The following is a 56,896-nucleotide window of genomic DNA, read 5'->3' on the forward strand; positions in this document are numbered from 1 at the left end:
TGGGTCTGGGGCTACTCCCTCACGCGCGAGCGGCCGGTGCTGGTCCCCGAGAGCCTGGCGTACTACCGCCTCGGCCGGCACCGGCCGCCCTCCGTCCGCCCGTTCGTCTCGGAGATCTCCAACGGTTGCGCGCTCGGTGGCTGCATCGAGGAGGCCGCGCTGTACGGCCTGTTGGAGCTGGCCGAGCGTGACGCGTTCCTGCTGACCTGGTACGCCCGGCTGCCGGCGCCCGCGCTCGACCTGCGCACCGCGCGCGACCGGCGCATCGGCCTGCTCGCGGACCGGATCAAGGAGCGCACCGGCTACCGCGTCGAGGTCTTCGACGTGACCGGCGCCGAAGGCATTCCCTGCTTCTGGGCCGCCGCCATCGACGAACAGCCGCGTGTCGGCGCGGGCGCCGGGCCCGCCGCGCCGCGCCCCGCCGTGCTGTGCGCCGGCGGCTCGGGGCTCGATCCCGAACGCGGTGTCTTCGGCGCGCTGCACGAACTGGTCACCGCCGTCGAGGCATACGGACTCATCTACCCGCAGCGCGTCGAGGACGCCGCCCGCATGCGCGAGGACCCCGAACAGGTCCGCCTGATGGACGACCACGCGCTGCTCTACTGCGACCCGGTCGCCGCCCGGCGTCTGGACTTCCTGCTGGCACCCGGAGGACGGGCGCCGCGGGAGCGCCGCGATCTGCGTGAGCTCGCCGACCGTCACCCCTGGCCGCACCACACCGACCTGCGGTCGGATCTCGACGAGTTGGTGGGCCGCTTCCGCGCGAGCGGCCTCGAAGCGATCGTCGTCGACCAGACCACCCCGGTCCACGCCGCTTCGGCGCTTTCCTGCGTCAAGGCCGTCGTACCCGGCCTGCTGCCCATGACCTTCGGGCACCACCTGCGTCGCATCACCGGGCTCGACCGGGTGCTGACCGCCTCCCACCGCCTGGGCCACTCCCCTCGGCCGCTCCAGCCCGAAGAGGTCAACCCGCATCCCCACCCCTTTCCCTGACCGCCACGGCACGACACACCCGAACGGCGGCAGGGGGCGCTCACCCGTCGAACGCCGGGTGGATGCCTGGAATCGCCCAGCATGATTAACCCGCACGTCCCGCCAGCCCTCGAATGTAGTGTGACCAACTCGCGCGTTACCCTTCGCGGGCGCTTGTGTCGGGTGCCGCCACGGGGCGTCGCGCGGGGGCAGCCAGGGAGGGGGCGCATGGTGAACAACAAGGACGCGTTGCGGCAGTTGCTGCAGTGGAAGCGCGGGCAGATCGACCCGTCGGAACTCGGCATACCCAAGCGCACGGGGCGGGGCCGCCGTTCCCAGGGGCTCTCGCAGGCACAGGTCGCGCAAGCCCTCTTCGTGACGGAACGCACGTACGGCCACTTGGAGCGGGGCGACATGCCCGCGCCCAGCCAGGAGTTCCTCGACTCCGTGTCCAAGGTGCTGCGCCTGGAGGAAAGCGAGCGGACCGCGCTCTACATCTACGCGCTCGGGTACGAGCCGCCCACACCCCTGGACCCCACATCGGGGATGAGCGTCGCGCCCGCCTGGCAGCAGGCCGTCAACCGGGTGACGGGGCAACCCTGTTACATCAACGATGTGGCGTGGAACATCCTTGCCTGCAATCAGGACTTCGTCTCGATCTTCCCGCAGGTGGAGGGCCAGGCCCCGCGCCTGCCCGAACAGAACCTGATCCGTTGGATGCTGCTGCGTGAGGACGCGCGCGAACACCATCTGCTCGACTGGGAGAGGCAGTGGGCCGGTCCTGTGGCGTCACAGCTGCGGGCCGCGGTGGCCACACACCCCAAGAACAAGGACCTCAAGCAGCTCCACGAGGAGGTCTGTGACGATCTCGTGGCGGGGCCGATCTACCGCAGCCCCCATCTCACCTACCGCCATCCCGACGGCGACACCCGCGGCATGCGTCATCCCGGTTTCCCGGGACCGCACAGCGAGGCTTCCCCACGGGACAGGTGCTGCGAGCGGCACGCTCCCTCTCAGCGGGGCACGGTCACCATGTGCGCGGCCCAGCCGTGCCTGAGCCCTGGCGCCCGGTTCTTCTTCCTGGTGTTCCAGCCCACGCCCTGAGCTGATGCGCTGCCGCCGAAGGCACGGATCCGTCGCTGAAGTTCTGTCCCTGTCACAGGAGTTGTGGCTCTGTGTCCATGACATACCAGGGGCGCGCTTGCCACTATGGCGTCATGGACACGATGCGGGAGACCGGGCCCCGGCTGCTGATCACCACCACCGGGGACCTCGACGCGCTGCGTTCGCTCGGCGACTGGCTGCGCCACGAGGACGAGTTGCGCGGCCATTTACGTCTGGACCGGGCGTCCCGGGCGGCGCCGGGCGAGATGGGCGGCGTGCTCGATGTGCTCAGCATCGCCCTGGGCTCCGGCGGGGCGGGCGCGGTGCTCGCCCGTTCGCTCACCACCTGGCTCACCCACCGCCACGCCGATGTGAAGGTCACCGTCACCGCGCCCGACGGCCGCAGTGTCGAGGTCGAGGCGCACCTGCTCCACGACGACGTACCGGGGTTGATCCGCGAGATCGGGCGGCTGGCCGAAGACCCCGGGCAGCAGGGGTGAGCCGGTTTCCCGATCCGGCCCGGTCGCGCGCCGTCCTGATCGGTGTCGGCCACTTCCCCGATGCGCCCCGGCTGGCGGACCTCCCCGCCGTACAGGAGAACGTGGCCGGTCTGTGGCGGCGGCTCACCGACGGTGCCACGGGCGTACTGGACGCGGAGCACTGCGAGGTGGCGGACCCGGCCGGCTCCACCGCCGATCTCGGACGCGCCATCGGCCGGGCCGCCGAGGAAGCGACGGACCTGCTGCTCATCTACTACGCCGGGCACGGCCTGGTCGACGACCGGGGGCGCCTCTACCTGGCGACGAGCGCGACGCGGTCGCAGGCACCGAAGTACAGCGCCCTGAGCGTCGACCTGCTGCGCGAGGACCTCGGCGGCAGCGGCGCGGCCGCCCGCGTCCTGATCCTGGACTGCTGCTTCTCGGGGCGGGCCGTCGAAGTCATGACGGGCGAGGACGGCCTGGTCGACGGCCAGCTCTCCATCGCGGGCACGTACATACTGACATCCACCACCGCCAACGCCCCCTCGTACGCACTCGCCGGAGAGCGGTACACCGCGTTCACCGGGGCGTTGCTCACGGCCCTCGACAGCCCGCGTCCGCTCTCCCTCGACGAGATCTACCGCGGCATCGCCGCGGACCTGCATTCCCGCGGGCTGCCCCGGCCGATGCAGCGGGCCACCGACACCGCCGCCGATCTCGCGCTCGCGCGCGGCCCGGCCGAGCCCGACGGCCCCCGAGCCGTGCCGGTGAACGAGATCCGGTTCCACCGCGGCCCCGCCGCGACGAGGAAGCAGATGACGGGGGGCCTGGGAAAGATGCTGGGGACCATGGCGCTTTTCACGGCCGGCCTCGCGGTCCTTTGCGCCGTCCTCAACCACGATCCCGGCTGGCTGCTGGCGATGCCGGTGTGGTTCGGGGCCATTTCGGTTCTCATCGCGCTGATCACCGCTGTGACCCTGTTCTCGACACCGCGCGAGGCCGAGCTGATCATCGACCGCTCGGGTACCACGGTGCGGATCCGCAAGAAGGGGGAGATCACCTACTCCTCGCTGATTCCCTGGCGGGACATCTCCCACGTGGGCGTCGGTTCGGTCAACCCGCGGGCCAGGCAGGTGTACGCGGGCAACCATTTGCTGGTGGTCCGGTTGCGGCCGGGAGTCCCCTACCGCGAGACCAAGGGCATGCTCTTCCCCGACCAGTTGCACGGGCTCGGCTACCGCGTCGTCGCGACGGTGGGATCGTTCAGCGCCGACAGCGCGCAGATCCTCGCGGCGCTCGATCGGTTCGCGGGCGACCGGGTGCTGCACACGGAACAGGAATTCCTGGCTCGCGATCCCCGCATCACACCGTCCATGTTCTGACGTGCCCGGTATCCGCTCTCCGGTACGCGTGCGCCACAGCCCCCCTCCCGGGTCGCGGGCATCCAGCGCGGACAGGCCTGGCGGTACGCCGTTCGGGAGAGGCGTGCCAGGATCTGTACCGGACAGTAGCTTCACACGTGCGACGAGAGGGAGCGGTCGGTATGGGGCGGGTTTTCACAGTGAGCAGCAGCATGGTCGTCGGCGTGCCGCCCGAGGTGGCGTACCGGGCTGTGAGCCGCCCGTCCGACATGGGGCGGTGGAGCCCGGAGAACCTCGGAACGACGGGCGCGGCCGGAGAGGACTCCGCCGAAGTCGGTACGTCGTTCGTCGGGCGCAACAAGCGGGGCCTGTTCCGCTGGGTGACCAAGTGCACGGTCACCGCGGCCGACCCGGGCAGCCGTTTCGCGTTCCGTGTCCACGCCATCGGGATCGGCCGCCCTCGCCTGCGTGGTCCGATCGCCACCTGGGAGTACCGCTTCGAACCGGTCGAGGGCGGCACACGGGTCACGGAGACGTGGACCGACGACCGGAAAGCGTGGCCCGACGTCGTGGCCGGCGTCTTCGACCGCATCGCCACCTCGGGCAGCACGTTCGCCGACTTCCAGTCGCGCAACATCGGCACGACGCTGCGGAATCTCAAGCGGGAGCTGGAGAGCGGCACGGGCTGAGGCCCCTCGTGCCGCAGCCCGCGGCCCGCTCCCCGGCCGGCGAAAGGGGAGCGGGAGAACGCGGTAGATCGCGGGAGGCCGCTGCCGAAAACTCCGCTCGTGTACGGCAATCCGACGACGCTCCGGCTCCGAATCACCCTCATGACCATGAACCGCCGGGAGGATCAGCGGGTGAAAGAAACCGTGCACATCAGCGGAGCACGCCAGGCCGGCCCCGACCTGCCCGAGCTCCTGGCCAGGACCGCGCGTGGTGACGAGCAGGCGTTCTCGTCGGTGTACGACGCGGTCATCGGCCCCGTCTTCGGCCTCGTGCGCAGCGTGCTGCGTGATCCGGCCCAGTCGGAGGAAGTGGCGCAGGAGGTACTCGTCGACCTGTGGCGCACGGCCGCCCGGTACGAGCCCGAGCGCGGCGGCGTCATGAACTGGGTCCTGACCCTCGCACACCGGCGGGCCGTGGACCGGGTCCGCTCGGCCCAGGCCGCGGCCGAGCGGGAGAACAAGGCGGCACTGCTCGCCAGGACGCCCGCCTTCGACGAGGTGAGCGACGAAGTGGAGACCCGGCTGGAGCGGGAGTCGGTGCGCCGCTGTCTGCGCGCTCTGACGGAGTTGCAGCGCGAGTCGGTCGCGCTTGCCTACTACCGGGGGCTGACCTATCGAGAGGTCAGCGAGCTGCTGTCCGTGCCGCTCGGCACCATCAAGACCCGCTTGCGCGACGGACTCATCCGGCTGCGCGACTGCCTGGGGGTGACCGCGTGACCGGAGCCGACCTGCACACACTGACCGGCGCATACGCCCTGCACGCACTCCTCGACGACGAACGCACGGACTTCGAACGCCACCTCGCCCAATGCGAGCCCTGCACCCAGGAAGTCCGCGAACTCGCCGCCACCGCAGGCCGTCTCGGCCTGGCCATGACCACCACACCTCCCCCGACGCTGAAAGCAGACGTCCTGCGCAGGATCAGCACCGTACGCCAGGACCCGCCCCGCACCACACCCCTGGCCCCCCACGTGACGCGGACCGGCCGCACGCGCACCCTGACACGCCTCGCACTCGCCGCCTGCCTCGCCGCCGCCGTCGCACTCGGCGGCACCGCCGCCTGGCAGCACCAGCGGGCCGACACCGCACGCGACCAGGCAAAGTCCGCCCAAAAACAGTACCGGCAACTGGCCGACGTCCTGACGGCCCCCGACGCCAAAGCGACCAGCGGACCAGTCACAGGCGGCGCCAACGCCACCCTCGTCATCGCCCGCAGCCGCGACCAAGCCGTCTTCCTCGCCTCCGGCCTCACACGACCCCCCGCAGGAAAGGTCTACCAACTCTGGTTCAACGACGCCGGCACCATGCGACCCGCCGGACTCATGAACCCCACCCAAACCACCGAAGCAGTCCTGCTCACCGGCCCCGTCGACCAAGCCACCGGCATGGGCATCACCCTCGAACCCACAGGCGGCTCCCCACACCCCACCACCACACCCCTGGCCGTCATGGCCTTCCCCCAGGCGTGAGCCCGTCCGCCCATGGGCGCCATGGGCGGACTCCACATTCCCGGTACCCGGTAGTGGTCCAGCGGCCCGCCGGGCAACGGTTCCGGCGGGCCCGCGCCGAACCCGGGTCAGGGGAACGGGGGCGCCAGTACGGCCGTGGGGTCGTAGCGGTGTTGCAGCGCCCGGAGTCGGGACAGGTTGCCGCCGTGGGCCGCGCGTGTCTCGGTCCCGGTCTCGGGGAGGCCCGGTCGCAGTTCGACGTTGTAGAACCCGATGGTGTGCGTGGCCAATGCCTGCAGGGTGTCGCGGGCCCACGTTCTGCAGGCCTCACCGGCGGCGGGCTCCTGCCACACCGCGTTGAGCGGAATGCTCCATTGGGCGTCTCTGCCCCAGAACGCGGTGGCGGTGTCGTCGATGTCGGCCAGTGCGCCGCCCGTGTGCTGGAAGTCGATGCGGCATGCGCGCGTGGGCGCGATGCGGATCCGTTCCGCGAGGGATGCGGCGATCTCGGCGTCGAGCGTGGCACCGGTGAAGGCCGCCTTGCCGAAGAAGGAACCGCGCGGACCGTCACCCGGGCCGGGCAGTCGGACCGGTTCGGGCTCGGCGCCGCCGGCTCCGGGGATGGCGAATTCCGGCAGTCCTGCCGGAGTGCGGACGGTCGTCTGCGAGCGGTAGAGCGGCGACGCGCTCCCGTCGAAGACGGCGGAGGTCGCCGACGCGGCCCGCGCGAGGGCCTCGTCCCTCGGGCTCGCGCACACGGTGTGGACGAACAGGACCGGTTCGTCCGGTGAGAGCGGGGTGTGACCGAGGACCGCGCTCATGGTGGTGTCTCTCGGCAGCTCGGGAGCGACCCGGAAGTAGGTGGCGAGCGCGTCCAGGCCCACCACTGCCCGGTGGACCCGGACCGGGCCGGCCTCGTGGGTCCGCAACACCGCCGACGTGACCACCCCGACGGTGGGCGCGCACCCTCGGACCGCCCACCACAGGTCGGCTTCCTCGCCCGAGCTGCGCTCCGAGAGGTGGACGACGTCGCCGGACGGGAGCACGACCTCGACCCCGACGAGATGATCGAGGGTGAGCCCCAGGGACCTCGTCAGATGGCCGATGCCCCCTCGGGTGGCCATCCCCAGCCCGGCGTGCCCCACGACGCCGACCGGCACCGTTCGGCCGGCCGGGGCGAGGACCCCGAGCATGGTGGCCATGGTCGCCCCACCTTCGACGATCACCCGTCGTCCGTCCGTACGGGCATGGTGCAAGTACGCCGAGAGGTCCAGCATGACGGCCCCGTCGGCGACGCAGTTCGAACTCAGGCCCCCGCCCCGCACCGTCACCCGGGTCGCCGTCGCCGTCGCCTCTCTCATCACGGTCGCCACGTCGTCGGCGGTGCGGGGCGCCACGACGCACACAGGTCGTCGAAGGGCGGCCTCCGGAAAGAAGACCCTCGCCAGAGCGTGCTCGTACCCCGCGCTTCCAGGTACGTACACCAGCGGTCCGAGCGCAGACCGCAACGGTCCGACGATGTCCGCCGACGGGCGGGCCAGGGGTGCGGAAGGGGCTGCGGGGGAAGTGTCGTTGCTGGGCACGGAGGCTCCGATTCCCGGTGATGACGAGGGTTTCGGGCGAGGGCCTTCGGTTGTCCCGGCTGGATGAAGAGACGAATTGCGCGGCACACTAGAGGAGTTGAGGGCAGCACACAAGACACCGCGGCCCGGCGGCCGCCCCGGAATTCCTCGCCCGCCGCCCGCAACGCCGGCCGACCGGAGCACCCAGCCCCACGCCCCGCGTCCGCCCTTGGGGACCAACGAGCCAGCCAGTATCGGTGAGACCGACCATGGTCGCGCCACCGTGATCCAGCAGCACAAGCGATCCACCATGACGGGCGCCCGCCGAACTGCCAGTCGTGCACCTCACTGTCGGCGTACCGGTCCGGGGTCAGGGTGGCTCGTGCCGTGTCCGGGTCCGGCACTTGGACCAGCGCTGCGGTGCCCAGCCAGGTGGCGCCGTGGTCGGACAGCAACGGTCCATAGGCGATCAGCTGGTTCCGGTCGGGCGGCACCGTGAGGGCGGCGGGTCATCCGGGTCGGCCCGCTGCTCGCAACGGGCATCCGGTGCCGACGCGCGCGGTAAGTTCGGCGCGCAGGGTGGCGAGTTCGGCCATGCGTGCGTCGACGAGCTGGATCTTTTCCTCGAACAGCGCGGACAGTGCTTCCGCGACGTCCGGCGCCCCACGCAGGTCCTCGCCGGTCCGTGCGATCTCCGCCAGAGAGAATCCGAGTGTCTGTGCGGTGCGGACATAGTGCAGCCAGGCCACTGCCTCGGGTGGGAAGTCACGGTATCCGTTGTGCAGGCGCCGACCTGCGATGAGGCCGACCTTCTCGTAGAACCTGATCGTGTCCCTGGTCATCCCCGTCTGCGCGGACAGCTCTCCGATGCGCATAACCCAACGCCCCCCTTAGGACAATGAACTTGACCTTGGACCGTACTCCACTGTTTAGCGTGAGGCGTCGCTGACACCAGACCAGCTGGAGCCTCCTCATGATCCGTCCCTCTGTCCCCTCATGTCCCGCCCATCTTCGTGTCGTACGCGCGAGCGCCTGGTACGACCTCGCGGTCACCGCGGGGTTCGTGACACCGTGGACGTACGCGCTGGTGCACGACGCGCTGTCCTCATTGGCCGATACACTCGGGTGGGGCGTCCTGCCCGCACTCGATCCGTGGCAGACCCTGTACGCGAATCTGATGGGTTCGGTCGTGGTCGTCTGGGCGGCCCTGCGCATCGTCCGACCGCTGCCGGTGCACGGACTGTTCGACGGCATCGCGCGCATCCTGTTCTCAGCGTGGATGGCGTACGCACTGGCCCACGGTGCCTCGCGGATACTGTGGCCGTTCTTCACCGTCGAGGTCGCGTGGGGCATTGTCCAGCTTGTGCCCTGGCGGCGGAACCGGCACAGCAACGCCGGCTTTGAGCACCAGACCGGCCAACCGGAACGCTCAGCGGCCAACTGAGGCGCTCAGTTGCACCGGCCCGGCGTTCCTGCTCCCGCGTCGCGTGTTCAGAAGTCCAGGTCGAGCTGGTCGATGCCGCCGAGCTCGACGTCCGACAGTCTCAACGCGCGCGCTTCGAACGGGCGTTGGGCGCAGGCCGGGAAAGGTGCGCGGTGTCATGCCGAGCCGGAGCGAGAGTCCGGCCCCGGACGCCGCCGGACGCCGCTGCCTTCATGCGCCGGCAGTGTTGACCTTCACCCTGGGGGAGCCCGCAGCATCGGACGGGCCGGGCGACGTACCCGGCAACGAGGAGGTACGCGCATGGGTTTGCTGACCATCGGCACGTTCGCGAGGGCGTCCCGGCTGTCTCCGAAGGCGCTGCGCCTGTACGACGAGCTCGGTCTGCTGACTCCCGCTCGCGTCGACCCGGTGACCGGCTATCGCCTCTACGCGCCCGAGCAACTGGGCCAGGCCCGACTCGTCGCCTGGCTCCGCCGGCTGGGGATGCCGCTCGCCCGGATCCAGCACGTCTGCACCCTGGACGCGGCTCGCGCGGCCGAAGAGGTCCGCGCGTTCTGGGCCCGGGTCGAAGCCGATACCGCCGCGCGGCGGGACCTGGCCGTCTTCCTCGTGGACCACCTCTCCCGGAAGGACCCCGACATGGCTCCCGACGCCCTGCCCTTGGCCATCCGTTACGCCGCCCTCTCCGACACCGGCCGCCGCCGCGCGGCCAATCAGGACACCGCCTACGCGGGATCACACCTGCTCGCCGTCGCCGACGGCTTCGGCGATCGGGGAGCCCTGGCCGGCGCCGCGGCCATCGACGCGCTCAAGCACCTGCAGACCGACGGCATCGCGGCCGGCAGCCTCCTCGATGTCCTCGACCGTGCGATCGAGGAGGCCAGGCAGGCGGTGAACGGCGTCTCGGGTGCCGGTTCTTCATCCGACGAGGCCGGGACCACGCTGACCGCGATGCTCTGGACCGGCTCACAGCTGGCGCTCGTGCACATCGGCGACTCCCGCGCATACCTGCTGCGTGACGGAGAGCTGTTCCTGATCACGCACGACCACACCCTCGTGCAGGCGATGGTCGACGAAGGACGTCTGCGTCCGGAGGAAGCAGCCTCGCACCCTCAGCGGTCCCTGCTGCTCCGCGCTCTCGGCCACGGCTCCGACGACACCGCGGACATGCGCCTGCACGACGCTCACCAGGGCGACCGTTACCTGCTCTGCTCCGACGGCCTGTCGGCCGTCGTGCCGGACGACGAGATCCGCCGGGTGATCTCCGGCATCGGTACCCCCGAGCACGCGGTCCGCGAGCTCGTCGCCCTCGCCAATGGGTCCGGCGGGCCCGACAACATCAGCTGCGTGGTCGCCGATGTCGTCGTCACGAGGTCCCAGGTCGCGGAGACCCAGGAGGTACACGAGGTCGCGGAGGCACAGGACGTCGCGGAGGCGCAAGAGGTCGCGGAGGCGCAGGAGTTGACGGTGGCCCAACAGGGCGGCCGACGCTAGCCGTTGAGCGTGGACATGAGCGCGGGGGCGTAACGCTCGCCCGCGGCGATACGCCGCGGCGCACCGGCCTCGATGGCCGCCAGGTCCTCGGCGGTGACCGTGATGTCCGTGGCCGCAACCTTCTCCTCAAGGTAGCGGCGGCGCTTCGTGCCCGGGATCGGCACGGCTCCCTGGCGCATGACCCACGCGAGGGCGGGATGGGACGCGGTGACTCCCTTCGCCGCCGCAAGCCGGCCGACCTCGCGGACGGCCTCGCGGACGACGTCGCGGCTGCGCTCGAAATTACGGCCCGGGAAGGAGCGGGGTCGGTGCGGCGGAAGTCGTCTTCGGTGAAGCCCTCGGGGCTGGTGATCCCGCCCGAAAGGAATCCGGGCCCAGCGGGGAGTAAGCGACCAGGCTGATAGCCCAGGTCGGCCGGCGTGTCGGCGACACCGTCGCTCTCGACGCCCCGCTCGACCAGCGAGTACCCCGCCTGTACGGCCGACACGGGGTGGACCGCGTGCGCGCGGCGGATGGTGGCGGGCGCCGCCTCGCTCACCCCGATGGCTCCCGCCTTGCCCTGCGCGACCAGCTCACCCATGGCGCCCACCGTCTCCTCGACGGGCACCTGCGGGTCGACGCGGTGCAGGTAGCGGTGCAGGTAGTAGAGGTCGACGTGGTCCGTGCGCAGGTGCCGCAGGGAACGCTCCAAGGAATTGGCGGATGTATTCCGGCCGGCCGTTGTGGCCGCGCGGCTCGCCGTCGTCGGTGATCTCGACGCCGGTCTTGGTGACGAGGACCCGCCGACCTACGCGGGCGTCTTGTTCGATTCGACGCCGGATGACGACGCCCCGGCCCACCAGGCAGAGGCCGAGGGCCGAGGGCCGCAAGCCGAGGGCCGAAGGACGCGTCGAGTACGTCTGCGGTAGCAGTCGCCGGGTGCGACCGCGCGACCGCTCCGGCGACGGCCTCCCGTCCCCGCTTCTCCCCGCTCACTGACGTCGGCGAAGATGGGGCCTGCCCCATTGGCCGCCCGAGCAGAGGAGTGCTTGCGCAGATGCCCGCTTCCGGTTCCCCGTCCGGTTCCAAACCTCCGACGATCGCCGATGTGGCGCGCGTCGCGGGGGTGTCGCGCACGACCGTCTCGCACGCGCTCAACGGCCTGGGCAAGGTCGATCCCCGGACCCGGGAGCGGATCAAGCAGGTCGCCCTGGACCTCGGGTACCGGCCCAACTTGCGGGCGCAGCGGCTGCGTACGGGCCAGGCGAAGGCCATCGCACTGGTGTCGTCCATGCCGTTCGCGGTGGCCGGCGGACCGTCGCGGCTCGGGTTCTACATGGAAGTGGCCGCTGCCGCCGCCGAGAGCGCGCTCGTCCATGACTACGCGCTGGTGCTCGTGCCGCCCGTGCAGTCCGAGTCCGCGCTCTACTCCCTCGACATCGACGGGGCCATCGTGGTCGAGCCCGACATCGATGACGCCGCGGTCACACAACTGCGCGGGCGGGGGCTGCCGTACGTCGCGCTCGGCCGGCCCGTAGCGGCGGACGACCGTGCGCCGTACGTGGATCTGTGGGGGGAGGAGGTGGTGACCGTGCTCCTGACGCATCTGCGGGAGCAGGGGGCCAGGCACCCGGCCCTCGTCGTGGGTTCGGGCTCGCGGCATTCGTCGGTCGACGCCCGGTCCGCGTACGAGCGCATCGCCGCCGAGCACCAGTGGACTCCCCTCGTCGAGGCATGGCCCGAGACGGGCGGCGAGGAGGAGGCGTACGAGCGCTGCACGGCACTGCTCGCCGCACATCCCGAGATCGACGCGGTCTGTGCTCTGGTGGACGCGTTCGCGGTCGGGGCGGTTCGTGCCATCCGGGACAGCGGGCGCTCCATCCCGGACGACGTCATGGTCGCCACCCGCTACGACGGATTGCGTGCCCGTACCTGCCAACCACCCCTCACCGCGGTCGACCTGCATCTGGAGCGGGCGGCGTCCGACGCGGTGGAATTGCTGCTCGCGGGGTTGCGCGGCGCCGCGGCCGCACCCGCTCCGGCCGCGGCGCCCGCGCCCACCCTGGTCGCGCGTGCTTCCTCGCTCAGGCCCCGGCGATGAGGACGGTGCCGGAGACCAGCGCGAAGACGAGCACGAACAGGCGCATCCTGCGGGCGTCGATCCGCTGATGGACCACCCGGCTGAGCCAGGCGCCCACGGCGATCGCCGGGAGCAGCGCGGCCGCCCAGCCCAGATCGGCGACGCGTCCCTCCCCGGTGGCGAACAGCAGCGCCAGTGACGCCACTTCACCCACCAGGAAGCAGGCGGCGACGGTCGAGCGGAGCTCGGCGGGGGGCCGGTGCTGATAGACGAGCGCGAGCGGGGGCCCGCCGACGCCGGTGGCCGTCTCCGTGAGACCGGTCACCAGGCCCGCGCCGACATACGCGACGCGGCCCGGCGCGAAGGCGGGTGTGGCCAGGCTGACGAGCGCCGCGAGGACGGTGGCGCCGCCGACGAACAACCCGACGCTGTGGTCCGGAATGAGCCACAGCAGCGCGAGCCCGCCCGGTGTCGCGGCCAGCCGGGCCGCGGCGATCCAACGGGCCCCCCGCAGGTCGAGCGAGCCGCGTTCGCGCCAGGCGACGTACAGGTTGAGCGGGATCATCGACGCGAGGACGAAGACGGGCAGGAGTGACGGATCGACGATCCCGGCCACCGGGGCGACCACCAGCGCGAAGCCCAGCCCGCTGCCGCCCTGGACGAACGCGGCGATCCCCACGGTGACGGCGAGGATCACCAAGGTCTGAGTGGTCACTGTGCTGTGCTCCGGTTCCGTGCTGCGGGATGGTTCTGTGCTGCGGGATGGTCCTGTGTGGGTGCGGCCTGTGGGGTTGCCGCCTGTGGGGTTGCCGCCTGTGGCGTCGTGTTTCGTGCAGTGGTCGTGGTCTGTGGTGTCGCGCCCCATGGGGCCGCGTCCGCGCCCCGTGGCGTCGCACCCCGTGTGGTCGCGCTCCGGGCGGCCGTGGCGGTGGGGTGGGCGCGGGTGATGGGTGCCCGCGCCACCGCTGTCCTGGCCAGGGCCGCTGCGCGGCGGACGAGCGCGGGGCCGTCCCAGTCGGTGGGCTGCCCGTGCCACATTCGTAGCCGGCCGGCCACGAAAACCGCGCTGATCTGGTCGCGGTTGCCGCGGCGTACCAGCTCCCAGGGCAGGTCCCAGGACAGCGCGAGTTCGGGGGTGGAGACGTCCACCAGAAGGAAGTCCGCCGCCGTCCCGACGGCGATGGTGCCCGTGCTGCCGCCCAGGCCGACCGCGTCCGCTCCCCCGGCAGTGGCATGCTCCAGCCAGGTCCAGCCCGCCCCGCAGGACGAGTCGCCCGTGGTCAGTCCGTAGGCCAGGCGTTGGGCGAACTCCGCGGCCTCGGCGAGCCGGAAGCCGTCGCCCCGGGTGCCGTCCGTGCCGATGCCGAAGCGGACGCCGCGCTCGGCCAGCGTGGTCGCGGGGGCGACGGCGTTGCCCTTCCAGGCGCTCGCGACGGGGTTGTAGCTGATGGCGGTTCCCGTGTCGGCGAGGAGCGACACCTCCCGAGGCGCGAGCAGGGTCGTGTGGGCGGCCAACAGGTGGGGGCCGAGCGCGCCGACGCTGTCGAGGTGTTCGAGGGGCCGAAGGCCGTGCCGCAGCAAGGAGCGCTCGATTGCCGCGAGGTGTTCGTTGACATGCATCTGCACCACGGCTCTGGCCTCGGTCGCGAGGCGTCCCGTCGCGTGCAGGGTGGCGTTGGTGGCGGCCTCGGGGATGGAGATCGCGAGGGAGGGGTGGATGAGCGGGTCGTCGGTGTACGCGGCGAGATGCTTCTCGGCGCGCTCAAGGACCACGGCGGAGTCCTGGTCCTCTCCGGCGTCGTCGCAGATCAGGCCGAGGACGCAGCGGATCCCCGCGTCCCGTGCGGCGCAGGCGACGACGTCGGTGTCCACGTCGGCGCGCGTCCCGGCGTCGGTGACCGTGGTGAAGCCGCCGCGCAGCGACTCCAGCGCGGCGAGCTTCGCCGCGACATAGGCCGATTCCTCGTCCAGTGCGCCTTCGAGGGGCACCCACACCCGGCGGAATATCTCCGACGGTTCACCGAAGGCGAGGGCCGCGCCGAAACTCTGGGTGAGATGGTGATGGCTGTCGACGAAGCCCGGCATGAGCAGATGGCCCGGCAGCCGCAGAGCCTGGAGATGCGGGTAGGCGCGCTCCACTTCCTCGGTCGGCCCCACCGCCTCGAACGAGCCCGCGCCGACGACCACCGCGTACAGCTCCATGACTCCTTCCGGCAGCAGGACGGCGTCGGGAATGAGGAGCAGGGGGCCGCGCGCGCGCAGCCGGTCCTGGATGTGCTGGTTCATCGGGTGCCTTCGGTGCGCAGTTCGGAGCGTACGGAGAACCGGGCGGCGATGGCCGGACCGGCGTGGTGGAACAGGACGTTGAGGACGGCGGCGACGAACGCGCCGACCGCGACGCCGCTTTCGAGGAGGATGCGGACGGTCGAGGGGAACCCCTGGTAGACGTCGGGGACGAGGATGGGCAGCAGGCCGAGGGCGAGGGCGACGGCGCAGATGAAGGTGTTGGTGTGCCGGTCGAGGTCGCAACGGGCGAGCATCTGCACGCCGAGTACGGTGATCACCGCGAAGACGACCATGGCGGTGCCGCCGACGACCGGGGCGGGCACGACGCTGATGGCGCGGGTCACGGGTGCGAGGAAGCCGATGGCGATGAGTACGATCCCGGCGGCAGCCGTGACGTACCGGCTGCGGACGCCGGTGACGCGGACGATCCCGATGTTCTCCCCGCTCGTCACCATCAGCGGCATCCCGAACAGGCCGCCGAGCGCCGAGACGAGCGCGTCACCGCGGATCGTCCTGGGCACCGCCACGCGCTGATCGATCTCCTTGCCCACCGCCTCCGCGTTGATGACGGTCTGACCGGTCGCCTCCGCCATGGACGCCAGGCTGTAGAGCATCAGGGGCAGGGCGGCCAGCACGTCGAACCTGGGCGACCCGAACGGCATGAGCCGCGGCATGTCCACCCAGCCGCCCTGCGTGAGATGGCCGAGGCTCACGTCGCCGAGGAACAGCGCGAGCACGGTGCCGGCGACGAGGCCGAGCATGACGGAGAGTTGGCGCAGTACGCCGCGGAAGAGGAGATGGCTCACGACCGTGAACCCGATGGTCGCCATGGCGAGTCCGATGTGGCCCGGGTCGGCGAATCCGTGCTCGCCGGGGCGCCCCGTGACCAGGACCGCCCCGACCTTCACCAGATTGACGCCGACGATCACGATCATCGTGCCGATGACCAGGGGCGGGAAGTACTTCAACAGCCGGGCGAAGAGCGGCAGTACCGCGAAGGTGAAGAGGGCGGTGAGCATGACCGCGCCCGCCGCGACGCGCAGCCCGTGCTCGTCGGCGATGGCCAGGAAAAGGATCAGCGGCGCGCCGCCCGGCAGCATGACGAACGGCAGCCGGGGCCCGAACTTCCACAGGCCCAGCGACTGGATCAGCGATCCGACGCCGGACAGGACGAAGGCGGCGGAGAGCAGGTCGACGGTCAGCCCCGCGTTCAGGCGCAGGGTGGCGCTCATCAGGAAGATGGCGGAGATGGGAGTGGCCGCCATGACCAGCACGTGTTGCAGCCCGAAGAGCAGGATCCGACCCAACGGGCGGGACTCGTCGACGGGGTGGGGGGACTCGGCGCCGACGCCGGGAACGGGCGCGGCGGACGGATGGGCCGAGTCTCCGACTGATTCGGGGGTGGCGGACAAATGAGCTGCGTCTCTGACTGGTTCGGGGGCGGCGGACGGGGAGCGGCGGGGACGTGACACGTGCGAGCTCCGTTCGGTTCGCGAGCGCGGAATTCAGCCGTGGACCGGCCCGGACGGGAGCCACACACGATCGGCCAAATCGATTTGGCCGCCAGTATGGAGAGGCCGGAGAAGCGGCGTCAAGAGTGAGGGCGTGGCGAAGTGGAGCGCGCACTTCCATGCCGTGTCGCACGGGCGCGGGGTTCAGCCACGGGCCGGGGCGGACTCAGGGCCGGTGCGGGCAGGGCGCTGCCGATGACGTCGTCGCCCATCACCAGGTCGAAGACCTCGATCGCCTCGTCGGCGGCGCCCTGCGGCATCACCGAGGCGAACGCGACCGGGGGCCAGGCCCCGGTTGCCACCGAGGTCGGCGACCGCCCTGGGCGCGGGCGGCCTTCCCGCAGCGGATCAGCGCCTGGAGGCGCCGGGGGGATCGAGGACAGGTCCCAGCCGCTGCCGCCCAGGGCGTTCAGCGACTCATCCCGCTCCACGCCCTTGGCCACCCTGCCCTCCGAGATGTCCGGCGGGAGCGGCGCATCCGGTCCATCTCCGATATCCGCTTCCTGGCGGGTACGACGACCAGCTGCTGAAGCTGCGCGGCCCGCTCGGGCATGGGCGCGCGGCCGCGAGGGTCGCCCACAGCGCTTCTCCGCCCGCTGGTACATCCAGCGAGTTGTTCTGCGGCGTCGTCCACGACGGCGGCGGAGACGTCCTCGGGGTTGTCGCAGAACCAGCAGATCACCGAGTACCGGCGACAACCCCACGACGACCCCGTCCGCCGCGGGGCGAGCAGGTAACGCGGGGCCACGAACGCCGCGATGAGGACATCGCCCGGCTCTCCCCGCTCAAGCACCGATACCCGAACCTGCTGGCACCACCCGTTCGCGTGATGTTCGCCGAATCGGCCGCTGTCAAGCCAGGCATACGACGCCGCATGCTTGAAGATCAACTTCTCGATGACATGGCGCGAGAAGGCGGGCCCCCTTTCCGATGACTTCATTCGCGGCGCAGGACTGTACGGTGCTGGCCGGACGAGCCGGCGACCCTTGCCTGGCCCCGGCGCTGCTGGAGGACATGTTCCGGCTGCGCTACGAGATCTTTCACCGGCGGCTGGGGTGGGCCGTTGACGTCAGCAACGGACGTGAACGCGACGAGTTCGACGACCTCGACCCCGCCTACGCCATCGCGGTCCATCGCCCCAGCAACGCCGTGGTGGGCTGCGTACGCCTGCTGCCCACCGCAGGCCCGAACATGCTCAGCGACGTGCCGGCCTTCCAACCGGCCCTGCGGGGCCGGCCCGCGCCGCGCTCACCGCACGTCTGGGAAGCCAGCAGGTTCGCCATCGACCCCCGAGTTCGCCACGGACCAGCAGGCACGCCGAGGCCCCACCTCAACCCCCGAGGATTCCAGGCCGTTCCCCGGGCGCTGCTGGCCGCTGTCGGCGACTACGCGGCAGATCGCGGGGTCGACGAGCTCGTCGGACTCTCCGGAGTCACCGTCGAAGCCATGTTCCACGCCAGCGGCATCCCGACCACCCGCATCGGCGACCCGCCCTGCCGCATCGGCTCCGTGCTCTGCACGGCCTACAGCTTCGCCGTCGCCGACCTTGTCGCACTGGCGAACCGGGTTCCGCACACGGCCACATCGGCCGAAAGCATCGTGACTGACGTTCTCGCAGAGGCCCCCTCATAGTGTTCCCACCTCGGCGGAGCCTTCGTACGGCGCCACCGCGATCGCCGTCGGCCGTTTCCGCTCGCTGACGGTCAAGGACGGCGCAGTCCACACCTGGGGGGAGAGCCGCGACGGGCTGCCCGATGTCCCGGCCGGCCTCGGCGCCGGGGCCACCGCGACCGCTGCCGGCCCCTCGACGGCACCGCAGCGGTCCCGGCCCAGCGCAAAGGCCGCCACGAGTACGCCGACCGCTTCGCCCGCTCGGGGCCGACCTCTGACATCACACGCTGTCAAAACCTGTGACGGCCACGCCGGTTCTCTGGTCCGTTCCTACCGGACCCCCGGCCCTTACCGTCCGGCTCCCGGACCCCCGCCGCGCCCGGAGCGGGACGATGACGACGACATCAGGCGATGCCGCCTTCCAGATACAGGGACCATGCCAGGAGGGCGACGCCGGCCGTCGACAGCAGGGTGCGCCAGACGTTGGCGCGGACCCAGGGGCCCTCGAAGGCGCGTCGTACCGAGGCCGGGTCGCCGAGGGTGGCGGCGGGGCCGGCGTGCTCCAGGCATTGTTCAGGGGGATGTTCACTTTGGCGGTGACGGCCATCGAAGCACCGCAGCAGACCAGGGCCGCGATGAGCGCCGGCAGGACGTCGCGCCCGGTGGACGGCACGTGCAGGAGCAGGGCCAGGGCGGTGAAGACGAAGGCGCCGAGGTAGCCGAGCAGGAACCACCCGTTGAGGATGGCCGTATTGACCCGTTGCATGACCTCGACGGCCGTACGGTCGCCGACCAGCCTGAGGCCCGGCATCACGGCGACGGAGAAACCGTAGAACAAGCCGCTGACCAGGCCCATCGTGACCGTGGCCGCCACCAGCGAGACCCAGCGCGCGGTTTCCATCGTGCCCCCTACTTGTGCGTCCTCACCGACCCCGGGCCGTCGCACCGGGACGGGAGTCGAGGGCGGAGGACGGGAGCGGCGGACGGGTCATGGAATCGTCAAGTCACGGCGATCATACGGATGCAGAGGGCCCCGGGGGGCCCATTTCGCACGGGGGCAAGCCACTGTGCGCCACCGAGCCGGGCCCCCACTGCCCTGCACTACCGCACTGCCCTGTACTGCTCTGCGCACGCGGCATACGGGCATACGGGAAGGCCCGGATCCTTAAGGAACCGGGCCTTCCCGTTTCTGCCGTCTACGCAGTAGCGGGGACAGGATTTGAACCTGCGACCTCTGGGTTATGAGCCCAGCGAGCTACCGAGCTGCTCCACCCCGCGTCGGTAAACACCACCGTACGCCATCTCCAGGGGCACCGTTGACCAACAGCTTCCGGGCGCCCCCGGGGCGCGGCCTTCATAAAGGCTCATCCACCACTGCCTCAACCGCCGCCGCCTCCACGCGCAACGCCTCAAGCGCTCGACGTCTCAAGCGCGCTCGACGCGCAACCGCTCACTCACCCACTCACTCACCCACTCACTCACCCACTCGCCCACTCACCGCCTCGCTCAACCGGCGCGGCGCGTGCCCCGGCGCGTCAGGTGTCCGCTCATCGCGGCGGCGGAGTCCAGAACGCCATGGATGTAACGGCTCCGGGTGGAAGCGCCGCGCATCTGACTCCGCGAGGCCAGGAGAGCCACGGCTCCCGCCACCGCCGGCCCCTTCCACACCGCGACCGCGATCGCGTCACGGTTTTCCAGGGGCGACGGGCCGACCGCGAAGCCGTCCTCGCGGATGCGGCCCAGTGCACCGCCGACGCGGGGGCCCTCGCCGAGCGCGGCCAGAATCGCCAGCCCGCAGGCATCGGCTTCCAGGGGCGCACGCCACAGCTGCTGAACCGACTCCCTTGACGCGGCGAGCAGTTCACCACTGTGGGAACCCAGAACGCGCTCCGCGCAGATCCGTACAGGAGGTCCCACCAGAAGCGGAACGTAGATCATGGCGATCTGGCCGGTACGCGCCTGGAGGGCGACCAGCTCGGCCCGGATGGCGGGCGAGGTGTGTCCCACGGGGGGCGGAGACGCAGGCGCGGTCCGGGGGGCGGCCGGCGCGAACTCGCGTCCCTCGGTGAGGGCGTAGCGCCCTCTGCTCCCCCGCGACTCGACCTCGCCCGCTTCCATCAGAGCTCTTAAGTACCGGTGCGTGGTGGCGCGGGGAAGCCCGGCGCGGGTGGCGATGTCGGCCAACGGGTGCGAGCCCGGTCCCAGGACACGCACCGCCCTGAGTACGGCGATCGTGCGGGCGACGGCACTGCCGTTCCCCTCCGGTGGCGACATGACAGCAGCAGAATGCGACAACGCGAACTCCCCCTCGTGGTTGAGGCCCTTCGCGACTCCCACATCGCGGCCGGGCCCAGAGCGATTCTGCTGAACGGAGCCCGGCCCCTGCCAGGCCCACCATTTTCCGGTAGGTGAACTTCAGGAACGACACGTTCCTGTAATTCGAATCCCCTCCTCCACTCCCCGCCGGAAAGCGGGCAACAGCCGGGGCAGGCCGGGCCGGAGTCGACTCCAGACATCACAGGACTTCACAGACTTCGAGGGCCCTTTCGTGCTCGCGAGCACCCGTCAGTAGCGGTTCAACACAGTGTGAGTAGCGCAACCCAGGGCTCTCACCAGGCAATTCACCGCTCATTGACAGCAAGGATGAGGTGCAGCAGTATCGCTTGTGCACTCTGACCGGCCGCAGGCCGAGCGCCGCACGACGCTGCTCGCCACCGCGGCCGGGCAGCGACACAGGGGGTGGGTTGACGGTGAACAACAAGGAGGCTCTGCAGCAGTTGCTGCGCTCGAAGAGAGCCCAGGGGGATCCCACGGAACTCGGCCTGCGCCGCCTGACCGGGCGTGGCCGGCGCTCGGCCGGCCTCTCCCAGGCCCAGATGGGTCAGGCGCTCTACGTCTCGGAGCGCACGTACGCTCTGCTGGAACGCGGTGAGATGTCGGCTCCCTCGGCGGAGTTCCTCGACCACGTGGCGCAGGTCCTGCGGATGGAAGAGCGCGAACGGGCCGCCCTGTACGTGTACGCCCTGGGATACGAACCTCCCCACCCGCTGGACCCCGACGCCGGCACCCATGTGCTGCCGGCCTGGCAGAAGGCAGTCCAGCAGGTCACCGCGCCCAGTTACGTCGTCGATGTGGCCTGGAACATCCTGGCCTGCAACGACGCGTTCATCCGCATGTTCCCTCAAGTGCCGGGCACCGAGCCGCGGTTGCCGGATCAGAACACCATGCGATGGCTGCTCCTGCACGAGGACGCGCGCGAACACCACCTGGTCGACTGGGAGAAGAGCTGGGCCGGTCCCGTGGCGGCCCAGCTGCGCACCGCGGTCGCCTCGCACCCCAACAACCAGGGGCTCCAACGTCTTGACGAAGAGGTCAACGACGACCCGGTGGCCGGCCCCGTCTACCGCCAGCACATCGCCCACGTCCACCCCGACGGCGACGTACGCCGCATGCGCGACGCGGGGACACCGCCGGCGCCCGGCTCGCCGGGAGACCGGTGCTGCCCGCGCCACGCACCCTCCCAATTGGGAACGGTCACGATGTGCGCGGCGGGCCCCTTCGCCTCACCCGGCACCCGCTTCTTCATCCTCGTCTTCGAGCCCACGCGGTGAACTCGCCCGCGTCAAAGCCCTGTTGTGCCAGACCGCCACCGTCCTTGCCGCTGCGGCCATCGGCCGAGCTAGATTACGTAACCATGACCTCCACAGCGCGACTCATTCCCATAGCCCCCGGAGTGCACGTCTGGGCCCCCGACGGGGCGGACCGCTGGGGCCTTGCCAACTGCGGGCTCATCGCCTCCGGCGGCGAGGCCGCCCTGCTGGACACCCCGTACGCCCTGGACCTGACCGACACCTTCCTCGCGGCGGCGCGCGCAGCGGCCCCGGACGCACACATCGGCACGGTGTTCACCACCCACGGCAACGGCGACCACAGCTGGGGCAATCAGCGGGTCACCGGCGCACGGATCATCTCCACCCGTCGCACCCTCGAGCACCAATGCCTCGAACCGACGCCGGAGCAACTCCGCGCCCTCATCGAGGAGACCGACCCCGATCAGCCCCTGGGCTGGTACTTCCGCCGCCACTTCGGGTCGTTCGACTTCAGCGGCATCACCGTCACACCACCCACCGACACCTTCGAGGGGCGGCTCGACGTACGCGTCGGCGACATCCTCGTCGAGCTGCACCAGACGGGGCCGGCCCACACCGTCGGTGACCTGATCGCCCACCTTCCCGAGCAACGCGTGGTCTTCACCGGCGACATCGTCTTCGCGGGCGATCACCCGTGCCACTGGGCGGGCCCCCTCGCCAACGTCATCACCGCATGCGAGGAGATCCTGGCGCACAACCCCGACCACATCGTTCCCGGCCACGGTCCTCTCCTCGACCAGGACGGCCTGCGGACGCACATCCAGTACCTCACCGACCTCGCCGAGCAGGCCCGGGAGCTCCACGCACGCGGCTGCACGCCCACCACTGCGGCCCAACACCTCATCCGCGAGAAGCGCTACCCGGGACTCGGACTCGAAGAGCGCCTCGCCATCACGCTCGGATCGGAATTCCGTCACCTCAACAACGATCCGGCGGATCCCGAGATCCTCTCGCTGGCCATCGAGGCCGCCACCATCGCCTGGCACAACAACACAGCCCGCCGGCCCGCCACTTCACCCAGCTGACCCTCCCCCGCGACCTCCCGGCCGTCCCAGCCGGCGGAACACCGACCCGCCACGGTCCCGGCCAGTGGAACGCCACCGGCCCGCAGCGGCCATCGTCTTGCCTCGCCCGGCCCGCGGGGCTCAAATAGCCACATGGTGCTCATCCGAACTCCAGCGGGGGGAGAGCACCAGCACACCGAACAGGTCTCCCACGACACACGTTCGGTGCACGATCGGGTTCAGCGCGACAGGGGACATGTCTGCACCCGATCAAGGATGCCGCCGTCGGCCCCCTGGCGGCGGCATCCTCCATTCCCCCTCTCCTTCCTCCCCCTCCCCCTCTGCGCTGGTGCGCTCTGCTCTCTGCTCCCTGCTCTCTGCGCTGTGCTCGCTCCGCAGGGAGTCATGCCGCCACCTTCCCACCGCCTTGCGCGGCGCCCTGCTCGTCCCGCACCGAACGCGGCTCCGCGAGACTCCGGCCGCGCGTGCTTTCCATCCCGCGCCATTGCGGACGCAGCCCAGCCAGGTTCGTGGTGAGGAAGTACGTGGCACCGCAGACGAACAGCACCGGAACCAGTCCGACCGCGGTCACCGCCGCCCCGCCGATCAGTCCGCCGAGCGGGATGCCGGCCCAGGCCAGCGAGTCGCCGAGGGCGTTGACCCGGCCCAGCATCCGGCGCGGCACGCGCTCGACGAGAACGGCACCCAGCACCGGATTGACGAAGCCGCCGCCGAAGCCGCCGACCGCGAAGACGACCAGCACCACACCCAGCGGGGCATGGAAGGCAAGGATCAGGAACCTCGGCGCCCCGGCCAGCAGGAATCCGGCGAGGACCACCATCCGTCGTGGCAGCCGGTGCGCGGCCACCGCGGCGATCAGGCTTCCACCGACGGCCGCGGCCCCCATCACGCTGCCCATCAGACCGATCACGGTCGGACCGCTGTGCGACTGCCTGGCCCAGACGGGTATGAGCACCGAGATGAACGCGGCGTCCAGCAGGTTGGTAATGCCGATCATGACGATGAGGGTGCGCAGGAGCGGTTCGCCGCGGAGGAAGGCGAAGCCCTCTCCGAACCGTTGCCAGTAGCCCGGTCCCGTCTCTCCGGCAGGCGAGAGGGGTTCCTCGGCCGCACGCCCCATCCCGCGCGGCAGCGCGAGCTTGATGATCACCGATCCGAGGGCGAAACAACCCGCGTTGACAGCCAGTCCGGTCAATGGACCGAGCAGCGCCACCAGGGATCCGCCGACCGCCAGGCCGACGGTGGACGCGAGCCGCTCGATCACGCCGGACAGACCGGTGGCCCGCTCCAGCGGCACCCGGCCGCGCTCGGCCGCCTCCGGGACCATGACGTCCTTGGCCAGGTCGCCGGGTCCCCTGGCCGCGCCGATCAGCGCGACCAGAACCAGCAGGAGGGGAAAAGAGAGCCGGTCCAGGGAGTGGAGCAGGGGAACCGAGGCGGCGGCGGTCGCGCTGACCAGATCGGTGGTCCACGAGACGGCCCTCGGGCCGGTCCGGTCCACCAGCGGACCGGCGAGTGCCTTGACCACCACGTAGGGCGTCATCTCACAGAAGGCGACCAGTCCTGTCTGGGTGGCGCTTCCGGTGGTGACGAGAACGAACCAGGGCAGGGCCACCACGGAAATCCGCGTTCCGGTCAGCGACACGGCCATGGCCGCCAGGACCCCGCCCAACGGGCGTAAGGACCTCCGGCCGGACACGCCGCCGGTCGCCACGGTCTCGGCGGTCATGAGGTCGCGCTCCCTTCCTCGTCCTGAGGGCGGGAAGCACGAGGGCCGGAAGCCCGAGGGCGGGAGGCGAGGGACGCTGTGGCGGACGCATCCAGTTCCGGCAGCATCTGCGTGATCACGGCGACCCGTTCGGCTCCCGCGGGGGCGCTCGCCGCCGTCTCGGGTGCGTCTCGCCGGTAGCGCGCGACGACTTCCGCCAACTCCCGGTACAGGGCGGTGGCTTCATCGGGTGTGAGCCGCAAGGCCCAGTCGCTCATGTCGAAGGTGTTCCGCCATGCGCGGGGCATCGTCTGCAGGTCGTTCAGGGCCTGCTGCGTGCGCAGGGCGTAGATGGCGGCGACGGACTGCTGGTAGGCCAGTGCGGCCTCGGGCTCGCGTTCGGCCAGCTCCGGATCGTTGAACCACGTGGTCCGGTGCACCGAACGCCACCAGCGCTCCCGCGCGTTGCCCCGCTCGGTGTCCTCCTCGACGAATCCGGCCGCGCCGAGCTGCCGGAGGTGGTAGCTCGCCGTACCGGAGTTCACCCCCAGCCGCTCCGCGAGTCGGGTGGCCGTCGACGGGCCGTACTTCCGCAGCAGCCCGACCAACTGCACGCGCACCGGATGCGCCAGGGCACGCAGCCCCTTGGCATCCAGGACAACCGAATCATCGTCAACGCCTGGGCCGTCGGGCCCTTCCAGTGCATCAGCCATGCGGGACACGATAGACCGCGAAGACTTCTTCGCAAAGACTTCTTCGCAAAGAACTCTTTGTGGTTCGTTCGGTCCGCTCGCGCCGTCTCGCTCCTCGTCCAGCGCCGACCGATACGGAGGGCCGATCACCTGGGAGGTGCGGCTCTCAGTGGTGTTCTCGCTGGTGTTCTCGCTGGTGGTGTCATTCGTCTTCGGCCGCGAATGCCTGGGCGACCGCGAGGCTGTCCTCGTAGACGTGGTGGCGGGTGACCAGGCCGTTTTCGAAGGTGAGGTGCAGGGCGAACCGGGCACGGTACGCACGCCCGGTTGAGCGGGCGGTCTGACGGATCTCGCCGATCACGACGGCGTCGTTTCCGTCGACGAGGATGCGCTCGACCTGGGTCGCCACCTCTTCCGGCACGTGGTGCTCTGCGATGTCGCGATAGTGGGCGGCCACGTCCGCCCGGGTGGAGCGGTGACGGATCCAGGGGGTGGCGGCACGACCGTGCTCGGCCTCGGGCCAGTTCAACTTCCAATCGCCCCGCTCGGCGTACAGCGCGGCGACGCGATCGGGGTCGCCCTCACCGATCGTGCGCAGCAACTCCTCAACCGCGGTGCGGGTGTTCGGGGATGTGGCTGTCGATGTGGCCGTGGACATGGTTGGCCCCTTCGTATGGCTGCGTGCGGCTCCGTGTGGCCCGCCTCGTGCTCACGTGGCGAGAACCCGAAGCTAGCCGCAACGCCCGGCCGGGACGATTACCTCCGAAGTAAGTAGCCGCCGGCCCCGACAGGATCCACCTGTGAGGCGCACGCTAGATGCTCCGGGTGTAGCGCAGCTCCGTGAGCTCCACGTCGTCGTAGGTGTCGCTCTGTTCCTCGCCGTCGGCCACGTAACCGGCCTTCTCGTAGAACCGTCGCGCCCCCTCGTTCCCGCCGAGCACCCATAGCGCGACGGTGCCGAACCCCCGCGCCTTCGCGCACGCGTGGGCCGCGTCCAGCAGGGCGCGGCCGATGCCCTGTCCGATCAGGTCCGGTCGAACGTAGAGGGCGTACACCTCACCCACACGGGACTCGGGCGTCGCTCCCCGGTAGGGACCGACACTCACCCACCCCACCGGACCGGCACCGGCGTCGGCCACCAGATCGGATCCCTGCCTGCGCGGGTCGGACATCCATGCACGGCGTTGGCGCGCGTCGTCCTCCACACTCATGCCGTCCAGGTAGGGCTGCGGGACGAGGCCCGCATACGCTGCCCGCCACCCCAGCACCCGCACACGGGACACGGCCTGGACGTCGGCCCCGGTCATCTCACGTACGTCCACCATCGCCCCACCCTATGTGTGCGAGTTGTGCGCGAGCCGCACAAGAGAGAGCGGTGCCCACCCGCGCGGGCGAGACAGATTGCGAACTTCAGGAGACTCCGGTCGACGGGCGGGGCAGAAGCGTCCCCCCCTGCGACGAGCCTCGCACTGCCCCGCCCTCCCGGCACTGCCCCACCCTCCGGGTCCTCCGGGCGCCCAGGACGTTCAGCGAAGTTGGCACGTCCGCGCGCCTATGGGGTCAGGCACCACATGACGTCGGACCGCGTGCCGGCGGCCACTCATGTGGTGCGGACACGCCGTCAGGCGCCGGCCTGGACCGGGCCGATGACCGTGCCGGCGCTGACGGTCAGCCGGCCGTGCGCCGTCGACTCCCCCGGGATCACGCCTCCCGGCGCCCTGAGCGTGAAGGCCGCTTCGTCGGCCAGGGCGCCGCTCCTGCCGTTGGGTACCTGGATGTCGAAGTGGACCGGGTGGCCGGGACCGAACGTCACCACCTTGTTCTGCGCGCCGTACCGGCCCGCAGTGACCCGGTCCGGGGTCCCGTGGTGGGAGAACCGCACACCGGTCGGCGACCCGGCCAGCCGGCACGCTTCGTACCCGTGTGCCGCGGTGAGGGTGACACGGTAGTGGCGGTGCCCGGAGGAAGCGGGGGCGTCGGTGATCTTCGCGAGGTGGTTCGCCGGGCGGCACGCGGAGGGAGCCTGGGCGGTCGAGGGCGACGACGCCTGGGCCACTCCCGCTCCCACCACACCGGCCAGCACGGCGGCGGTGGCGGTGGCCGTAGCGGCGGCGACGATCTTCCGGGCGATACGCATCACGCGTACTCCAATCCTGTTCGCGGCCCACGAGCGGACCGCTGGAACCGTGGTCACCCTCCTACCTCCCCGCCGAGCGGATCCACCAATGTCATAAAACCGTCACAACCAGACCAAACACACACTCGGTGCGATGCTCATGGGGTCGGGGCGGTGGCCTCGACGGCGAGGTGGGTGGCCAGTTCCGTGCGCCGGCGGACACCCAGTTTGCGGAAGCTGTTCGTCAGGTGGGTCTCCACCGTGCGCAGCGCGAGGCGCAGCAGCGCCGCTATCTCGGGGTTGGAGTGGCCCTGTGCGGCCAGTGCGCAGATCCGCCGTTCGCTGCTGGTGAGGGCGTCGGCGCCGGTCTGGCAGGCCGCGGCCCTGCGGGCACCGGCAGCGGCGAGGAGGTCCGCGGCGACCGTACGCAGCCGGTCCGCGCCGATCCGTTCGGCGTGCCGGGCGGCGGCCCGCAGGCTTTTCCGTGCGGCGGTGAGACGGCCGGCGTCGCGGAGCATGCGTCCGTGGGCGGCGAGGGCGGAGACGAGTTCGGGGGTGGTGTCGGTCGTGCGCAGCAGCTCGACGGCCTGTTCGACCATCTCCAGGCCCGTCCGGCTGCCGGTGGCGGCCCCCAGCGCGCACATCGCGCGCCCGACGCAGCGCGGGGTGCCCCAGCGGCGGGCCGTCTCCAACTCCTCGGCTGCCAGGGCGACGGCCGCGCCGGGGCGGCCGAGGAGCAGGTGGCAGTCGGCCGCGGCGGACCGCCACGGGGTGACGATCGGACTGTTCACCTGTCGCGCGCTCTGCCGGCGCCCGCACTCCAGGAGGTCGTCGAGTGCGGCGGCCGGGTCGCCCTCGGCCAGGCTCAACAGGCCGCGGGCGTACAGGAATTCGTTCCATTCCCAGGATCCGTGGGAGCTGTCGGCGGCGATGGAGTCCGCGAGCCGGCGGGCTGCTGCGACGCGGCCCGTCTCCGTGAGGGCGATGACGGCCTGGCCCACCAGGTGCGCGTTGCCCGAGCCCGAGGAGACGGGGTGTGCGGGCGACCCGGCCAGCACGCCCCAGCCGTGGCACGCGTCCAGCGTTTCCCGGTAACGGCCGCGCATCACCAGGCTCTCGGCGCGGACGCTGAGCAGACTCTGATAGCCGGGGTCGACCAGCGGGCCGTGGTGTCCGGACATGCCGTCCTCGACGAGACGGTCGGCGAGGTCGAGGTGGTCGGCCCACTGGGCGAGGGTGGCGGCGGAGGCGAGTACGTACGTCCGGGAGAACGGGTCGGTTGCTTCGGCCGTCACCTCGCGGGCGACCGTCGCGGCCTCGGTAGCCGACAACCGGCCGCTGGTGGATTCGAATTCGGCCAGGAGGGCGCGGGCGGCCGGCGCCGGGCGCCCGGGGGAACGGGCGGCCAGCCTGCGCAGCCGGTCCACCGTTTCGAGCCAGCTGTGTCCGTCGTGGGAGGCGATGAGGGCCGCGGCGCCCTGGACCGCGTAGGACAACTCGGGCTGGTCGGTGAACCGTTCGGCGAGTTCCTCCATCACCTCCAGGGCGGTGGAGGTCTGACCGCGGGCGGCGAGCGCGGTGCCGAGGGCGTTGGCCGCCTTGAAGACGCTCTCGTCGGATTGCTGTTCCAGCCGTACGGATTCGGCGAGGTGCCGTACGCCCAGGGCCCGTTCCGCCGGGCCCAGCGTCACTTCGAGGCTGCCCAGTTCCGTCAGTACGGCGCCGCGCCGGCAGGGCGGCAGTGGTTCCGCCAGCGCTCGTCGCAGGAGATCGACGGCCTGCTCCACCCGCCCTTCGCGCCGCGCGGTACGGGCGGAGCACAGCAGGGTCTCGGCGGCCCAGGAGGGGCCGCTCCCGCCCGCCGCCAGGAGATGGGCGGCGACCGCCTCGTCGGATGCGCCGCTGTGATGCAGCAGTTCGGCGGTCGCGCGGTGCGTCTCGGCCGAGCGGGGAAATCTGTGGGGTGCCGGCCGCGGGCGGAGCGGGGCGGGGGCGGGTGGCTCCCGCAGGGCCGCCGCGGTGGCGCGGAAGCGGGCTTCGCCCTGGCCGGCGCGCGCCGCGGCACCGGCCGGCGTGCCGTGCGCAGGGTCCGGGGCCCGGGAGGCGGGCGGAGCCCCCTCGCCCGTGGGCCGCCATCCCCTCAGGGGTGCCCACGCGATCTCCCAGCGGTTGCCCTCGGGGTCCGCGATGCAGGCCGACCGGCCCCCCGAGGGGTGGTCCGCGGGTTCGGCCACCGCGATGGCGTCGGCGGCCACCGCGGCGGCGAAGGCCGAGTCCACCTCCCGTGCGCTGTCCACGGAGCAGGTCAGCGTGATCCCGGCCCACCCCGTGGCGCCAGGGGCGCCGCAGGGCGTCGTGCCGGGCGGCTCGGCCGCGGGATGCAGCACCAGGAGCACGCCGGCGAGCAGGAATCCGGCCCGGCCGTTGCCGCTGCCGGGTAATTCCGCCCATCCCAGTCCGCGGTAGAACCGGCGCAGTCGCGGCACGTCGCGTGCGCCGAGGGTCACTGTGCAAAGACGTGAAGGCACCTCAGACATGATCAAGATCTTGCAGTTGAGGCAGGCCGGTTGACAACAGGGGCGCCGCGCAAGGCGCCGGCCGGTCCGCTGCCGCACCCGGGCCTTAGGTTCGTGGTCTTCCACGATGCCTCGGGTGCGCGGGTGCCTGCAGAGTGGGAATCGCTTCGGACCGCGGCGGTCCGCAAGGCCATCCGGTGCGGGGAGCGAGCGTTCCGGGCGGTTGTGGAACGGATGTGTTCTGCGTCCGGACATCCTCGGGGTTCATCGGGACTGCCTCGACGATCGGGAGCGTGATCTCATGGACAACTACCTTCGGTACTGCCAGGCCGGTTCGGACTTCTACGACCACCCGGGCGACAGCGCCGGCGAGAGCTTCGAGCCGACCGGCCGACGGCCGCCCGAGGGCTGGTCGCTCTCCCACGACGACGCCTGGAGCCACTTCGTGCCCGACGGGCACGAGTTCCCCGAGCAGGGCTGGAAGGTGCACGTCTCGGTCGTTCCGCGGGACGCCGCCGAGGTCATCGACATCGTTGCCAAGCACTGTTTCGGGCGCCGGCTGCCGTTCAAGGTCCTGACCAGCCCTCGGACGCACCGGCGGATGAACAGCAAGTACGCGCCCCGCGGCAGCAGCGGCAAGCTCATCACCCTCTACCCCTCGGACACCGGCGAACTGCACAGCGTGCTGGCCGAGTTGTCGGTGCCGCTCGAGGGGCGTGCGGGTCCGTACATCCTGAGCGACCTGCGCTGGCGCGAGGGACCGCTGTACGTGCGCTACGGCGGGTTCCGGCGGATGCACACCGTGGACGACAAGGGGCACCGGGTGCTCGCGATCCGCCGGCCCGACGGCGCTCTGGAGCCCGATGTGCGGGGCCCCGGCTTCCGTCCGCCTGCCTGGGTGGAGGTGCCGGACTTCCTCAAGGAGGAGATGGCGGCGACGGCCGCGGCCGGGCGGGCCGAGCCCCCCATGCCGTACACGGTGGAGAAGGCGCTGCACTTCTCCAACGGCGGCGGCATCTATCGCGCATCGGATCCGGATTCCGGCGAGCTGGTGGTGCTGCGCGAGGCGCGGCCGCACGCGGGGATCGACGGCAAGGGGGACGACGCGGTCGCGCGTCTGTACCGGGAGGCACGGGCGCTGCAGGCACTCGGGGACCTCGACTTCGTACCCTCGTTCAAGCGGACGTTCACCGTCTGGGAGCACCACTACCTGGCTCAGGAGCACATCGAGGGCAAGACCCTGTGGGACTTCCTGGCCGCCCGCAATCCGGCGGCCCGCGGGTCCGCCGACCGCGCCGACTTCGCCTCCTACACGAAGACCGCGCTGGGCATCCTCGACCGGATCGAGGCGGCGCTCGCCACGCTCCACACACGGGGTTACGTCTTCGGCGATCTGCATCCCCGCAATGTGATGGTGCGGCCCGACGGGCGGATCGCGCTGGTGGACTTCGAGGTGGCCCACCGGCCCGGTCTCGATCCCGCGCCGGCCATCGCCTGCCCCGGGTACGTCGCCGAGCACGCCTCGGCCGGCACCGCCCGGGACACCTATGCCCTCGACTGCGTGCGCATGGCGCTGTTCGTGCCGCTCACCCTGATGCTGGACCTCGACCCCCACAAGGCCGCGGAACTCACGGACGCGGTCGGTGAACTCTTCCCCGTTCCACCGGAGTTGACCCGGCAGATCCGCTCGGGCCTGAAGCGGCCCGCCACGCCGGACAGGAACGGCCCGCGGCCCGCCGGGGCGTTCGCCGCGGCGGCCGAGGACCTCGACGGTGACGCGATGCGCACGCTCATGGGCTCGTTGGCGGACGCGATACGGGCGAGCGCCACGCCCGAGCGCGCCGACCGGCTGTTCCCCGGCGATCCGAGGGGCCTGGACGACGGTGGCTACAACCTGGCCTACGGCGCCGCCGGCGTCCTGTACGCCCTGCGGTGCGCGGGCATGGAGACCGACCCCGGTCATGTCCGATGGCTGACGGACACGCTCCGCCGGGCACCGGCGGCCTGCGGACTGCACACCGGCTTCCACGGCGCCGCCCTGGTCCTGCACGGCCTCGGGCACGAACAGGAGGCGTACGACGCGCTCGACCGCGCCGCACCGCAGGCCGCCTCGACCCGGTCGCCCGACCTGGAGGGCGGGCTCGCAGGAGCCGCCCTGGTGCTGCGCCATGTGGCCCGTGCCACCGGCGACGCGCACTGGCGGGACGAGCTGGCCGCCATCAGCGTCAGGCTCGCCGACATCGTGACCTCGACGGCCGCGGGCGGCACCGGCGTCCGGGCCGTCACCCGGCCGGGACTGATGTACGGGTTCACCGGAGCCGCCCTGTTCTTCCTGCGCCGCTTCCAGGAAACCGGTGACGCCGCCCATCTCGACCACGCCCGGTGCGCCCTCGATCTCGATCTGGCGCACCTGCGCACGGACGACGTCGGCGAGGTGGCCCTGGCCGACGGCGGGCGGCTCCTGCCCTACCTCGGCTTCGGCGGTGCCGGGCTCGCGGAGGCCATCGCCCTCTACGGCCGGTACCGGCCGGACGAACGGCTCGCCGCGCTGCACCGCGGGATCCTGCGGGCCTGCCGGGCACCGTTCACCGTGGAACCCGGTCTGTTCATGGGGCGCGCCGGGCTGATCACGACACTCGCCTCGCAGGAGACCCGTCCGGCCGTGCTGTCCACGCTGGCCGGCCATGTCCGCCGCCTGTCCTGGCATGCCGTACCGCGCCACGACGAACGGACCGGGACGTCCGGTGTCGCCTTCCCAGGGCATCAACTCCTGCGTCTGTCCATGGACTTGAGCAACGGAACGGCGGGAGTGCTCCTCGCCCTGCGGGCCTGCGAACGCGCCGCGGGCCCGGCACCGGGCCCGGCGAGGACGGACCCGGCCGATGCGGCACGCGCCGAGTCCGCGCGGGCCGAGTCCCGGTGGGCCGAGGCGGCCGGACTGCCCGCTCCCCCCATCACGCCCGCTTGAGGGCGCCCAGAGTTTCCGGTGCCGTCCGGCACCGGATGGTCCAACACCACAGGAGGCACGCACATGAACGCGATTCTCGAGCTCCAGGAACTGCCCGTCGACGAGATCGACGGCGAGGGTGAACTGGCCCTCATGAGCACCTCCAGCAACCACTGCACCGGCCTGACGATCAACTAACGCACGGACACCCGTGGCCCCGGGCGCCGCCACCTGGCGGTGGCGCCCGGGGCCCGGCACAGGGAGAGGCGGAGGGACGGCGATGGCGGGGACGACGGCGCCGGCTCTGCACCGCAATCCGGCTTACCTGCGCCTGTGGGTCTCCTCCACCCTCTCCTCGCTCGGCACCTTCGCCTCGCTGGTGTCCCTGCCCCTGCTCGTCCTCGCGTCCTCGGGAAGCCCGGTCGGTGTGGGCCTGGTCGGTTTCGCCGGTGCGTCGTGCATGCTGCTCGCCCTGCCCTGGGCCGGGCTGCTCGTCGACCGGGTGGGGTGGCGGACCGTGATGGTGCGGGCCGACCTGGTCCGGGGCATCGCCTTCGGGGTCCTGACGTACACGGTCATGACCGACCGGGTGGGTCTCGCCGGGATTCTCGCCGTCAGCGCCGTCAACAGCGCACTCGGTGTGCCGTTCGCCTCGGCCGCGGCGACCGCGTTGCGCGCGGCCGTGCCCGCGCGGCAGCGGTCGGCCGCCCTGTCGGTCAACCAGGGGCGGGCCGCCGTCGTGACCATCCTCGGGCCGCTGGCCGGAGCCGTCCTCTACGACGTCTCGCCCGCCCTGCCGTTCGCCGTGGACGCCCTGTCGTTCTTCGCCTCCGCCGCACTCATCGCGACGCTGCCGGCCGCCACCGCGGGGCCCACCGGCCGGCCGGCCGCACGCTGGACGGACATCACGGCGGGATGGCGCTTCCTGCGCGGCCACCCGTTCCTGCGGTACATGACGCTCAACATCGTCGTCGCCGACTTCGGGATCAACGGCGTCATCGTGGTCCTCGTCGTCGGCGCGTCCCTGTCGGGCGACGCGCTGGGCACGGGCTTGATCACCGCCTGTACGGGGGCCGGGAACCTGCTGGGTTCCGCGCTCACGCTGCCGGCGGTACGGAGGCTGCGCCCCCGCACGCTGATCCTCGCCGCCACCTGGAGCGGCGCCCTCGCCGTGGTGGCGATCGCGGTGACGGACGGCGTGCTCGCGAGCGCGCTCCTCGCCGGCTGCTTCTGCATAGCCACCCCGGTCGTCGGGGTGCTCACCAACAAGGCGCTCCTGGACGATGTGCCGCAGGACATCCTCGGCCGGGTCCAGAGCGTCTTCCAGACCGTGCCCCGGCTCGTCGCGGCCACCGGCCCGGTGGCCGCGGGGCTTCTCCTCGCGGTGCTGCCCGCGCGGGGTGTCGTGCTGTTGTTCGCGGTGCCGCTGGTGGCGCTGGCGCTGTTCAGCACGCTGACCCGGGCTTCGCGGTGGGGTCTGGGCGACGCGGCGCGTCCACCATCCGCCGCTCCTGACCGGGGTGCCTCATGAAGATACGTGTGCTGGATCGTGCCGAACACCGCGGCGCCTTCGACCTGTTCCGCGACAGCCTGCACCAGCCGCCCGTCTCCGACGGGGACTGGGCGCAGCTGTCGCCGTCCCTGGAGCCGGGGGGTGTACGGGGTGCGTTCAACGACGGGCGGCTGATCGCCATGCACCAGTCCATGCCCACGCGGATCGTCGTGCCGGGCGGTCAACCGGTGCCGGTCAGCGTGCAGTTCAGGTTCGCGGTCGGCATCGGGCACACCCGCAAGGGTGCGGGGACGGCGCTGATGACGCAGGCGCTGCGGGCGACGCCCGAGCCGCTAGCCCTGGTGCGGCCGAGCGAGGGCGGGATCTACGGCCGGTTCGGATTCGCGGTGGCGACCCGCTGCCGCGACGTGGTGGTCGACCGGCGCCGGGCCGTTCTCACGCCGGACGTACCGCCGGGCGGGCATGTCGGTGTGCCGGATCAGGGTGAGGGCACGGCAGTGTGCCGCGCGGTGTACGAGCGGGCGTGCTCCCGCCCCGGCGGCATCGGCAGATGGCCCTGGTACGAGCAGCTGTTCACCCACGAACTGGCCGCCGCCGGGCTGTTCTCGCGGGTCGTGGTCCACACCGGCCCCGACGGCCCGGACGGGTACGTGCGCTACCGGGTCGGCGGGGGCGGCGCGGCGGGGGCGCGGCGCACGGTGCTCGACGTGGAGGAGATGCACGCCCGTACCCCGGGGGCGTGGGCGGGACTGTGGCGATACGTCCTCGGTATCGAGCTGGTCGACGAGGTACGGCTGCGGGGGCGCCCGCTCGACGAGCCGGTCGAGTGGCTGTTCACGGATCCCCGGGCGTGCCGGGTCACCGATGTCCGCGACGAGGTGTGGCTGCGTGTTGTCGACGTACTGGCCGCCCTGCGGGCCCGCACGTACGGCGTCGGCGACGGCGTGGTGATCGCCGTCCACGACCCGCTGCTGCCCGGCAACCGCGGGCGGTACCGGGTGGGGAGCGGCGAGGTGCGCAGGACCGACGATCCTGCTCAACTCGCCCTGTCCGTCAGCTCGTTGGCCGCCCTCTATCTGGGCGCCGTGCGCCCTTCGGCGCTGGCGGCCGCGGGAGGCGTGAGGGTGCTCGACGCCGCGGCGCTGCCCGCCGCCGACCGGCTGTTCGCAGCGGCACGGGAGCCGTGGTGCGGCACCTACGTCTGAGGGACGTCACGCCATGCGGACCACGACCGGCACCTCGGGGGCCCGGCGGCCGGCGGCGCGGCGGGCCTCGCCGGGGGTCGGCCCGGTGGCCAGGACCCGGCCCCCGCCGACCGCGAACCACATGCCGTCGGGCAGGTCCTGCGGCACGGGAACCGCGAGAGCGGCCGTCAACTCCGGTGCGGGAGGCGTCCGTTCGCTCCGGGGCCGGGCGTGGACCGCGGCGCCGGCGCGCCAGTCGAGCGTGCTGCGTTCCCCCGCGTACCTGCGGGTCCACAGCCAGTACTGCGCCACGATGAGCGGCCCGAGGACCGTCAGGAGCGGGAAGCCCGCGGTCAGCGAGCCGATCGCGAACAGCAGGCTCACCACGCCCGTGACGGCGACGCCGACGACCGCCGCGGTCAGCCCCGCGCGGCGCCCGAACGCACGGGTCGCGACCAGGGGGAAGAGGATGAGGAGCAGAAGGTCGCCGAGCCCGATGGCCACGGGTTCCGCTCCGCCGGTCAGCGCGAACAGGGGCGCGAACGGACGGCCCTGCACCTGGGTCACGAAGTCGAGGGTGACCCGGGTCAGGGTGGTCGCGACCAGGTCGTAGCAGGTCAGCACCGCCGCGAACGCGGCCACGTGCACGGGCCGCATCCCACTCTGCGCCCAGAGGTTGGCCACGCCCACCACGGCCACGGCGAGCAGGACGTCCGTACAGACGCGCACCGCGCCGGGACGGCCGGCGAGCGCGAGGGCCACGGTGAGGGCCGTCGCGCCGAGGGCGAGGAGCCAGGACCGGCGGCCGCCGCAGACGGGTGCGAGGGTGAACTGCACGGCAAGGCCGAGCACGAGGCCGAACAGGGCGGAGACGGCCGCACCCGGCAGGGAGAGGTAGAGCAGCGGCGCCAGGACCACGCCGACGCTGAGCACGACGATGTCACCGGCGGCGTACACCCCTACGGGCGGCCGGGGCATCCGGACCCGCGCGAAGTAGCCGGCCGCGCCCGCGATGAGCGCGGCCGCGCAGGCGCTCAGGGCGACAAGGGCGAGGGGGTTCATACGCCGCTCCCGGTCCGGGAGCCGGCCGTGCGGGCCGACTCGAAGGTGTGCTCGCGCAGGTCGGCGCGGAGCGGTGCGGTGGGCGGAAGGTCGGCGCGGTCGTCGTGCAGGACGATGGCGGCCAGCGGCAGCCCTGCGGCGGTGGCGCGGTCCTCCAGCCGGCCGAGCAGACCGGCCGCGGGCAGGGCCCGCACGAGAAGGTGCAGATGGACGCCGCCGCCCGGCTCCTCGGTGAGGGTGTACCGGGCGGGCAGCGGCACCTGCGGCTCCGCCTCGATCAGGTCGAGCAGGGCCCGGGTGGGCAGTTCGGCGCTGCGCGGCCCGCTCCAGCGGCCCAGGACCGCCGACGTGGCGGGCATGTGGGCCAGTTCGCAGCCGGGCTCGGCGTCGGGGATGCGGACGAGGTCCCCGGTGGCGTAGCGAAGGAGAAGGGTGCATTCGCGGTAGGGGACGTACGGGGTGTGCACGATCATGCCCGTCGCGCCGGGCGGTGTCGGCTCCCAGGTGAGGGGGTCGAGCACCTCCATGTGGCCGAACTCGCTGGTGTGGTGCAGGTGTCCGGCCCTACAGGGGGTGGCTCCTGACGGCAGGGTCTCGGTCATCAGGTACGAGGTGGAGACGGGCGCGCCGAAAACCGCCTCGGCCCTCTCGCTCAGCGGTGTGGACAGCACCTCGCCGCCGACCCCGATGCTTTCCAGGCCGAAGTCGGCGGCTCGCCAGCCGCCGCTCTCGGCGAGTTGCACGAGGGCCGCGAGGTAGGAGGCCGAGGCCGTGAGGTGGGTGATCTGCGGGGACTTGCCGGGCAGTCCGAGCGGCGCGGCGAGGCGGTCGAGGGCGACGGAGGGGTCGACCGTGCCGAACTGGACGAAGGAGGCACCGACCCGGGTCGCCGACTCGGCCGCGTTGAGCAGGGGCAGGGTGGCACGCGAGCAGCCCGCGTAGGCGAGGGTGTGACGGGGGCGCAGGCCGAGGCCGAGGGCCGCCGAGATCGTGCTGAGCGCGATGGTGGTGTCGAGTTCGGCGCGCGAGTACCAGACCGCGGTGGGTGTGCCGCTGGTGCCGGTGGTCAGGGCCATCAGGGCGGGGACGGCCGCGGACGAGACGAACGCGGTCGGCATGGACCGCAGCGCCTTCTTGGGCGTGACCGGTACACGGGCGAAGGATTGAGCGTCCAACTCATCGGGGCTCAGCCCGAGTTCGCCGAACACCTGTTGGTAGTACGCGGTGTGCCGGACGGCGGCGCGGGCGGTGGCGCGCAGGCTGCGCCGGGTGACGGTGAGACGGACGTCGGGGTCGATCTGCGCGGCCTGGCCGGACTGGCCCGGCAGGAGCGCCGAATCCGCCCCGGGTTCACCGAACTCGGCGAGGGTGGCGACCAGGTCACGGGCGATCCGCTCCAGGTCCTGCGGGCGGATCCGGCGGTTGCGCAGGATCGCCATGCCGTAGCGGAGTTGACTCAGGGCGGTGCCGAACACGGGGCCTCCTGGCCTGGACCGGACAGTGTGTCGCCCGGCCCAGGCCGGGGCCGGGGCCGCGGGAGATCAGGCCATGTGCGCGAACATCGCGGCGGTGAGCGTGCTCAGTGCGTACTTGAGGTAGTGCTTGACCATGTGTCGGTTCCTCCCTCGTCGGGCGGCGGCTCGGTGCCGGCCACGTCCAGCGGTGCTGAGCTTCCGGTCGGATCGGCCGGTGAGCAGCGGCAGTCTAGGGACGTTGGGGAGAGCTTCACCAGATGTCGTGACCACTTAATGTTCACGACTTTCACGCATCGACTTCACATCGGCCGGGCATCGGACGCCGCCCCTTCGCGATGCCCGCGCGACGCCTGCGCGGCACCTCCGCAGCCCCTTCGCGGCCCCTTCGCGGCCGGAATTATGGCCTCCACCACACCCACCGGAAGCGCCTCGTGGTGAGGTGGCCCCATGCGTACACGCCCTTCTTTCCTGCCTGTTCTCGCGGTGGCCGGCCTCCTGCTCACGGCCTGCGGGACGGAGCACACCGGCACCGGGAGCGCCGGCGCGCCCGCGCCGGCGTCCGGAGCGGTCGACGACGCGGGCAAGGACGGCGCGCGGATCACCTCGCTCACCCTGCCGTGGCGCTCCCCCGCGCCGGACGGCAGCGCTTCGTCCCCCGCCGCGGATCCGGCGGGCACATCGGGGCTCCCCCTCGACGACCCCACCAAGGACTCGGGGATCGTCGCCACTTTCGCCGTCACCAACACGGGTACGCGGAGCCTGACGTACTCGGTGGCCGTCACGTTCATGAGCGGCGACGGCGGGGCGATGGCCGGGGGAACCGCGACCGTGCGCGACGTCGGTCCGGGAAAGACCGTGAACGGCTCGGTGCGGGCCGGGCATCTGCCGCCCTCCACACCGCGGATCACCCGGGCCAAGGTCTCCCGGGTGACCAAGGTCCCCGCGGGCGAGGCGCCGGCGGCGCCCGGCGCGTGCCCCGCCTCCGGCATCCGGGTCAGCTCCGACGAGGGCGACGCGGCCATGGGGCTGCGCATCGTCGGCCTGCATCTCGACAACTGCGGGACCCGCGACTACACCGTCGAGGGCTATCCGCTCCTGGAGCTCCTGGACGGCGATCTCAAGGCCGTCGACGGCATCACGATCCTGCGCGGCAGCGGCGGGATCACCACCGGTGCCGGGCCGGACGAGAGGCCCCGGCGGGTCACGCTCAAGCCCGGCGAGTCGGCGATCTCCTCGTTGGTGTGGCGCAACACCACCGAGGCCGGCACCCCCGTGAACGTGCCCTATGTGCGGGTCCGCGCCAAGACGGGGGCCGGCCCGGTCGTGGTGACCCCGGATCTCGACCTCGGCACCACAGGGCAGCTCGGCGTGAAGCCGTGGACCAGGGCGAAGCCGGCGGGCGCGGGGGCCGGCCGGCCGTGACCCGCTGCGGCCCGGTCAGTGACTGCGTCGGCGCCCGTGGCGGGGTCGCGCGGTGTGGCCGAAGCCGAAGGCGAGAAGGACGGCCATGATGAGCGGCGGCAGCGAAAGCATTGCGAGCGTCATGCACCGCGCCTGCCCGCTGCGCGGGCGCTGACGCTCTTCTCACCCGCTCGGCCCAACGCGCGGAACGCCCCTGGACGGGCCCGGCCAAGGCGTGGAGCGGATGTCGGCCGTTTCGCGCCCGGAGTTGCGGTAGCTGTGACGGCCCGTTTGTGGCGGGGTTGGAGGCAGGGATACGGCTTCGCATCCGGATGCCGACCTCTCCCCCGACAGTCAGGAGTGATCCGCATGAGCACTGGTGACATGTTCAACCGCCCGGAGGGGCTCAAGGGCCTGGTGGCCTACGACCCCGAAGGAGAGAAGATCGGCGGTGTCGAACAGGTCTACCTCGCCGACGACTCGGGCCGCCCGGAATGGGTGACGGTCAAGACGGGTCTGTTCGGCACCAAGGAGTCCTTCGTACCGCTGGCGGGCGCCCGCCAGGACAGCGAGGCTCTGCATGTCGCGTACCCCAAGAGCCTGGTCAAGGACGCCCCGCGCATGGACGCCGAGGAGCACCTGGACGTGGACGCGGAGCGTGAGCTCTACCGCCACTACGGCGTCGACGGCCACGGCACGCGCACGCCGGGCCCCGGCGGGGCCGCCGGAAGCGTCGACGTACCCGGGAACGCGACCGGCACCGACGTCCACGGCCGGTACGCCGAGGACGGGGAGTCCATCGTCCGCTCCGAGGAGCGGCTGCGCGTCGGCACCGAGAACGAGCAGGTGGGCCGTGCGCGGTTGCGCAAGGTCGTGGTGACCGAGGACGTGTCGACGACCGTTCCGGTCAGCCACGAGGAGGTCCGGGTCGTGCGCGAGCCGATCCGCGAGGGCGACCGGGCGCGTGCCGACATCGGCGAGGCGGAGACGGAAGTCACGCTCCACGCCGAGCGGCCCGTGGTGCGCAAGGAAGCCGTTCCGGTCGAGCGGGTGCGCCTGGAGACGGAGAAGGTCACCGAGCAGCAAGAGGTGAGCGACACCGTCCGCAAGGAGCAGATCCAGTACGACGACGCGACCCGCAAGGACGAGCGCCGTCGCGGTGACGGGCGGGGCGACAGGGGTCGCCGCTGACCCGGCCGCGGTTGTCCGTCGCCGCCCGCCGTCCCGGGTGACCCCGGGACGGCGGGCGGCGTCACGTGTTCGCCCCGCGCGCGGCCCGGTGAACCGGCCCGCGCGGCCCTTCAGCCGGTCGGTTCGTCCGGTATGGGATGGCCGGGACGCCTGCTGCCGGAGTGCGGGGCGCCGCGGCGGCCCGTGCCCGCCTCGTCGGTGTCGGGGATCTCCGGATCCGGCTTGTCGCCGTGCCCGCCGCTCTCGGCGTGGCCGGCGGCGTCCCAGGGGTCGCCCTCGGCGCCGGCCTGCTGGTCCGGCAGATCGTGGGGTACGGGCTCGGGAACGGGCGCTCCTGCGTCTCCCGGCCCCTCGGGCCTGCGGTCGCTCACGGTGGGGTGCTCGCTTTCGGTCGGAAACGGGTGCCCCGTCGCGTACCCCGCGCGGGCTGCTGTTCACCCCATTCGTCGGACCCGGGCCATACCGATCCTCTACGGTACGAACAGGCCGCTGCTCACCGCGGTCCGTACGGAGGAGGAATCCTGTGCTGTCTCGCTACGGCCCCCAGAACGCTCCCGCGGGCGACGTGGGCACAGCGCTGATGATGATCGACTCCCGGCTCAAGGGCATCCACAACAACACGGCCGGTGGCGACGCTCAACAGCGGGCGCTGACAAAGCAGTTCAACGCCTCGCTCAGCCCGGAGGCCGTCGATGACGTGCTGGACGGCACCTGCACCCTGATCTACATGTTCATGACGTGGCTGCGCCAGGCCCACGAGGAGCACGACAAGGACGTCATCGAGTACGTCGTGCCCAACCTGGTGGCCTCGATGCGGATGATGCCCAAGAGCATCAGGCCCGAGGCCATCCCCACCATGGCCGCCCTGGTCATCGCCGCGAGCACCGGCCTGAGCCCGAATCTGTGGCGCAAGCAGTACGGGGACTGGACGGACGCGGAGATGACCCCGCTGGAGGCCACCGCGTTCCTCCTCGCGGAACACATCAACCGCATCACCGACGACCCCGACTTCGCCACCCGCCTGATCGCCGAAGCCCTGCCGTCGTCGGACGACTTCTAGGCACGGCGCCCATCCGGGCCCGGCCTCCCGGGCCCTTCGGTCGGGTCCTTCGGTTCCTCCGCGTTCTCCGGGGTTCTCCGCGTTCTCCGGCGTTCCCCGGGGTTCTCCGCCGCGTTCTCCGGCGTTCCCCGGGGTTTCTGACATCGCCGGGCTTCCGGGCCCCTCATCGCACGCCGGCCCACTCCTGGCGGCGAACTGCCCTTCAGCCGTGCCGAGTTGGCGGCGCGCCGCCGAACGCGCGGCAGTTCCTCACTCGCGTCCCCGCTCCACCGTGCCGGCGATCCGCCCTGCCGGATAGGGAAACCCCTCGCCCTGCGCACAGTGCCTGTCCGGCACTCGCGCGGTCGCGGACACTCGTGCGTCGACGCGGCTCCTCCCCGAGCCGCGTTATCCGCACCCCCCGCACGTGTCCGCCGCCTTCCTCACGCGCTCTGTGCACCAGCGGCGGCATCCCCCGTGCACGACGCGAAAGGAACCCCCACTCCTATGGAGATACGAAGAGCCGGGAGACTCTTGACGGCCGCGCTGGCCTGCGTGTCCGTGTCCGCGATCGCCCTGCCCGCCGCCACCGCGGCGCCCGTACCGCGGCCCGCGCCCACGCCCGCCGGCCCCGGGGCCTTCGCCGCGGCTCCCTACACCGCCGACCCGGCGCCCGCCGTCCGCAGCCGCGTCGTGGACGCCGCGCAGAAGGCGCTCGCGGCCCACGCCGGGGCCGCCCACAAGGCCGACGGGGACGCGTTCACGGTCCGCAACCTGGTGGTCGACCACGACGGTTCCGCAGCCGTCCGCTTCGACCGCACGTACAAGGGGCTTCCCGCGTACGGCGGCGACGTCATCGTGCATCTGAAGAAGGACGGCGCGTACCAGTCGCTCGCCACCGGCTCGCAGACCTCGGGGGCGGTCTCCACCGAGCCCCAACTGGCCGCGTCCAGCGCCGTGAAGGTGTCCAGGGCCGCGTTCAGGGGCAGCGTCGGTTCCGTGTCCGACGCACACCTGGCGGTCCAGATGCAGGGCGCCGACGCCACCCTGGTCTGGGAAACCGTGGTCAGCGGCGAACGCCCGGACCGCACACCGAGCCGCCTGCACGTTTTGGTGGACGCCCGTACCGGCAAGGTCGTACGGACCAGTGACGAGGTGAGCACGTTCGCGGCCGAGGGGGCAGCGAACGGCGGCGTCACCTCGAAGGTCGGTGCGGCGGCGCAGGCCGCCGCACCGACGGTCGCCGGCACCGGCCAGTCGATCTACAGCGGCCGCGTCTCCCTCGACGTCACCCAGAGCGGCAGCGGCTACTCGATGCAGGACCCCTCGCACGGCAGCGGCTACACGACCAACCTCAACCACGCCACCAGCGGCACCGGTTCGGTCTTCACCAGTTCGAGCGGCACCTTCGGCAACGGCTCCACCAGCGACCCCGCGTCGGCCGGCGCGGACGCGCACTACGGCGCGGCTGAGACGTTCGACTACTACAAGAACGTGCAGGGACGCAACGGCATCTTCGGCGACGGCCGGGGCGTTCCGTCGCGGACGCACTACGGCAACGCGTACGTGAACGCGTTCTGGGACGGCACGCAGATGACGTACGGCGACGGGCAGAGCAACGCGCGTCCGCTGGTCGAACTCGACGTCGCGGGACACGAGATGAGCCACGGCGTGAGCGGCGCCCTCACCGGCTGGGACGAGACCGGCGAGACCGGCGGCATGAACGAGGGCACCAGCGACATCTTCGGCACGATGGTCGAGTTCTACGCCAACAACCCGGTCGACAAGCCCGACTACACCATGGGCGAGCTCATCAACATCAACGGCGACAACAAGCCGCTGCGCTACATGTACAACCCGTCGCTCGACGGCTCGTCGCCCAACTGCTGGAACAGCGGCAACGGCAGCCTCGACCCGCACTACTCGATGGGTCCGCTGAACCACTGGTTCTTCCTCGCGGCCGTCGGCAGCGGTGACCACGGTTACGGCAACAGCCCCACCTGCAACAGCTCCACGGTGACCGGCATCGGCAACGACAAGGCCGCCAAGATCTGGTACAAGGCGCTCGCTTCCTACGCCAACAGCAGTGAGAACTACCACCAGGCGCGGACCGACTCGCTGAAGGCCGCCGCCGATCTGTACGGCACGCACTGCGCCGAGTACAACACCATCGACGCCGCCTGGGCGGCGGTCAGCGTCACCGGCGCCGACCCCGTTCCCGGCAGCTGCACCAGCCAGCCGGGCGCGCCCTCGGTGACCAACCCGGGCAGTCAGAGCGGCACCGTCGGCACCGCGGCCTCCCTCCAGATCCAGGCGAGCGACCCCGGCGGCGAGACCCTCACCTACAGTGCGACCGGCCTGCCCGCCGGCCTGTCGATCAACGCCTCAACCGGGCTGGTCACCGGCACTCCGACCACCGCCGGCACCTCCTCCGTGACCGTCACGGCGAAGAACACCGACAACGCGACCGGCACGGCCTCCTTCACCTGGACCATCAGCGGCGGCGGCAACCCGCCGCAGGGCTGCGGCACCATCCCGGCCTGGAGCGCGAGCTCCAGTTACGTGCCGGGTGACCAGGTCGCGTACAACGGCCACAAGTGGTCCTCCCAGTGGTACTCGACCGGCGCCGAGCCGGGCGCGGCCGGATCCTGGGCGGTCTGGAAGGACGCGGGCGCCTGCTGACCGGGGCGGCCGGCCTCGCCTTCTGAACGACTTCAACTCGCCCATACGAACGGGCCGTTGGTCAGCCGACCGACGGCCCGGTCGGCATGTCCGCGACCGGCCCGCAACCGCACCGCCGGCCGCGGCGCGAGCCGCCGCCGGATCGTCGATTGGTCTTGACCTTTCGGCGAGCACGGTCCTACATTCGGCGCGGCAGCACGAATGACCGGTTCACGCCCGGTGTCACAGGCGTGAACGAGGCTGTGTCCGGGAGGGCTTGCGATGACCGAGCCGACCACCCTGCCGACGAGCCCCCCGCCGCGCGCCGTCGAGCGCACCACCATCGGTGCGACCGCGCGCTCCCAACTGGCGCACGGCGGTGGTGTCCTGCTGACGGGCCCGGCCGGCATCGGCAGGACCACGCTGGTGTCGCAGCTCGTCGCGGAGCTGCGCGGCCGCGGCCACCGGATCCTGCGCTGCTCGCCCTCCCCCGCCGACGAGCACACCCCGTACCTCGGACTCATCGACCTCCTGGCCGACCTCGGCGACCATGCCTTCGCCGCTCTGGCCCCGCACGAACGGGCGGTCCTGGACAGGGCGCTCCTGCGCAGCGCGGAGCCCGCGCGCGACGAACCGGGGGCGCGGAACGGTACAGCGGGCGGGCGTGACGCGCTCGTCCTGCGGATCGCCGTCCGCAAGGTCCTCGCCCTGCTGTGCGGCGCCGGCCCGCTCCTCCTGGTCGTGGACGACGCCCAGTGGCTCGACCGGCCCACCGCGGACATCCTCACCCACCTTGCCCGCAGGGCCGATCCGGGCATGTCGGTCCTGGCCACCGTGCGCTCCGGCGAGGGTCCCGAATCCTTCGCGGCCGGCCTGGGCGACCGCGGCGGCGTACTGGACCTGTGTCCGCGGCCGGCCCGCCGGATCCCCGTGCCGCCCATGACCGCCCACGAGGTGGCTGAGCTCCTTGAGCGGCACGATCAGCCCTCCTGGCCCGGCCGGCTCGTCGCGCGCCTGCACGAGGCGAGCGGCGGCAACCCCCGCGCCGCCCTGGAACTCAGCTCCGCCCTCGACGAGCGCGTACGCCTTGAGGGTGCGGAGCTGCCCGACCCCGCCGAGCCCCTGCCCGTCCCGCACTCCTTGCGCCGGCCGATCCTGGACCGGATCGGAGCGCTGCCCGACCGGGCCCGCCGCACCCTGGTCGTCGCGGGCGTCGCCGTGCGCCCCACGGTGCAGCTGCTGCGGCGCGCGGGCCGCACGCACGCCCCGTGCGACCTGGACGCCTGCGTACGGCAGGGGCTCATCGGCGGCCTCGCCGCCTCGGACCACGCGACCATCAGGTTCCTGGATCCGCTGACGCCGATGGTGCTGCGGGCCGAAACGCCGTACGAGCAGGTGCTGGACGCCCATCGGGCGCTGGCCGATGCCTCCGACGACCCCGTCGAGCGTGCCCACCACATCGCCCGGCTCGCCGCGGGCCCCGACCCGGTCGTGGCGGGCCGTCTGGCCGCCGCGGCCACGGCGGCGCGGCGCCGCGGCGCCCCCGGGACGGCGGCGAGACTGGGCCGCCTGGCCGCCGAGTACACACCCGCGGGACAGACGGACGTCGACATCGACCGCAGGCTCACCGCGGCGCAGGACGCCATCGAAGCCGGCGACCTCGGCTTCGCCCGGCAGCTCGCGCACGAGGTACTGGGCGACGCCCGGCGGGCCGCCGACCGCGTCAGCGCCTGGAACGTGGTGATCGACTCGTGCGGGCAGGCAATGGCCGAGATCTCCGACGTCTTCCCCGAGGCACTGCGCGACGCCGCGGGAGACCCCGGGCTGCTGGCCCAGCTGCACTACCGGATGAGCTGGCGGGCGTGGATGGTCGGCGGCTCCGCCGCACGCGCCCACGTCCACGCCGTGCGCGCCGCGGGCCTCGCCGCACGGACCGGCGACCGGCGCACCGAGCTCATGGCGCTGACCCAGCGGGCCGCGCTGGAACTCTTCCTCGGGCTCCCGCAGGCGGAAGCGACACTGGCGGCCGCGCTCGCCGCACCGCACGACACGCACGCCATGACGCATCACAACGGGCCGCTCTACCTCAAGCACCGATTCCATCTGGTCCGCGACGAGTTGGACGAGGCGAGAAGCGAACTGCGCACCTTGGTGTACCGGCTGCGCCAGCGGGGCTCCGCGGACAGTCTGAGTCAGTGCCTCATCGGTCTCGCGCAGGTCGAGATCGAGCGCGGACGATGTCGGCCCGCCCTCACCATCGCCCGGCAGAGCCTGCGGATCACCGAAGAGGCGGGCCTGAGCCAGGGGCCCGCCTGGTACGCGGTCGCGCTCGCCGAGACGGCCGGCGGCAGCCTGAGCCGGGCCCTCGCCGCGGCCGAGGCGGCGGAACGGCACAGCGAGGACGACAACGACCGGCTCTTCCTGCCGCGTGCCCTGCACGCCGCCGGAAGGATCGCACTGTTCGCGGGACAGTACGAGCGGGCCGCCGAACTCCTGCGGCGGACAGGCGAGTTGGAGACCGCGCAGGGGCAGCAGGACCCGGCGACCCGGCGGTGGCACGCCGACCTCGCGGAGGCTCTGGCGGCCGTCGGCGCACCGGACGAGGCGGAGGCCGTCCTCCTGGCGGGACGCCGCAAGGCCGCACAGCTGGGCCGGCCCGGCGTCCTTGCCACCCTGGACCGGGCGGAGGCGGCCATCGATGTGGCACGCGGCCGGCCCGCCCGCGCGGCAGGCACGTTGGAACACGCGGCGACCCGCCTGCGCACCATCGGGTATCCCCTGGAGGAGGCCCGCACCAGGGTCGCCCTGGGCCGGGTCCGGCGCCTGCTCGGCGACGAACCCGCCGCCCGCGCCGCCTTCTCCGGCGCGCTGCGCGTCTTCACGATGGCCGACGCACGGCCCTGGGTCGCGACGACACGGGCCGAGCGCGACCGCGCGGAGGACGGCAGAACCCGCGTCCCCGAGGGCGGCTCCTGGTCGGACCACCTCACGTCGACCGAGCGCAGTGTCGTGACCCGTGTCGCCCAGGGCGCCACCAACCGGGAGATCGCGGCCGGTCTCGTCGTCAGTGTGAAGACGGTGGAGGCGGCCCTCACCCGCGCCTACCGCAAGCTGGGCGCCAAGTCGCGTGTGGACATCACCCGCATGGTGATGGCACAGCCCACGGCTTAGTCCGGGCCGGCCGACGGGCGCGCGCCCCGGCGGGCCGGCCGGACCGCGCGCCCGCTCCCGTACGATTCCGGAACGGGCGGGGCCGTAGCGCAGAGGTCGACGCGCGCGGTCTCCAAAACCGCGAGGACGCCGGTTCGAATCCGGCCGGCTCCGCCCGCCCGCCCGGGGAAGCGGCCGCCGGCGCGCGGCGCACGCGGCCGACTCCCCACGGGCGGACGCCGGTTCAGGGCGTGGTGACCGCGTTGCGCCACACGGTGAGGTCCACGCTGACGTACTGGCTCGGCGCGTCCTTGGACGCGAAGCCGAGCACGGTGACCAGGCCGTAGTGTCCCGATCCGGTCTTCACGCAGATCCGGGATCCCTTGCCGACCTTGTCCGCGGTGATGGAGGTGGTGTACCGGGTGTTGGCGCGGCAGCCGTCCAGCGAACCGGGCTCGCCCGCGTCGAGCAGAGCCAGGGTGTTCTTGCTCTGGTTGGTGGCGAGGGCGTCCCCGTTGACGATGTCCCGCGAGTAGCCGAAGTCCCCCTCGTAGTTCACGTCCAGCTGCTGGGGCCGCGGCGGTTCGTCGGCGAAGGTCACCGAATAGCCCTGGGGGATGCTGATGTTGTTGTACACGGCGGGCTTGGGCGCTGTCGGAGCCTTGCTCTTCCCGGTGCCGGCTCCGGTGCCCGCCCCCGCGCCGGACGCCGCGCCGCCCGACTGCGACGCGCTGCTCCTTGCGCCGTCCTTGGCGTCGTTGGACCCGCTGCCGGCGAGGTGCCCCACCATGTACGCGCCGCCGCCGACGAGCGCGGCGACCGCCACCCCCGCGACGATCAGCCCGGCACGGTTGCGCCTGCGGGGCGCCTGCGGCGGGAACCCGGCGCCGGTCCCGGGAACCGCGTAGTTCGGGTAGCCGTGTGGAGTCCCGGCCGCCGGAGCGAGCGGCTGGCCGGCGTTCTGCGGGTGGGCGTTCTGCGGGTAGGCGTAGCCGCCCACCGCGTGCGGGTGAACGGCCTGCGGCTGTACGGAGTTGGGGTACGCGGGCTGCGTCGGCGCGTGCGAGGGCGGCGGCGTGTGCGGGGCACTGTGCGTCGGCGGATGCACCGGGGGCGGCGTGTGCGCGGCCGCCTGCGTCGCGGGGTACGCCGCCGAGTTGGGCGGCGCCGCCTGCGTCGGCGGGTGCGCGGGCTGCGGCGGCGGGGTCGGGGCGGCGGCCTGGGTGAGGTCGGCCGCGTACGACGAGGGCAGCCAGCCGTCCGGGCGCCGCAGCGCCGGGTCCTGCGAGGCCTCGCCGCACATCTCGATGATCCGGGCGGTGGACGGCCGCCGTGCGGGGTCCTTGTTGAGGCAGCCCATGACGATCTCGCGCAACTCGTCCGGCAGCCGGGACAGATCGGGGTCCTCGTGCACGATCCGGTAGAGCACCGCGTGCGAGGCGCCGTCACCGAAGGCCGCGGCGCCCGTCGCGGCGAACACGGCGATCTGGCCGAGCGCGAAGACGTCGGTCGCCTCGGTGCAGCTCCTGCCGGCCGCCTGCTCGGGCGACATGAACGACGGGGTGCCGACGCTGACGCCCGTCCCGGTGAGCGCGGTGGCGTCGGCCGCACGCGCGATGCCGAAGTCGATGACGCGGGGGCCGTCGACGGCGAGCAGCACATTGGACGGCTTCAGATCGCGGTGCACGATGTCCGCGCGGTGGATGACCTGAAGCGCCTCGGCGATCCCGGCCACGAGCAGGAGCACGGTGCCCACGGGCATCGCTCCGTGGGCGGCGACGGCCGCGTGCAGGGAAGGGCCCTGCACGTAGGCCGTGGCCAGCCAGGGGCGCGGGCCGTCGGTGTCGCTGTCGATCACCGGTGCGGTGTAGAGGCCCTGGACGCGCTGCGCGGCGCGCACCTCCTGCTGGAACCGGCGGCGGAAGTCGGCGTCTTCGGCGAACTCGGGACGGATCACCTTGATCGCCACGGGCCGGCCGCCGGGCGTGTAGGAGAGGTACACCTTGCCCATGCCGCCGGCGCCGAGCCGGGCGCTGAGGAGGTATCCGGCCACGGAACGCGGGTCGTCGTCGGCCAGGGGCTGGAACACTCCCGGGTCCGTCGCCGAACCGTCCGGTCCGCCGGCACGCCCTGGTTCCCGCTGATGATCCGTCACAATTCTCCCCGCGTGTACCTTTACCCAACGCTTACGGCGCAGAGCCTATCGAAGGCGGGGATCGGCGCACTCCCTCGGCGCCGGCGCGGGCACGGCCACGGTGGAGCGGGGCGGCCCGGGTGTGACCGGCGGCCGGCATCGCGGTCGGGCGCTCGGGCGTTTCAGGCTCCCCGTGTGAGCAACTCGGCCAACTCTTCCGCGAATTGGGTGAACCGGTCGAGCCGGGGTCCGCGGCGGGCTGCACGGAAGCCGTGCCGGCGACCCCAGAGCGAAGCCTCCACGGCATGGAACTGGGACCAGCGCCGTACACGCTCCCGGTCGAGTTCCGCGGCCTCGGAGAACACGTCGAGGATGCGGTCGACGGCCCTGCCGAGGTGGTTCGCCTCCAGGAGGGCCGGCGCCCGCGACTTGAGAAGTGTGCCGCCGTCGTAGGCGGGGTCCCCCGCGTATCCCTTGGGGTCGACCGCCAGCCACGGCTCACGGTCCGCGCGCAAGATGTTGCGGGCATGAAGGTCACCGTGGATGAGGCTGTCCGGCTGGTCCCGGCCCAGTTCGGCGAGGGTCGCCACCGCGGCGTCCAGCGCCGCGCGCGACAAGGTGTGTGCCAGCTCCCCGGCGTCCTCGCGCAGCCGCTCCGTCCGGGCGGCCGCCCCTTCCCGCAGCCGGGGCAGGCCGGGCGGGGCGGGTACGGCGAGACGGCGGTTGAGCCGCCCGGCGACCGCCACCACCTCGTCGCCGTCCCCGACGTCCGCGAGGGTCCACGCCCGGACGCGTTCGAGCAGCATCGCGAACCGTTCGTCGCGGCGCTCCAACAGACGGACCGCCCCGCGCCCGCGCCACGCTGCGAACGCGTCCGGCTCGTGGACGTTGCCGGGGTGCGGGAACGACACCTTGAGGACGGCCCTCTCCCCCGCCCGGCGCCGCACGGGCACGACGACGCCGACACCGCCGTGCATGACCCGCCCGTCCGGCACACAGTCCCACCGACCGAGCAACTCCTCGACCACCCCGGGCAGTTCGGCGAGCCATTCGGCCCCGCGCCGCCCCTCACGCGCGACGGTGCCCCGCGCGAACTCCTCCGGCATCACGATCATCCGGGCACGATACGGGGCGCACGGCACGGAGCGCTCAGCTCTGGACCGCCGGCTTCAGGACCTCCTCGCACCAGGTGCGGAAGGTGGTCGGGCTCTCGGTGTGCGGGGTGCGCCGGACACCGGCGTCAAGGCCGTCGTCCTTCGCGCGCATCATGTCGACGTAGCCATCGACGAACGCGCTCCCGAGTCCGGCCGCGGTCAGGGCGGCGCCGAAGTCGTCCAGCGACTGCCGCGCGTAGCGGATCGGACGACCGAGCACGTCGGACATGATCCGTGCCATGTCGTCGGCCGAGAGGTCCTCGGGGCCGAGCACCGGGACCTCGCCGGTCCCCGCCCACGAGCGGTCCAGGAGCAGCCTCGCGGCGGCCGCCGCGATGTCGCGGGTCGCCGCGGCGGGCGCCGCGCGGCCGGCGGCCACGGTGTCGGTGAACACTCCCTCGTCGCGGATCGACGCCGCGTGCCGCAGCAGGTTGTCCATGAAGCCCGGGTTGGCGAGCGCCCGGTAGGCGACGCCCGTGCTCGCGATGAGGTCGTCCATGGCGAGCGACGCGGTGACCAGGCCGGCGCGGCCGGCGACGGGCGTGCCGCGGCCGAGCGCCGAGACGCCGACGACGTGCCCCACCGCGTGGGTGATGAACGCCTTCGCGGCGGCGCGGGTGAAACCGCTGTAGGCAGCGTCCAGGCTCGCGGCCCGGGGGTTCGGCGGGACCAGCCAGAAGACGGCGTCCGCGCCGGTGAACGCCGCCTCGACGACCTCGGCGTCGCCGTGCGAGCCGGTCACGACGTCGACGCTGTCCCGTACGGAATCAGGGAGCTTCGCGGGGTCGCGCACGATGACGCGCAGGTCTTCGCGGGGGCCGGGGACGCTTCCGGGGACGCCGTTGAGCAAGGTGTCCAGGACCTGGCTGCCTATCTGGCCCGTGGGGGCGGTGATGACGATCATGTGTCGAGTCTCGGGCGGCCCGCCCGCGGCGTCCAATGCCCTTCCCGACCCATTGATACCCTCACGGCATGGATCTGGACCTGCGCAAGCTCCGCTATTTCGTCGCGGTGGCCGAACACCGGAACTTCGGCCGGGCGGCGCAGGCGCTCTACATCACCCAGCCGGTCCTCAGTCGGCAGATCAAGGCGTTCGAGCAGGAATTGCAGTGCACGCTGCTCGTGCGGACCACCCGCAGCGTGGAGCTGACCGCCGCCGGGGAGCGCCTCCACGAGGAGGCGCGGACGATTCTCGCCGCCGTCAGCACCGCCGTGCGGCGCGTGCACGACGTCGAGCGCGGTGTCCAGCGCCTCGCGGTCGCCTTCTCCCCCGGACTCCGCGTCTCCGAAGCGGTCCGGGCGTTCACCTCGCGCCATCCGAATGTGGAGATCGACCTCGTCCCCGCTTTGTGGTGGGAACAGGACGCGCCGCTGCGGGACGGCCGGGCCCAAGTCGGTTATCTGCGGCGGCCGTTCGACGACTCCGGGCTGCGCACCCTGCCCATCGGCCGCGAGCCCAGAGTCGCCTGCATGCCAGCGGCGCATCCGCTGGCCGGCCGTGACGAGCTCACCTCCGCGGACCTGGACGGCGAGCGCATCATCGACACTCCTGTCCGGCGGACCGCGTCCCTGGAGGAGAAGTTCGAACGCATCGCCGCAGGATCCGACATCGCTCTGGTCCCCTTGAGCGTCGCGCGTTCCTACTCCCGCCCGGACCTCGTGCACGTTCCGGTGACGGACGCCCCCGGGATCGAGACGTGCCTGGCCGTCCTCGGGGGCGGGCGCGAGAGGCTCCTGCGCGACTTCCTGGCCGTGGCCGCGTCCACGCTGCGGGACGCCTGAGGACGCCTGAGGCCCATCCGCGAGCGGAGCCGAACCCGCTACGCCCCTCCCGCGGGTCCGCCGGTCCGCAGGCGTGTCGGGGTTCTGTCGGTGGCGGCCGCGGTGTGTCGGTGCCTTATCGGCGAGGGCTGACACCGTGGGCGAGTGCTCACCCACGGCGCTCGCCCTCGGGACCCGGTCTCAGGACCCGTGCTCAGGACCCGTTCTCAGGACCCGTCCTTGGCATCCATGCTCGGAACTCGTCCTTGGCGCCCGCCGCGGGCCGCACCCCCAAGCCCCCTCCGGCATCCGCCCCAGCGCAAGGAGCCCGTCATCGTGTCCTCCTCCTCTCAGATTCGGCCGTGGGACGTCCGGCGGCTGCCGTCGGCGGTGGGCAGGACGTTCCTGGTCACCGGCGGCAACGCCGGAATCGGCTACTTCGTCGCGGAACAACTCGCGGCCACGGGAGCCGTCGTCGTGCTCGGCAGCAGGGACCCGGCGAAGGCGGACGCCGCCGCGGACTCGATCCGCTCGCGCGTCATCGGAGCGGACGTACGGCATCTCCGGCTGGATCTCGCCGACCTGCCCTCCCTGGAGAGGTCCGTGGACCGGCTGGACATCGGTCATCTCGACGCGGTCGTCCACAACGCGGGGGTCGCGCTGGACGATCCGGCGCGCAGGGAGACCGAGGGTGGGCACGAGTTGATGTTCGCCACCAATCACCTCGGCCATTTCGCACTGACCCGGTGGCTCGCCCCGCTCCTGTCCGCGGCCCCGGCGGCCCGCGTCGTGACGGTGGGCAGCTTCGCGGCGCGGTCCGAACGCCTGGATCTCGACGATCTGCAGTCGACCCGGGACTACCGGCCCAAACGCACCTACGGCCGATCCAAGCTCGCGCAGATGTCGTTCGCCTTCGAACTCGACCGTCGCCTGCGTGCCGTCGGCAGTACGGTGCTCAGCGTGGTCGCCCACCCCGGCGGCGCCCTGGACTCGCTCACGCCCGCGCGCCCTCCGGTCCATGCGAGCACCCCCGGCGAGCGGCTGCGTGCCGCGCCCGCGGGACTCGTGCTGCAGGGCAAGGACGCCGGGGCCTGGCCCGTGGTGCGCGCCGTCCTGGACCCGCGGGTGCGGGGAGGGGATCTGTGGGGGCCGAGAGTCTTCGGCCTGCGAGGGTTTCCCCGGTCCGAGACCGCCCTCCCGCACATGACCGACCCTGCCGTGGCGGCCCGCCTCTGGTCCGCCGGCGCCGAGCTGGCCGGCACCCACGATCCGTACCTCGGGTTCGGCGGCTGAGGTCACCGGGGCTGCGGACATGCGCCGCGGTGATGCGGACGCGGGCCGTGGTGATGCGCACGCGCGCCGCGGCCGATGCATGGGACCGGGTCCCGCGGTGCGTGCCGTCCCACGTCAGAGGATGTGGGCCGCCATCGCTTCGGCGGGCAGTGAGGGGTTGGCGGCGGCCGCCTCGGCCACCTGCCAGTCGTCGTCGGCCAGGAGCCGCGTGATGACCGACGGCGCTAGGGCCGGGTGCCCTGCGGCCATGCGCCGGGCCCGTTCGTCCGAGAGACAGACGAACAGCGCGGCGGGCGTCGCGTGCCGGTGCCGCGCGATCGCGTGGAGCGCCTTGCGTGCCGGAGGTTCCTGCCGGGCCAGTTCGTCCAGGAGTGCGGGTGTGGCGTCCGGGTTGGCCGCCACCTGGGCGGTGACGCGGGCTCCGTGCAGGCCGAGCATGGCGCGCAGCTGCGCCTCGCGCAGGCCGGGGTGCGATGCGACGGCAGCGACCACCGCGGCGTCGGGGTCGGTCGCGAGGGCGTCGCGGATTTCGGCCGGCAGGTCGCGGCGCCTGGCCACCAGCAACCTGACGGCGGGGATTGGGGATCGGGCAAGGCGCGCCGTCTCCGCGGGAGTCGCCGCGGCGATCCGCGGCAGCGGGGCGGCGCCCTTCTTCATGGTCCCGGCGACATCGCTCAGTACGTCGAGCGGTAGGGACGGATTGCGGGCCAGGGAGCGGCGTACGTCGATGTCCCGGGCGTCGGCCAGCGTGCGGAGCACCTGCTCGCCGACGGCGGCGTTCTCCGCGAGGTCCGCGCGGACACCGGGGACGGGATCGGCGGCGAGCCGCTCGTACACCGCGGCCGGCAGCCCCGGGCGTCGGGCCACGGACCAACGGAGCAGCGCCGATTCGTGGCCGGCGAAGCGGGCGGCCGCGTCGGCGGGTGTGGCGGGATTGTCCAGCGCCGCCCGGCGGAGGGCCTGCACGGCCGACCCGTGGGAGCCGTCGCACCGGGCCCCGGGCGGCAGGGCGCAGGCGAGCCGCGGGCATGCGCGCTCGTGGACGAACGGGATCGCCTCGCGCTCGCAGACCTCGCACCACCGTGCGGGCGGCAGACCCTCGCCGGTGAGGAGCGCCGCCAGCAGGTCCGGGGGCGTGACCTCGTTGGCCGCCGCGGCGCGACGCACCGCGGTGTGCGGGTGCCGGACCAGCCCCGCCACGACATCCGGCACGTCGCTCCACAGGGCGAGTTCCGCGACGACCTGTACGTCGGGGTCCACGGCGAGCGTCCTGACCACGTCGGACGGAAGACCGGGGCAGGCCGCAAGTCGCGCGCGGCGCGCGGCAGATGGATCGGCCACGAGCCGGCGCGCCCACCGCTGATCCCCAACCCCCTCGTCCAGCAGGGCGAGAGCCAAGTCCGGGTGGGACACGGGGTCGACGTGCTCGGCGCCCGGACGTCCGGCGCGCGCGAGCTGGACGGCGCAGTCCTCCCCGTGCGAGGCCAGGGCGAGCGCCTGCGCCTGGGTGAGATCCGCGCGCGCGGCCAGGGCCGAGGCCACGTCGCCGTCCGCGACGGCCGTCAGTCGGTCGACGAGGTGGGACGGCAGAGCGGGATTGGCGGCGAGGCCGCACAGCACGTGGTTCATGCCTGCCATCGTGCAGGGGCTTTTTCCGGACAGCACGCCCTTTTGCTGGGAGCCTTGTCCCAGGCGACCGCGCCACCGCTTCGATCGGATCACGGGACCGACGACAGGGCTCGCGGTCGTCGGCGTCCGGGTCGCGCCCGGACGGGGTCGCCGCGTCCGCGATGGCTCAATGCCGCTCCTTCTCACGGCACTTGACCAAGGGCGTGGGTCCCGCCGGCGCGGTGCGCGGCGCGGATCGTAGCCATCTCTGGCATGTCCCACTGGAAAATGCCAGAAGTTCCTCCTTCTCGCGACACGGGGCGTAACTTCTCCGTCACTGCGGCAGTGGAGTCGTGCCGCGGCGACCTGTCGTCACGTGACCAAGGAGGGGATCTTCGCGTGCCCGGAATCGACGAGTGCCTGCTGGAGACGATGCGGCTGCCCGGCGCGCTCGGGGCAGCTCTCGTCGACTGGACCAGCGGGCTCGCTCTCGGCACCATCGGCGATTCGCCGGGCGGTGACCACGAGGCGGCCGCCGCGGAGGCCGCCGAGTTCGCCAGGAGCGCCGTCGAGCACCCCGTCTTCGCGCCCGGCTCAGGGGAGGCGGCCGATGAGCTTCTGGAGGACGTGCTCGTCACCGCGCAGGGCGGCTACCATCTGCTGCGCTTCGTACGGACCGCCTACGACAGCAGCGTCTTCCTGTACCTGTGGCTCGACCGCGAGCTGGGCAATCTGGCGCTCGCCCGCCTGCGCCTGCGCGATCTGGCCGAGCGATTGGTACTGGCGTGAGCCCGACGGCGTCCACCACGGACGAGCGCCAACTCTCGCCGATGCTGAGCCGGTTGGTGGCCGAGCGGGCGACCGGGGCGCTGCTGCGCGACACCGGCACGCTCTATCTCGTCGACGGCCAGGTGGTGCACGCCGAGAGTCCGTCCGCCCCCGGCATCGACGTCCTGCTCACGGTGAGCGGCAGGCTGCGCCCCGAGGGCTGGCAGTGGGCCGTCGACCAGGCGGGGGCGCGCGGCGCGGTGGGCCGGTTCCTGGTCGACAGCGGCCAGGTCACCGACGGCGAGCTCGAACTGTGCCATCTGGGTGCGCTGTTCGACGCGGCGTTCTTCACGCTCTCTCCCGGAAGCGGTCCCACGCGCTTTCGGTACGGAGTGGCGCACTGGATCGGCCCGGTGCGGCCGGTGCCGGCCTGCTCGGTGGCCCGAGAGGCCGCCAGGCGCCGGGAGTTGCTCTCCCGGCTGTGGCCGCATCCGGAGGTCGACACGGCTCCTGTGGTTCCCTCGCCGGGCCTGGGCGGGGCGCCGGTCACCGCGCGCCGGCGCGCGCTGCTCGCCCTGGCCGACGGGGTGCGCACCCCGCAGGACATCGCGCGGCTTCTCGGCCGCCCGGCGTTCCACACGTTGGTCGACGTCCGCCGCCTCGCGGCGTGCGGCGCGATCGAGACTCCGCTCGCGGCGGTGCCGCAGCAGGGCATGCCGGCCCCGGTGGCACTGGCGTCGGCGCAAGCGGAGTCCATCGCGGACGTGGCCCTGCTGCGCAGGCTGCGTG

At 72.2% G+C, this 56,896-nt stretch carries 47 protein-coding genes, 2 tRNA genes and 3 pseudogenes (2 of these 52 running past the window's edge); 27 read left to right on the forward strand and 25 right to left on the reverse strand.

All coding sequences use genetic code 11. The features are described from left to right. From OG432_RS01065 to OG432_RS01095, 7 genes are all read left to right on the forward strand, one after another. Positions 1-993 carry the 3' end of a TOMM precursor leader peptide-binding protein gene (locus tag OG432_RS01065; protein WP_328306728.1) on the forward strand. The gene continues 1,098 nt to the left of window position 1, outside the view, so 993 of the gene's 2,091 nt are visible here — the last part of the coding sequence; the start codon falls outside the window, past its left edge; it ends in the stop codon at positions 991-993. Positions 994-1,200: 207 nt separating this feature from the next. Further along, on the forward strand, positions 1,201-2,076 hold the full coding sequence (locus OG432_RS01070; RefSeq protein ID WP_328306730.1) for an MmyB family transcriptional regulator: 876 nt from the start codon (positions 1,201-1,203) through the stop codon (positions 2,074-2,076). 113 nt (positions 2,077-2,189) lie between these two features. Further along, positions 2,190-2,576 (forward strand): effector-associated constant component EACC1, encoded by a 387-nt coding sequence (locus OG432_RS01075; RefSeq protein WP_328306732.1) that lies wholly within the window; start codon positions 2,190-2,192, stop codon positions 2,574-2,576. Continuing rightward, a complete protein-coding gene (locus OG432_RS01080) occupies positions 2,573-3,937 on the forward strand; it encodes a caspase family protein (RefSeq protein ID WP_328306734.1) in 1,365 nt (454 codons plus the stop codon). The genes OG432_RS01075 and OG432_RS01080 overlap by 4 nt, the downstream gene beginning before the upstream one ends. Before the next feature lie 161 nt (positions 3,938-4,098). Continuing rightward, positions 4,099-4,605 (forward strand): SRPBCC family protein, encoded by a 507-nt coding sequence (locus tag OG432_RS01085; RefSeq protein WP_328306736.1) that lies wholly within the window; start codon positions 4,099-4,101, stop codon positions 4,603-4,605. Positions 4,606-4,776: 171 nt separating this feature from the next. Next, positions 4,777-5,361: a sigma-70 family RNA polymerase sigma factor gene (locus OG432_RS01090; protein ID WP_443058537.1), complete on the forward strand. Its 585-nt coding sequence runs from the start codon at positions 4,777-4,779 to the stop codon at positions 5,359-5,361. After that, a complete protein-coding gene (locus OG432_RS01095) occupies positions 5,358-6,113 on the forward strand; it encodes an anti-sigma factor (RefSeq protein WP_328306740.1) in 756 nt (251 codons plus the stop codon). The genes OG432_RS01090 and OG432_RS01095 overlap by 4 nt, the downstream gene beginning before the upstream one ends. A gap of 107 nt (positions 6,114-6,220) precedes the next feature. Here OG432_RS01095 and OG432_RS01100 read toward each other — a convergent pair whose 3' ends face one another. The 3 genes and pseudogenes from OG432_RS01100 to OG432_RS01110 all read right to left on the reverse strand — a co-directional run bounded on the left by OG432_RS01100 (position 6,221) and on the right by OG432_RS01110 (position 8,529). Next, positions 6,221-7,489 carry an FAD-binding oxidoreductase gene (locus OG432_RS01100; protein WP_328306742.1) on the reverse strand — a complete coding sequence of 423 codons (1,269 nt, stop codon included), beginning with the start codon at positions 7,487-7,489 and terminating at the stop codon, positions 6,221-6,223. 476 nt (positions 7,490-7,965) lie between these two features. Further along, positions 7,966-8,160: pseudogene (locus tag OG432_RS01105) on the reverse strand (YciI family protein); the annotation flags it as partial. Between the two features lie 3 nt (positions 8,161-8,163). Continuing rightward, on the reverse strand, positions 8,164-8,529 hold the full coding sequence (locus OG432_RS01110; protein WP_328306744.1) for a MerR family transcriptional regulator: 366 nt from the start codon (positions 8,527-8,529) through the stop codon (positions 8,164-8,166). A gap of 98 nt (positions 8,530-8,627) precedes the next feature. Here OG432_RS01110 and OG432_RS01115 point away from each other — a divergent pair, with 98 nt between their 5' ends. Both OG432_RS01115 and OG432_RS01120 read left to right on the forward strand, forming a co-directional pair. Further along, a complete protein-coding gene (locus OG432_RS01115; protein WP_328306746.1) occupies positions 8,628-9,098 on the forward strand; it encodes a hypothetical protein in 471 nt (156 codons plus the stop codon). 300 nt (positions 9,099-9,398) lie between these two features. Continuing rightward, on the forward strand, positions 9,399-10,592 hold the full coding sequence (locus tag OG432_RS01120) for a MerR family transcriptional regulator (RefSeq protein WP_328306748.1): 1,194 nt from the start codon (positions 9,399-9,401) through the stop codon (positions 10,590-10,592). Here the strand turns inward: OG432_RS01120 and OG432_RS01125 are convergent. Together OG432_RS01125 and OG432_RS01130 are read right to left on the reverse strand one after the other, a co-directional pair. Further along, positions 10,589-10,960 (reverse strand): aldo/keto reductase, encoded by a 372-nt coding sequence (locus tag OG432_RS01125; protein ID WP_328314956.1) that lies wholly within the window; start codon positions 10,958-10,960, stop codon positions 10,589-10,591. The genes OG432_RS01120 and OG432_RS01125 overlap by 4 nt on opposite strands. An 8-nt stretch (positions 10,961-10,968) precedes the next feature. Then, positions 10,969-11,283: pseudogene (locus tag OG432_RS01130) on the reverse strand (aldo/keto reductase); the annotation flags it as partial. Between the two features lie 345 nt (positions 11,284-11,628). Here OG432_RS01130 and OG432_RS01135 point away from each other — a divergent pair. After that, on the forward strand, positions 11,629-12,672 hold the full coding sequence (locus tag OG432_RS01135; RefSeq protein ID WP_328306750.1) for a LacI family DNA-binding transcriptional regulator: 1,044 nt from the start codon (positions 11,629-11,631) through the stop codon (positions 12,670-12,672). On the opposite strand, the gene OG432_RS01140 is transcribed toward OG432_RS01135, so the two are convergent. Genes OG432_RS01140 through OG432_RS01150 form a run of 3 tightly spaced genes read right to left on the reverse strand, consistent with a single transcriptional unit; the run spans position 12,656 to position 16,349 of the window. After that, positions 12,656-13,366: a sulfite exporter TauE/SafE family protein gene (locus OG432_RS01140; protein ID WP_328306751.1), complete on the reverse strand. Its 711-nt coding sequence runs from the start codon at positions 13,364-13,366 to the stop codon at positions 12,656-12,658. The genes OG432_RS01135 and OG432_RS01140 overlap by 17 nt on opposite strands. Next, complete coding sequence (locus OG432_RS01145; protein WP_328306752.1) at positions 13,363-14,937, reverse strand: amidohydrolase family protein; 1,575 nt, start codon at positions 14,935-14,937, stop codon at positions 13,363-13,365. The genes OG432_RS01140 and OG432_RS01145 overlap by 4 nt, the downstream gene beginning before the upstream one ends. Beyond that, positions 14,934-16,349: a uracil-xanthine permease family protein gene (locus tag OG432_RS01150; RefSeq protein WP_328306755.1), complete on the reverse strand. Its 1,416-nt coding sequence runs from the start codon at positions 16,347-16,349 to the stop codon at positions 14,934-14,936. Before OG432_RS01150 ends, OG432_RS01145 begins: the two co-directional genes overlap by 4 nt. Before the next feature lie 1,029 nt (positions 16,350-17,378). On the opposite strand from OG432_RS01150, the gene OG432_RS01155 reads away from it, so the two are divergent. Then, entirely contained in the window at positions 17,379-18,080 is a 702-nt protein-coding gene (locus OG432_RS01155) for an acyl-homoserine-lactone synthase (protein WP_328306757.1), read from the forward strand. 259 nt (positions 18,081-18,339) lie between these two features. On the opposite strand, the gene OG432_RS01160 is transcribed toward OG432_RS01155, so the two are convergent. The 4 genes and pseudogenes from OG432_RS01160 to OG432_RS01175 form a co-directional block, all read right to left on the reverse strand. Continuing rightward, positions 18,340-18,960, reverse strand: a complete 621-nt coding sequence (locus tag OG432_RS01160) for an anthrone oxygenase family protein (RefSeq protein WP_328306759.1) — start codon at positions 18,958-18,960, stop codon at positions 18,340-18,342. A 303-nt stretch (positions 18,961-19,263) separates the two neighbouring features. Continuing rightward, a tRNA-Met gene (locus OG432_RS01165) sits at positions 19,264-19,337 on the reverse strand. Positions 19,338-19,565: 228 nt separating this feature from the next. Continuing rightward, positions 19,566-20,066 (reverse strand): hypothetical protein, encoded by a 501-nt coding sequence (locus OG432_RS01170; protein ID WP_328315370.1) that lies wholly within the window; start codon positions 20,064-20,066, stop codon positions 19,566-19,568. 147 nt (positions 20,067-20,213) lie between these two features. Continuing rightward, positions 20,214-20,333, reverse strand: a pseudogene (locus OG432_RS01175) (helix-turn-helix domain-containing protein); the annotation flags it as partial. Positions 20,334-20,809: 476 nt separating this feature from the next. On the opposite strand from OG432_RS01175, the gene OG432_RS01180 reads away from it, so the two are divergent. Together OG432_RS01180 and OG432_RS01185 are read left to right on the forward strand one after the other, a co-directional pair. Continuing rightward, a complete protein-coding gene (locus tag OG432_RS01180) occupies positions 20,810-21,670 on the forward strand; it encodes a helix-turn-helix domain-containing protein (RefSeq protein ID WP_328306762.1) in 861 nt (286 codons plus the stop codon). Between the two features lie 83 nt (positions 21,671-21,753). Beyond that, the gene (locus OG432_RS01185; RefSeq protein ID WP_328306764.1) at positions 21,754-22,734 is read left to right on the forward strand and encodes an MBL fold metallo-hydrolase; all 981 of its coding nucleotides are present in this window, start codon (positions 21,754-21,756) and stop codon (positions 22,732-22,734) included. Positions 22,735-23,116: 382 nt separating this feature from the next. On the opposite strand, the gene OG432_RS01190 is transcribed toward OG432_RS01185, so the two are convergent. The 6 genes from OG432_RS01190 to OG432_RS01215 form a co-directional block, all read right to left on the reverse strand. Next, positions 23,117-24,463 carry an MFS transporter gene (locus OG432_RS01190; protein WP_328306767.1) on the reverse strand — a complete coding sequence of 449 codons (1,347 nt, stop codon included), beginning with the start codon at positions 24,461-24,463 and terminating at the stop codon, positions 23,117-23,119. Next, positions 24,460-25,155, reverse strand: a complete 696-nt coding sequence (locus OG432_RS01195; RefSeq protein ID WP_328306769.1) for an ArsR/SmtB family transcription factor — start codon at positions 25,153-25,155, stop codon at positions 24,460-24,462. Before OG432_RS01195 ends, OG432_RS01190 begins: the two co-directional genes overlap by 4 nt. Positions 25,156-25,336: 181 nt before the next feature. After that, a complete protein-coding gene (locus OG432_RS01200) occupies positions 25,337-25,792 on the reverse strand; it encodes a nuclear transport factor 2 family protein (RefSeq protein WP_328306771.1) in 456 nt (151 codons plus the stop codon). A gap of 154 nt (positions 25,793-25,946) precedes the next feature. Continuing rightward, complete coding sequence (locus tag OG432_RS01205; RefSeq protein WP_328306773.1) at positions 25,947-26,459, reverse strand: GNAT family N-acetyltransferase; 513 nt, start codon at positions 26,457-26,459, stop codon at positions 25,947-25,949. 296 nt (positions 26,460-26,755) lie between these two features. Then, positions 26,756-27,271, reverse strand: a complete 516-nt coding sequence (locus OG432_RS01210) for a DUF4232 domain-containing protein (RefSeq protein ID WP_328306775.1) — start codon at positions 27,269-27,271, stop codon at positions 26,756-26,758. A 137-nt stretch (positions 27,272-27,408) separates the two neighbouring features. After that, complete coding sequence (locus OG432_RS01215) at positions 27,409-29,778, reverse strand: LuxR C-terminal-related transcriptional regulator (RefSeq protein WP_328306777.1); 2,370 nt, start codon at positions 29,776-29,778, stop codon at positions 27,409-27,411. Between the two features lie 289 nt (positions 29,779-30,067). On the opposite strand from OG432_RS01215, the gene lanKC reads away from it, so the two are divergent. The 4 genes from lanKC to OG432_RS01235 all read left to right on the forward strand — a co-directional run bounded on the left by lanKC (position 30,068) and on the right by OG432_RS01235 (position 35,431). Next, the gene (lanKC, locus tag OG432_RS01220) at positions 30,068-32,734 is read left to right on the forward strand and encodes a class III lanthionine synthetase LanKC (protein WP_328306779.1); all 2,667 of its coding nucleotides are present in this window, start codon (positions 30,068-30,070) and stop codon (positions 32,732-32,734) included. Positions 32,735-32,797: 63 nt separating this feature from the next. Continuing rightward, positions 32,798-32,911 carry a class III lanthipeptide gene (locus OG432_RS01225; protein ID WP_328306781.1) on the forward strand — a complete coding sequence of 38 codons (114 nt, stop codon included), beginning with the start codon at positions 32,798-32,800 and terminating at the stop codon, positions 32,909-32,911. Between the two features lie 82 nt (positions 32,912-32,993). After that, positions 32,994-34,244 carry an MFS transporter gene (locus OG432_RS01230; protein ID WP_328306783.1) on the forward strand — a complete coding sequence of 417 codons (1,251 nt, stop codon included), beginning with the start codon at positions 32,994-32,996 and terminating at the stop codon, positions 34,242-34,244. Then, on the forward strand, positions 34,241-35,431 hold the full coding sequence (locus tag OG432_RS01235) for a GNAT family N-acetyltransferase (RefSeq protein ID WP_328306785.1): 1,191 nt from the start codon (positions 34,241-34,243) through the stop codon (positions 35,429-35,431). Before OG432_RS01230 ends, OG432_RS01235 begins: the two co-directional genes overlap by 4 nt. Positions 35,432-35,437: 6 nt before the next feature. On the opposite strand, the gene OG432_RS01240 is transcribed toward OG432_RS01235, so the two are convergent. After that, the gene (locus tag OG432_RS01240; RefSeq protein ID WP_328306787.1) at positions 35,438-36,472 is read right to left on the reverse strand and encodes a hypothetical protein; all 1,035 of its coding nucleotides are present in this window, start codon (positions 36,470-36,472) and stop codon (positions 35,438-35,440) included. Next, complete coding sequence (locus OG432_RS01245; protein WP_328306789.1) at positions 36,469-37,947, reverse strand: phenylacetate--CoA ligase family protein; 1,479 nt, start codon at positions 37,945-37,947, stop codon at positions 36,469-36,471. The genes OG432_RS01240 and OG432_RS01245 overlap by 4 nt, the downstream gene beginning before the upstream one ends. Positions 37,948-38,394: 447 nt before the next feature. On the opposite strand from OG432_RS01245, the gene OG432_RS01250 reads away from it, so the two are divergent. Together OG432_RS01250 and OG432_RS01255 are read left to right on the forward strand one after the other, a co-directional pair. Continuing rightward, the gene (locus OG432_RS01250; protein ID WP_328306791.1) at positions 38,395-39,369 is read left to right on the forward strand and encodes a DUF4232 domain-containing protein; all 975 of its coding nucleotides are present in this window, start codon (positions 38,395-38,397) and stop codon (positions 39,367-39,369) included. Between the two features lie 348 nt (positions 39,370-39,717). Beyond that, complete coding sequence (locus tag OG432_RS01255) at positions 39,718-40,539, forward strand: PRC and DUF2382 domain-containing protein (RefSeq protein WP_328306793.1); 822 nt, start codon at positions 39,718-39,720, stop codon at positions 40,537-40,539. Between the two features lie 110 nt (positions 40,540-40,649). Here the strand turns inward: OG432_RS01255 and OG432_RS01260 are convergent, their stop codons facing one another. After that, the gene (locus tag OG432_RS01260; RefSeq protein WP_328306795.1) at positions 40,650-40,910 is read right to left on the reverse strand and encodes a hypothetical protein; all 261 of its coding nucleotides are present in this window, start codon (positions 40,908-40,910) and stop codon (positions 40,650-40,652) included. Positions 40,911-41,062: 152 nt separating this feature from the next. On the opposite strand from OG432_RS01260, the gene OG432_RS01265 reads away from it, so the two are divergent. The 4 genes from OG432_RS01265 to OG432_RS01280 all read left to right on the forward strand — a co-directional run bounded on the left by OG432_RS01265 (position 41,063) and on the right by OG432_RS01280 (position 47,563). Beyond that, on the forward strand, positions 41,063-41,599 hold the full coding sequence (locus tag OG432_RS01265) for a hypothetical protein (protein WP_328306797.1): 537 nt from the start codon (positions 41,063-41,065) through the stop codon (positions 41,597-41,599). Between the two features lie 486 nt (positions 41,600-42,085). Beyond that, positions 42,086-44,260: a M4 family metallopeptidase gene (locus OG432_RS01270; RefSeq protein ID WP_328306799.1), complete on the forward strand. Its 2,175-nt coding sequence runs from the start codon at positions 42,086-42,088 to the stop codon at positions 44,258-44,260. Positions 44,261-44,521: 261 nt separating this feature from the next. Next, complete coding sequence (locus OG432_RS01275) at positions 44,522-47,410, forward strand: helix-turn-helix transcriptional regulator (RefSeq protein WP_328306801.1); 2,889 nt, start codon at positions 44,522-44,524, stop codon at positions 47,408-47,410. A gap of 78 nt (positions 47,411-47,488) precedes the next feature. Beyond that, positions 47,489-47,563: transfer RNA gene (locus OG432_RS01280), tRNA-Trp, on the forward strand. A 70-nt stretch (positions 47,564-47,633) separates the two neighbouring features. Here OG432_RS01280 and OG432_RS01285 read toward each other — a convergent pair. The 3 genes from OG432_RS01285 to OG432_RS01295 form a co-directional block, all read right to left on the reverse strand. Next, on the reverse strand, positions 47,634-49,478 hold the full coding sequence (locus OG432_RS01285; protein ID WP_328306803.1) for a serine/threonine-protein kinase: 1,845 nt from the start codon (positions 49,476-49,478) through the stop codon (positions 47,634-47,636). A gap of 227 nt (positions 49,479-49,705) precedes the next feature. After that, positions 49,706-50,638 (reverse strand): aminoglycoside phosphotransferase family protein, encoded by a 933-nt coding sequence (locus tag OG432_RS01290; RefSeq protein WP_328306805.1) that lies wholly within the window; start codon positions 50,636-50,638, stop codon positions 49,706-49,708. Between the two features lie 34 nt (positions 50,639-50,672). Then, positions 50,673-51,581 (reverse strand): NAD(P)H-binding protein, encoded by a 909-nt coding sequence (locus tag OG432_RS01295; protein ID WP_328306806.1) that lies wholly within the window; start codon positions 51,579-51,581, stop codon positions 50,673-50,675. Between the two features lie 68 nt (positions 51,582-51,649). Here OG432_RS01295 and OG432_RS01300 point away from each other — a divergent pair, with 68 nt between their 5' ends. Both OG432_RS01300 and OG432_RS01305 read left to right on the forward strand, forming a co-directional pair. Further along, entirely contained in the window at positions 51,650-52,459 is an 810-nt protein-coding gene (locus OG432_RS01300) for a LysR family transcriptional regulator (RefSeq protein WP_328306808.1), read from the forward strand. Between the two features lie 315 nt (positions 52,460-52,774). Then, positions 52,775-53,731, forward strand: coding sequence for an SDR family NAD(P)-dependent oxidoreductase (locus OG432_RS01305; RefSeq protein ID WP_328306810.1), 957 nt, complete (start codon positions 52,775-52,777; stop codon positions 53,729-53,731). Positions 53,732-53,845: 114 nt separating this feature from the next. On the opposite strand, the gene OG432_RS01310 is transcribed toward OG432_RS01305, so the two are convergent. Then, the gene (locus OG432_RS01310) at positions 53,846-55,360 is read right to left on the reverse strand and encodes a hypothetical protein (protein ID WP_328306812.1); all 1,515 of its coding nucleotides are present in this window, start codon (positions 55,358-55,360) and stop codon (positions 53,846-53,848) included. 378 nt (positions 55,361-55,738) lie between these two features. Between OG432_RS01310 and OG432_RS01315 the strand changes: the two genes are divergently transcribed. Together OG432_RS01315 and OG432_RS01320 are read left to right on the forward strand one after the other, a co-directional pair. After that, positions 55,739-56,128: a hypothetical protein gene (locus tag OG432_RS01315; protein ID WP_328306814.1), complete on the forward strand. Its 390-nt coding sequence runs from the start codon at positions 55,739-55,741 to the stop codon at positions 56,126-56,128. Between the two features lie 41 nt (positions 56,129-56,169). Beyond that, positions 56,170-56,896, forward strand: partial view of a transcriptional regulator gene (locus OG432_RS01320; RefSeq protein ID WP_328314957.1) — the 5' portion only. It continues 23 nt past the right edge of the window; the window shows 727 of its 750 coding nt (coding positions 1-727); it begins with the start codon at positions 56,170-56,172; its stop codon lies beyond the right edge, outside the window.

It is taken from the genome of Streptomyces sp. NBC_00442, assembly GCF_036014195.1.
Lineage (GTDB): Bacteria > Actinomycetota > Actinomycetes > Streptomycetales > Streptomycetaceae > Streptomyces.

Excerpts from the sequence above, each read along its gene's own strand:
- OG432_RS01120 (WP_328306748.1), top strand. The coding sequence starts at position 9,399 with ATGGGTTTGCTGACCATCGGCACGTTCGCGAGGGCGTCCCGGCTGTCT.
- OG432_RS01295 (WP_328306806.1), bottom strand. The coding sequence starts at position 51,581 with ATGATCGTCATCACCGCCCCCACGGGCCAGATAGGCAGCCAGGTCCTG.
- OG432_RS01160 (WP_328306759.1), bottom strand. The coding sequence starts at position 18,960 with ATGGAAACCGCGCGCTGGGTCTCGCTGGTGGCGGCCACGGTCACGATG.
- OG432_RS01190 (WP_328306767.1), bottom strand. The coding sequence starts at position 24,463 with ATGACCGCCGAGACCGTGGCGACCGGCGGCGTGTCCGGCCGGAGGTCC.
- OG432_RS01070 (WP_328306730.1), top strand. The coding sequence starts at position 1,201 with ATGGTGAACAACAAGGACGCGTTGCGGCAGTTGCTGCAGTGGAAGCGC.
- OG432_RS01235 (WP_328306785.1), top strand. The coding sequence starts at position 34,241 with ATGAAGATACGTGTGCTGGATCGTGCCGAACACCGCGGCGCCTTCGAC.
- OG432_RS01185 (WP_328306764.1), top strand. The coding sequence starts at position 21,754 with ATGACCTCCACAGCGCGACTCATTCCCATAGCCCCCGGAGTGCACGTC.
- OG432_RS01135 (WP_328306750.1), top strand. The coding sequence starts at position 11,629 with ATGCCCGCTTCCGGTTCCCCGTCCGGTTCCAAACCTCCGACGATCGCC.
- OG432_RS01255 (WP_328306793.1), top strand. The coding sequence starts at position 39,718 with ATGAGCACTGGTGACATGTTCAACCGCCCGGAGGGGCTCAAGGGCCTG.
- OG432_RS01195 (WP_328306769.1), bottom strand. The coding sequence starts at position 25,155 with ATGGCTGATGCACTGGAAGGGCCCGACGGCCCAGGCGTTGACGATGAT.
- OG432_RS01225 (WP_328306781.1), top strand. The coding sequence starts at position 32,798 with ATGAACGCGATTCTCGAGCTCCAGGAACTGCCCGTCGACGAGATCGAC.
- OG432_RS01205 (WP_328306773.1), bottom strand. The coding sequence starts at position 26,459 with ATGGTGGACGTACGTGAGATGACCGGGGCCGACGTCCAGGCCGTGTCC.
- OG432_RS01310 (WP_328306812.1), bottom strand. The coding sequence starts at position 55,360 with ATGAACCACGTGCTGTGCGGCCTCGCCGCCAATCCCGCTCTGCCGTCC.
- OG432_RS01110 (WP_328306744.1), bottom strand. The coding sequence starts at position 8,529 with ATGCGCATCGGAGAGCTGTCCGCGCAGACGGGGATGACCAGGGACACG.
- OG432_RS01270 (WP_328306799.1), top strand. The coding sequence starts at position 42,086 with ATGGAGATACGAAGAGCCGGGAGACTCTTGACGGCCGCGCTGGCCTGC.
- OG432_RS01085 (WP_328306736.1), top strand. The coding sequence starts at position 4,099 with ATGGGGCGGGTTTTCACAGTGAGCAGCAGCATGGTCGTCGGCGTGCCG.
- OG432_RS01275 (WP_328306801.1), top strand. The coding sequence starts at position 44,522 with ATGACCGAGCCGACCACCCTGCCGACGAGCCCCCCGCCGCGCGCCGTC.
- OG432_RS01145 (WP_328306752.1), bottom strand. The coding sequence starts at position 14,937 with ATGAACCAGCACATCCAGGACCGGCTGCGCGCGCGCGGCCCCCTGCTC.
- OG432_RS01210 (WP_328306775.1), bottom strand. The coding sequence starts at position 27,271 with ATGCGTATCGCCCGGAAGATCGTCGCCGCCGCTACGGCCACCGCCACC.
- OG432_RS01075 (WP_328306732.1), top strand. The coding sequence starts at position 2,190 with ATGGACACGATGCGGGAGACCGGGCCCCGGCTGCTGATCACCACCACC.
- OG432_RS01230 (WP_328306783.1), top strand. The coding sequence starts at position 32,994 with ATGGCGGGGACGACGGCGCCGGCTCTGCACCGCAATCCGGCTTACCTG.
- OG432_RS01250 (WP_328306791.1), top strand. The coding sequence starts at position 38,395 with ATGCGTACACGCCCTTCTTTCCTGCCTGTTCTCGCGGTGGCCGGCCTC.
- lanKC (WP_328306779.1), top strand. The coding sequence starts at position 30,068 with ATGGACAACTACCTTCGGTACTGCCAGGCCGGTTCGGACTTCTACGAC.
- OG432_RS01200 (WP_328306771.1), bottom strand. The coding sequence starts at position 25,792 with ATGTCCACGGCCACATCGACAGCCACATCCCCGAACACCCGCACCGCG.
- OG432_RS01240 (WP_328306787.1), bottom strand. The coding sequence starts at position 36,472 with ATGAACCCCCTCGCCCTTGTCGCCCTGAGCGCCTGCGCGGCCGCGCTC.
- OG432_RS01300 (WP_328306808.1), top strand. The coding sequence starts at position 51,650 with ATGGATCTGGACCTGCGCAAGCTCCGCTATTTCGTCGCGGTGGCCGAA.
- OG432_RS01155 (WP_328306757.1), top strand. The coding sequence starts at position 17,379 with ATGACTTCATTCGCGGCGCAGGACTGTACGGTGCTGGCCGGACGAGCC.
- OG432_RS01115 (WP_328306746.1), top strand. The coding sequence starts at position 8,628 with ATGATCCGTCCCTCTGTCCCCTCATGTCCCGCCCATCTTCGTGTCGTA.
- OG432_RS01290 (WP_328306805.1), bottom strand. The coding sequence starts at position 50,638 with ATGATCGTGATGCCGGAGGAGTTCGCGCGGGGCACCGTCGCGCGTGAG.